The organism is Flavobacterium sp. KMS (assembly GCF_000813005.1).
In the GTDB taxonomy this organism is placed as follows: domain Bacteria; phylum Bacteroidota; class Bacteroidia; order Flavobacteriales; family Flavobacteriaceae; genus Flavobacterium.
In genome coordinates, this window is the sequence record NZ_JSYP01000028.1 from 1 (window position 1) to 57,671 (window position 57,671).

The following is a 57,671-nucleotide window of genomic DNA, read 5'->3' on the forward strand; positions in this document are numbered from 1 at the left end:
GTTACTGAATAATCTCCTGCCGGTGCTGTTACAACTCCTGTAGCCGATATAGTTACTCCCGTATTTGGTGTAACAGTATATGTATAAGCTACATCATAATTGGTAATTGCAAAACTACCATTTGGAGAAGCACAAGTTGTTGGTTGTGTTACAACTCCTAATGTTGGTTGTACTGGTGTAACAGGTTGCGCATTAACTGTTGTACTAGCCGAAGGTGAAATACAAGCTCCTAATGTTGCCGTAACTGTATAGTTACCTTCTGGTGCTGTTACAACTCCTGATGCAGAAACACTTACTCCTGTATTTGGTGTAAAAGTGTATGTGTAAGTCGCATCATAGTTGGTAATTGTGAAACTTCCTGTTGCTGTGGCACATGTAGGCTGAGTTACAGCTCCTAATGTTGGTACAACTGGCGTTACAGGCTGAACATCTATTGTTGAACTAGCCGAAGCTGCCGACGTACATCCTGTATTTGCATCTGTAACTGTTGCTGTATATGTTTCGGCAGGTGCAGTTACAACTCCTCCTGCAGAGATACTAACTCCTGCAGATGGTGTAAAATTATAGGTCTTTGTAGCATCATAATTGGTAATTGTAAAACTACCTGTAGCAACAGTACACGTTGGTTGTGTTACTGCACCAAATAATGCTATTGCAGGTGTTACTGGTTGTGCACTCACGGTAAAACTAGCTGCTGCAGAGATACATGTTCCTGCAGAAGCAGTAAGATCATAAATACCCGATGCTAATCCTGAGAATATACCGGTTGCATTGGTAACTGCTGGAATTACAGGATTTGTTCCCGTAAGCGTATAGGTAATATCTGGAGCTACTACAGGAGTAAGAACAGTAATAGTACCTGTGCTTAAAGTACAAGTTGGTTCCGTTACATCGGCTGTTGGTGCAGCTGGAGCAGCTGTATTAACAACTGTATAAGTTGACACAGAAGTTCCTGAACATAACCCATTCACAGTATATGTAAATGTAAATGATCCTGTTGCAGATACTGATGGTGACCAAAGATGACCATTTAAATTTCCGCTTGATGGGTTTGTTGTTTCAACCCACGTTCCATAAGGATCAGCTGTAGCAGGAAGCAATGTATTTAAATCTAAAGTAGTAACTGATCTACAAACAGCTGTTGAACTATCTGCCCCAGAATTTGGGTTATCTAAATTTGAGGTTATTTGATAGTCTAATACTACATCTACACAAGATCCAGGAGGAGACGAAGTAAGTCTTACATGATAAGTACCTGTATCGGTAGCTGTATTAAATGTTGGAAAAGATAACGTTGAAGTAGTACTCAATACAGTTGGATCATTGTCTTTTGTCCAGCTAAAATTAAGATATGGAACTCCATCTACAGAAAGTTTTCCTGTTGTAGAACCATTACATATATTTACGGCTGTTAATTTTGGTAAACCTAGTTTTTCAATATCAAGTAAAGAGTTAACCACATTACCACAGTCATCTGTAATCCTAAAATTATAGATACCACCGGTTAAACCGGTAAAAAGACTACTGCTACCATTATTTACTACAAATGGGTTACCATCTTTAGTAGTAATCGCATACGTATAAGGTTCAACACCGTCATAACCAGTTATAGAAGCGTTATAATGTACCCCATCTGCACATTTAAACGAATATAAATCTTTCGGTTTCAACCCCATTGTAGCATAATCAAAAGTAGAAAGAACATCATAACAATTTCTTCCATAACCATAATTAGCAACACCTGGATATAATTCAAGCGTTGTAAAAGTCTTTACTATTCTATAAGTTCCCGGTGCTGTCCAAGAACCTTGCTGCTGACCATTTATTAATGATTGAGCATTTGATGCACTAGGTACATCGCTGGAAAAACCTCCTGCTGTAGGATGTCCCCAATTATTACTTGAAGGATCTTTTATTTGTAGCCAATAAAACACATTTTGATTAGCTTGAACAAGATTATCTCCTGTTACACTCAAATTAACATCAAAACTACCACACTTTTGAACTTTAGATGCAACTACAGTCCCTTGATCATAACCTATAACAGTCACATCGGTAGGAATGATATGTCCGCAATTATCTGTCGTTTCAACTTTATATATTCCTCCTGCAACATCATCAAAGACAACATTGTATCCGTCTGCAGTAATACGAGATGTAACGTCAACAGGATAAGAACCAGAGAAACCCGAAGGTCCTGCCAAAATTCTTGCACTTACAAAAGTATATGTTGACGTATTTTGTGATATCGAAAATGTACCATTTCCAGCTCCACAACCTATTCCCTGAAATACCCATACACTCGGAGTTGGAGTAGATACTGTAACCTCTTCATCAATAAAAACATTACAAGCATCCGTTACACGAATCATATAAACCCCATCTGGTATTGGATTTCCAACACCTCCTACAAGGTTAGAGTTAGATGGTGCACCAATGGTGTATCCCGGCGGTGCCGATAAAACCTCGTATTGCAAAGTTTTTACCATATATTGAGTGCCTAAAGAAATATAGGATCCCATACAATCTGCAGGTAAAATCTGAGCAAATACTTCTGCAGGATTATTAATATTTCGTGTAGCAGGAAAGACATTTCCGCAAGCATCTGTGATCTTTAGATCTAATACAAAAGGTGCAGTATAAAAAGGAATAGAGGTAGTTATGTCCTCAGTACTACTACCAAACCGATTAGGACCTGTAATTGTTTTAGAAGTTGTTATGTCTGCTCCTCCACCAGGTGGATGAACAATATAGTCAAACTGAAGCGGGTAAACCATTACGTTACTATCTGCTCCTGCTTTTATAAATTGTCGAAAATCGCCAAAACCACAAGCACTTCTTTCTGTATTATAACTACTAATACCATTACTACCATCAGCAAATTCTATATTAGGTGTAAATACAGTAAGAGTAGCTGTTTGAGTTACAATTTCCCCACAATTATCTGTAACCGACACTACGTAAGAACCTCCGCTAAGACCTGTAAAAGATCCGCTCGATTGAGGACCTACATTCATAGGGCCTGTAATTGAATACGCATTAACAGCAGCTGGGTTTCCTGCATTAATCGTGACATTAATTGCGCCTGAATTAGGGCAAGTCACATCTGTTTTGGTAACAGTAAAACCTAGCGGACTCACATTTGCACTTATATTGCCATCCCAAGTTTGAGAGTTACTCGTGTGTCCGACCATACTTTGGGTGGCAACGATACGATAAACACCACCGCTTAGTCCCGTCTGAGAATTGCTTGTTGTTGTAACAAGCGCCGTGCTAAAATTTGGAGCTTTGTAGATCGCATAGGTAACAGTAGCACCGGGATCTGTTCCCGTAGTACTAAATGCTAATGCGCCATTGTTCCTGCAAGTCTCTGGAGTTGGCGTCACGCTGAGAGTAAATGTAGGCAAGGTCACTTGCGCTTGCATTGCAAAATTCACCAGTAGAAATAGCAATAAAACCGATCTACGGTGAAAAACCTTTGCCAAGCAGGATTTTTTAATTAAAGTAATTTTTTTCATGTTTCGCAGTTATAAAGTTTTTAAATTGATTTAAAATTGGGCTTAATGTTAATAACTGATCAGTGTTGTCAAGAATGACTGTGTAGTACTATAAGCACTATTGTTACCACTAGCCGTTACTTGATGATTCGGCATTTGTAATCCATGTCGAATACTAATTGGTTTAAATATTTTATAAAACAATTTAGCCCAAGGCACAAAGCGCCTCAAAAAAATAGAATGATCCATAATATATAAGTTGTTTAAAAATTACATGCGTAATAAGCGATTACTGCTATTAGCTATAGATTTAAGATTTATCTGGTACTGAAATTGTCATATTGCATCATGCCTAAAAACGTTAAGAAAAACAAGTTTCTTTGCGATTTTGGTCAATAACAATACCCATAAGGATATCTTAAATTTTTAGTTTGTGTTAATAACTCAGTAATTCTTTTAGAAGAAAATAAAATTTAGGTTTGTACTTGTGTTACTTTTTTTTTAACAAGTAAAAAACTAAAAAATTTTCTCAATAGCTCTTGAGGTTAAGTAAGCAATTTATAATGTGAGATTGATTTGGGGACAATATTCACACTACATAAAAACGTTAGGCAAACATATTATAAAAACTAGGTAACATCCTAAAAAACACATACCACATAGGTACTCATACGTTTATAAAACAGACACTTAATGTTTTACAAGTTTAAAAATAACAGCGTATAATAAGATTCGGCGTTTTAATATTCCAAAAAGAAAATAAGGAATTTATATATAAATATATTTAAATTGTATTACAATGAATATTTTTTTTTAATATTTTTTTAGTAGTAAATATCAAATTAAAAAAAACCTTATTACAATTAAGATGACATGTTAATAAAAAACTATTTAAATTTTGAAGAGAAGCAATAAACATTTTATCTATTTTAAAAGTTGCACTGCAATTTCATTTTCCTGAAGAATTGCATAATCAAGAGCCGTTTTACTAAACCTATCTCGTATTGTTTTATCAGCTCCTTTATCAAGTAGAATTTTTATTATTGAATCAGCGCCAAAAGTTGCTGCAAAAATTAGTGCAGTTGCTCCATTATAATTTCTTTGGTTTATGGCTGCATTATGATTCAATAATAGTTGAACCATTTTATCCAATCGTTTAAAGCACACTCCCATAAGTGCCGTATTCCCCATTTTATCCTGAATGTTAGGGTTCGCCCCTTTTTTTAACAACAATTCGGCAACTTCAAAATTGTCGTTATAGCATGCTATTATTAATGCAGTACTCCCTCTTTCATCCACACTATTAATATCTTTATCTTCAACTAACTGCTTGTTCAATAGTTTGACATTATTGGTACGTGCAGCTGTAAAAATATCTTCTTGAGCAAAAGCTATAAAAGATGTAAATAGCATTAAAAGCAAAATATGCATATTGTGTTTTGTCTTCATTTTCTTGATGTATTATAAATTAGTATAGCCATAAAAACTATTGATTTAGTTATGAGTGGAGTAGAAAAAAGGAGTTCATTTAATTAAAAATTGAACTCCTTTTTTTTAGAGTGATATTACTTCTAAATGTATATCTGAACTGTTTATCTTAAAAACATTTTTTCTACATCCTCTCTAGATAAACCAAGTTCCTTTGCCAAACGTTTTCCATAATCAGTATCAGCCATATAAAAATAACCAACCATTTTCTTAACCACATCTTTATTGGCTACACCTTTTAAATCACCCGATAGATTACTTATAAGATTTTGCTTTTCTTTTTCATTTAGAGAACGGTAAAATTCACCCGCTTGTTTAAAATCGTTCGGCTTACTAATTTTTTGTTGAACAGTAGTTGTATTCACAAAGCTTGATTTTGAATACTCATAATTTTCGTTATCGATAAAACCATTTTTAGAAACACTAGGCTCATAGTTAATATCTCCATTTCCTTTCTTTGTAGAAAAAGCACCATCCTGATTATTAGTAACTACTGCTACTTTAGAGGCATTTATAGGTAATTGCTGAAAATTTGCTCCTATCCTGTATCGTTGTGTGTCAAAATAAGAAAACAAACGTCCTTGTAATAACTTATCTTCCGATGGTTCTATTCCGGGTACTAATGTTCCTGGTGAGAATGCCGACTGTTCTACTTCCTGAAAGAAATTATCCGGAACTCTGTTTAAAGTCATTTTCCCAACCAACTGTAAGGGAATCATACTTTCAGGCCACACTTTAGTAGGATCTAACGGGTTGATATCCAATTTATCAAAGTCCCTAGGTTTTAATAATTGTACATAAAGTTCCCATGACGGATACTTCTCCATCTTTATGTTTTCATATAAATCTACTGTAGCGTGCTGAAAGTCTTTACCTTGCATTTCGGTAGCTTCTGCAGCTGTTAGATTTTTTACTCCTTGTAGAGATTTCCATGTATATTTTACGTAGGTTACTTCGCCCCCATCATTAACCCATTTAAAAGCATGTACTCCAGAACCATCCATTTGTCTGTAATTAGCAGGTATTCCGTAATCAGAGTAAACACGTGTAAGCATATGTGTTCCTTCGGGAATGTTACTAAAAAAATCAAAAACTCTGCTTGCATCCTGCTTGTTAGTCACGGGTGATGGCTTGAAAGCATGCACCATGTCAGGAAATTTAATCGCATCACGAATAAAAAATACAGGCAAATTATTACCTACCAAATCATAATTCCCTTGATCTGTGTAAAATTTAGTAGCAAATCCTCTTGGATCTCTCAAAGTCTCCGGCGAACCTGTACCGTGTACAACAGTAGAAAAACGTACAAAAACAGGAGTCTTCTTCCCTTTTTCAAATAATGAAGCTCTTGTATAGCCTGAGAAATCTCCCGATGCTATAAATTCGCCATAAGCTCCAGTACCTCTTGCATGAACTACTCTTTCGGGTATGCGTTCTCTATCAAAAGAAGCCAGTTTTTCGATTAAATGAATATCCTCTAATAAAACCTGTCCGTTCTGACCGATTGTTTTTGAATTTTGATTATCACCAACAGGAGTACCTGTATTAGTTGTAATCTGCTTTTGTTGTGCCATTATTGATATTGATGACATAACCAAAGCATACAGAATTGATCTTTTTTTCATATAGCATTTTGTTTTAGAGGACAAATGTATATGAGCACATTTATAAATTCAAACTGATAAAAACAATGTTGACATAGGCAAAACCTAACACCTTGGATGCATATTGATTATATGATATAACCTGTAAAATCGCTGCTTTTTTTGTCACAAAAGTTTAGGAGCTCTATCTTCATTTACGCTACTTTCAGTACTTTTTTAGATGTTTACATAATGTGTTAAACAACGTTTTCTAAACTACTGCTCAAACTTTACCGAAAGAGCGTGATCCGAGTTACTAATTTTTCCATTAACATAGACAAAAAAAACAGTGCTTATCAAAATGGTATGTATTGGCAGTGCTTTGGTATCTGGTATCGCTAGTCTAAGTTTTAATTTTGTCAGATATAAATTTTAAAATAAAAATAAAATGAATAAGGCATTATTATTAATTGATATACAGAAAGAATATTTTGAAAACGGAGCATTAGAACTTGTAAATCCTATTGCCGCAAGTGAAAACGCTAAGAAACTATTGGAACATTTTAGAAAAGAAAATGAGACTATTATTCATGTTCAGCATATATCCGGAGAAGGTGCTCCCATTTTTGTTGCTGGCACAAAAGGAGTGGATATTCATGAAAATGTAAAACCGTTAGCAGGAGAAAAAGTAATTACAAAACAGTTTCCTAATAGTTTTAGAGGGACTGATTTATTAGAATATCTTCAGTCAAAGGAAATAACACATTTGATAATCGCAGGAATGATGACTCATATGTGTATTGACGCAGGAACAAGAGCTGCTGTTGACTTTGGATTTGAATGTACTGTAATTGGAGATGCCTGTGCTACATTGAATCTTCAAATAAATGGTCAGGAAGTTAAGGCTGCAGATGTTCATAATGCATTTTTGGCGGCACTGGAATTCTTTTACGCAAAAATTACAACAACAGAAGATTATTTGCTGTCGTAAAATAAAGAGCAAATTAAGGGATCCCTTTTATAAAATGAGCTGTAATTTATTACAGCTTATTTTTTTTCGTTGGAAGTAATTTGTAAATGAAGTTGTAAATTTGCTTTAATTATAATATTTGAGCACCTCTTAAAGAAAGTAATAAGGAACAGACTCCAATACATTAACTAATTAAAAAAATGAAAACGGTCAAATTTCATAAAACAGAATGTGGTGTTGAAGTGCTTCTAAATGTATTGCACGGCGATATGCTGAGCGAAAGATATCTAGAGCGCGATACTTACAATACTGATTTTTTTGAAATATTGCTTTTTAAGACTGCCAAAGGATCTCTGATTTTAAATCAGCAGAAGATCGATATAAGGGACAATACAATTGTTTTTATTTCTCCCTTTCAAAAAAGGCAATGGACTTTAGAGAAAGAGGGATTGGATTATACAGTTCTGGTTTTTCAGGAAAATTTTCTTAATGATTTTTTCTCAGACAAATTCTTTACGTACCGCCTTTTGTATTTCTATCAATTGAATTATCCTTTAAATATTAGTATTGAAAAGGAAGAACTTCAAAAAGCACTTGGTCAGCTTATGGAAATTAAATACGAACTTGTTAATAGCAAAACAGATAGTATTCATATTATACGATCTCTTACTTATTACCTACTTTTGAAGTTTAACAGAATATATGCTAATGCAAATAATCTTTCAATTGATAGGGCAGAAAATAACTTTGCATACCAATTTAAACAGTTATTGGAAATACATATTAGGCAGAAACAGCGAATTGACTACTATGCCGATTTATTAAATGTGAGCAGGATTACAATTAACACTTGTGTGAAAAAGCAGTTTAATGTAACCGCGACAGAGCTTATAAAACAAAGACTGCTTTTTGAGATAAAAAATGACCTGATACATTCCGGAAAGACTATTGCTGAGATTGCTTATGATCTTCATTTTTCTGAACCTGGACACATGATGCGATTTTTTAAAACACAGACAGGGATAACCAGCAGTCAGTTCCTCTCAGATTACCAAAATGGTATATTTTCATAACATTTTATAAGGGTATTACAGAATAAGATAAATTTACAACAAAAGAATTACTATACTTTAAATGAAAGTTTACAGCATGGTAATTTCAATACATTTAAATCTGCCTCGAGGCAATTAATTTTTCAATATGATCAAAAAATACAAATCCAATAAGATATATTACCAAAGTACAATAACACTTGCAGGACCTGTTGTAATTTCTCAGCTGGGGCATACCTTGGTGCAGACTCTCGATACAGTTATTATTGGGCATTACGCAGGAACAATATCATTGGCAGCAGTCTCGCTGGTTCATTCTGTTTTCATGGTAGTTTTGGTCATAGGATTAGGGGTTGCCTACGGCTTAACACCTTTGATTGCACAAGAAAATGGAAAATCAAATTTTAAGGAATGTGCCGAACTTCTGTCAAACAGTTTATGGCTTAATGTCGCGTCTTCAATTTTTCTTTTCTTAGTAGTGTACTATGGTTCTATGTTTGCCATGCAGCATGCAGATCAGGATCCTCAGGTGGTAGAAACAGCAAAACCTTATTTACTTATTTTAAGTTTATCTATTATACCCTTAATGATATTTCAAACTTTCAAACAGTTTGCAGAAGGACTGGGCTTTACAAAACAAGCAATGTCCATAACGATATGGGGAAATGTGCTCAACGTAATTATCGCAGTAATTCTGGTAAAGGGAATGTTTGGGATCGAGCCAATGGGAGTTAAAGGAGTTGGAATTGCAACATTGATCGATAGGATTTTAATGATGCTGGTTATGATGTGGTATGTACTTCGATCAGAAAATTTTAGAGTTTACCTGCACCATTTCTCCGCTAAGTTTATTGATTTTTCAAAAATTGCAAAAGTGGTAAAAATAGGATTACCTGTTGCCATGCAGTATGTGTTCGAAATTGGAGTATTTGCAGTTGCCGCTCTAATGGCGGGTCATATAGGCGCAGTAGAACAGGCAGCCCATCAAACAGCAATAACCCTTGCCGCAATGACCTACATGATGGCAGGAGGAATTGCATCGGCTGCAACTATTAAAGTCGGAAATAGTTTCGGAAATAAAAATTACAAAAGACTTCAAAAGTTTGCTTATGCATCCTATCATTTAGTTATCATTTTCATGATGTTCTTTGCTGTAATTTTTACAATCTTTAATCAATATTTACCTTACTTAATAACAAACGACGTAAATGTTGTAGCGCTGGCTGCACAATTATTGATAATTGCTGCAATATTCCAGCTCTTTGATGGTACACAGGTAGTTGGACTAGGAACACTAAGAGGAATGGGAGATGTAAACATTCCCACTTTTATAACCTTTGTTGCTTATTGGATTATTGGTCTGCCTGCAGCCTATGTCTTAGGTATGCACTTCAATTTAGGTGTAAATGGAATCTGGTATGGTCTGACTCTTGGTTTGTTAACATCGTCTGTCTTACTGTATTTAAGGTTCCGATATGTAATGAATAAGGTCTTGGAAAAAAAATCTATAAGCTAATATTAATCTCTAAATAGCCAGTATAAAAAGATAATTTATGGTTATATATCAATCAGATAAAATGATTTTAGATGCAATGAAATATCCTATTTTAATAGAACCTCCATATCTTTAAAAAATAAAGAGAAAAAAACATCATTTTATACACATCTATAAATGAAAAAATCAATAGTTGAGAGTACATCTTTTACTCCTTACCAAAAATTTATAATTGTTATATTATTCCTCTTACAATTTACGGTCACATTAGATTTTATTGTTATTTCTCCTCTCGGGGATATGCTGATTAAAAACCTTGATATGACTACATCTAGTTTTGGCTTTGTAGTTTCAGCTTATGCTTTTAGCGCAGGAATATCAGGATTACTGGCTGCAGGATTTGCAGATAAATTTGATAGAAAAAAGATTTTAATTTTCTTCTATACCGGATTTATTATTGGTACTATTTTCTGTGCTATCTCTTCCAGTTACATAATGCTCCTTATAGCGAGGATTGTTACAGGGCTCTTTGGCGGTGTAATTGGGTCCATTTCCCTTGCCATAGTAGCTGATTTATTTTTGATTAATCAAAGAGGACGTGTTATGGCCTATATTCAAATGGCATTTGCTGCAAGCCTGATTTTAGGAATACCGGTAGGAGTTTATTTTGCCAATAATTGGGGATGGCATTCGGCCTTTATTATGATTGCAGGTATAGGTATTTTAATCCTTATTGCAATAGTGACTCAAATGCAGTCTATAAACAAACATCTAGAATTCCAATCCAGTAAGAATCCTTTTCTCCATCTTTGGAGCACATTAAACAATAAAGAATATAGGATAGGTTTTACAGCCATTGCTCTTTTGTCTATTGGCGCTTTTATGCTCCAACCCTTTGGAACCGCTTTTATGGTTAATAATTTACATATTAGTCAACTCCAGTTACCTATGATATTTTTCCTTATAGGACTTTCAATACTTATAATAATGCCGGTGATTGGAAAATTAAGTGATAAGTTTAATAAATTCAAGCTATTTACAATAGCATCTCTTCTCTCGATAATTATGGTCATAATCTACACCAATTTAAATCCCATAGCATTGTGGGAAATCGTAGCAATAACTATAGTATTGTATATGGCAATAATGAGCCGAATGATACCAGCCTCAACTCTAAATACAGCCATTCCAGAAATAAAAGATCGCGGTGCCTATATGTCTGTAACTTCTTCATTGCAACAAATTGCCGGAGGGATTGCTGCTGTCTGTGCAGGGTTTATTGTACATCAGGATACTAAACAATCACCGCTGGAAAACTATGATATACTAGGATATGTATTTGCCGCAATAACGCTTTGCACCATATTTTTGATTTGGAGAGTGAATCAATTAGTGAGGCTAAAAAACACACTTCCAAAAATATCTCAAGAAGGCATATAAAATACGCACCTTAATTATGGTGTGAATATTTAATTAATTTATTTCTTGTTTAAATAAATTCACTCATTTCTTCAAATCTTAAAGGAAATGACTTATAAATTATCTCGTAAGGCTCACAACATGAGCTCCCCTACTCAACCTTCAAACAAATAAATCATATCATTCCAATAAAAAAATAATTAAGTTTGTAGCATGGAGAAGACTATCAAAATTATTTCATCAGAGGAATTTCCAAGACAATTTATGTCTGATGCTTCTTTAGAGTTTGATTTTTTAAAAACTCCTTTACAGATATATGATCTGAATACAACAACAGAGTATATTCAAATTCCAACTCCCCTTTTTAGACCTGATTATAATTTTATGGTCCATGTTACTAAGGGTAATGCAAAACAGCAAGTAGATAATGAGGTAATATCATTAACAGAAAATGATGTTTTGTTTATAAAACAAGGCCATATTACAGCAATGAAAGAAATTGATTTGGTAATTACGGGTCATTTTATTTTATTTGAAGAAAGTGTCCTCAATCATATTTTGTCTAAACAAGAGTTGATACAAATTTTTGCCACTAATTCGGTTATTAAACTACCCAAAGAAACTAGTATATGGCTTAATTCATTATTTTGCTTATTAGGTCAGGAATTTCGAAATGAAAATTCCAATATTGAAATTTGTTATTCGCTTATGCAAGCAGCCTTTCAAAAAATAATTTCTTCAAATAAAGAACTTAATAAAACCGTACATCGAGGCAATGAAATCACTTTTTCCTTTAAAGAGTTGGTTTATAAATTCCATAGCCAGGATAAATCGGTATCCTTTTATGCAGATAAATTAAAAATTTCTGTAAATTATCTCAATAGATGTATTAAGCAAACCACCGGAATAGCCCCAAAAGAATGGATTAACAACGTTAGTATCCTGCAAAGCCAAATTCTTTTACAAGATTTGACTAAAGATATCTCCGAAATTGCTTTTGAATTGAATTATGAAGACCCTTCATATTTTGGACGACTTTTCAAAAAAATAACTGGTACAACTCCTTCACAGTATCGAAGTTCACTTAGGCACGATTTGTCCGAATAAAGGCAAGCTAAATCCTAGCAACAATTATTGTTTTAACCACACCTTTGTCTTAAGAAAATCTTAGAGGGCTAATGCGGCTCGTGTGTTTAAATTTAATAAATGTTATTTTGAAAAAAGTGCTATCATTGGTTTTATTAACCTTGTTTATTTGCCTTCCTAATAAATTTTATGCTCAATTAATAACTGATGGCGCAGGGATTGGCGTTACTATTAATGGAAAAAGCAGCTTTAAGAATTTATCTTCGGCAGATCCGTATTATGGGAATAAATTCAAATATAATACGTACGATTTTTGGTTGCCAATACCATCTTTTAAAATTGGAAAAACTCGTATTCTTGGAACAGTCAACTACCGCGTTTTAGACTTTACATTCGATAAGAAAATTGAAGTTAGTCCGAATTACATCACAAAAATACAAGAGATAAAACCAACCATTGTAGTGCGGCATCCTTTTGGAAAACGATGGGCAGTTTTTGGAGTTTTAATACCAACTATTGCTTCCGATTTTAAAAGTTCCTTTTCGATGAATGATATGGTATATGATGGCATTTTTGGAGTCTCAAGAAAATTCGGAGAAAAATCAAATCTCGAAATCGGGATTGGTCCTCATATCATGTATGCTTTTGGAAAATTTCTGATAACACCTGCAGTATCTGTCGATTATAAAAGTAACAACGGTAAGTGGTTTGCACAGCTATACTGGCCAAGAGTTAATATTTTTCGAAATCTCGGCAATAACACACAAATTGGTGTAGCGGGATCAATAGACTGGACGCTTCACAACTTACAAAATTACAAGAATGATGAGAACCTGGAGATTGATTATGCTCAGTTCTCGGCTATTCACGGAGGCTTACAAATTAATCAACGTCTTTTTGATGGTTTTTGGCTTCAACTGCAAGGAGGTCTCGGATTTGCAAACAAATACACTTTATATAATTCTAATAATGATACCATTAGCAACTATAAAGCAAAAGAAATGCCTTATGTAAAGATGATGCTAACCTATCGTTTTGGAAAATAATTGCAGAATAAAAATCAATAACAATAAATAAAAAGAAGGAAAAATGATGAAATTAATTCTTAGTATTCTACTATTAGGAGTGTCGTATTTTACTAATGCGCAACAATTAAAAATGAATGTTGATGTGACCAATGTTCAAAAAGGAAAAGGCAGTGTCGTATTGAATGTTTACAACAAAAAAGAAAACTTTCTTAAAACCGCTTACTTTACCAAGGTTCAAAAGGCAAATCAGGGAACTATAAAATTTCAAATCGATTTACCAAGAGGAACTTATGCTATTACCGTTTTTCAAGATTTAGATAATAACGGTAATCTTAATAGCAACTGGTTGGGAATTCCTAAAGAGCCCGTAGGAAACAGTACTAATTTTAAGCCTGATGGTGGAGCACCAACATTTGGTGATTGCTCAATTTATGTTTTAAATAATGATTCTACAATTACAATTGACCTCAATTAAGAAAACTTAAATTATGATATCAAATTATGGAAGAGGCAATTTTAAAAAATAGAATTATTGCAGAAATAAAAGGTGCCTGCAAGCAATATCAAACGGGCGATACATTAATTACAGCCTTACAACCTACAACCGTTCAATTTAAAACCAGAGAACTTACATTGATAGTAGGTCCTTCGGGTTCAGGAAAAACTACTTTGCTCTCCCTGTTAGGTTGTGTTATCTACCCCACAAAAGGAGATGTTTTTATAGATGGTCAACAAGTAAATACACTTTCCGCCAAAGAATTATCGATTTTGAGGTTAAATAAAATTGGATTCGTATTTCAAGGCTTCAACCTTTTGGCTCCGCTTAACTCTTTAGAAAACGTTATGATGCCGCTACAACTTATGAATTTAAGTGATACTGAAGCAAAGAAAAAAGCAGAGAAAGCTTTGGAATTAGTCGGGATGAAAGATCGAATGAAAAACCTACCCAAAATGCTAAGTGGTGGTCAGCAGCAAAGAGTTGCAATTGCACGAGCCCTGGTAACTAATCCGCCAATAATGCTTTGTGATGAACCAACGGCTGCATTAGATGTTAAGAGTGTTGGTTTGGTAATGAATGAGTTAAAAGCACTTGCCCAAAATGGTAAGAGTGTTATTGTTGTTACACACGATATGCGCCTTAAACAATTTGCTGACAGAATTATTTATGTAGATAATGGGATTGCAACCGAGAATGAAAATCTAGCATTTATTGAAAATCATTAAACCAATATTATAAAGAATGAAATATATTTTAATTTATCTAATAGCTCTTTTTTTTTGCAGTTGTAGTAAGAAAGAAGAAAAGATATCAAATCAGGCATCAGATCACAAGGAAGTTCCTCTATCAGGTATTGTAGGACTCGGTCGCATAGAACCTGACGAGAAACTGTCCTCATTAGCAACAGAAGTAGGAGGCATTGTTGTAGCTATCCATAAGAAAGAAAATGATGTGATTATTAAAGGGGATCTAATTATTGAATTGGATCATGCTGTTCAGGATGCCAAAAAAGACCAAATTAAGAGTAGAATTGAAACACAAAGAATCGAAATTAATGTAGCGCAACTAAACTTAAGAGAGCAGAAAATAAATTTATCCAATAAACAAATTGAGTTGGAGCGATTGAGAAACTTACTTAAAGAAGGAGCCGAAACAAAACAAAACTTTGATAATTTGGAAACAGAAACCAAAATTTTTCAAACGAATGTAGAACAATTACAAGCTCGGGTTTTGATAGCAAATTCACAACTTCAGGAAATTAAACAAGAGCTGAAGGTTTCAAACAAAGAATTGCAACAGTATTTGGTAAGAGCACTAAACGATGGACAAATTTTGACAATGAATGCTACTAAAGGTGCTGCATTATCACCAAATCAATCATTTGCAGATTTTATTCCAAAAAGCAAATTGGTAGCTACTTGTGAAATTGATGAGCTGTTTGCAGACAAAATTAAAAAAGGGCAAAAAGCTATTATCCGCCAAATTGGTTCCAATAAAACTATTGGTTCTGGTATTGTAGTTTTTACTTCTTCGGCACTTAAGCGTAAATCACTTTTTTCTGAAAAAGCTGGCGATCAGGAAGACAGAAGAGTTCGGGAAATAAAAATTCTATTGGCAAATCAAACAAAGTATTTAATTAATTCCCGGATTGAATGTGTTATTCAAACATCAAATAAGTAAGATAAACAAACAAGAATGGAATTGTACATACCTTCAAATTGGTTGCAAATACCAATCTGGATATGTAAATACTATGTTCCATTATAAACAAATAGCCTCTAAAGATGAATTCTATTATTAAAATAGCTTGGAAGTTTATCCGCTTTGATAAAACAAAAAGTATAGGAGTAGTTGTTGGAATAGTGATAAGTACCTTTCTTATTGGTCAGCAAATCGGCACATTTAATTTTTTGACAGGACTAATGAGTGTGTTGGTAAAAAATACAACATCAGACATTTGGGTTGTTGATAATAAGACGACAGATGCCAACCAACTTAGCCTGATTGACTCGAGAAAAGAAAAAGAGATTAAGAGCCTGCCAGGTGTTAAAGAAGCATTTCCTATTGTTATGACAAATGGGAAAGCTAAATTTTCTGGAGGAACCAGTGCTGTCGTAAACATTATAGGCAGCGAATACCCTTATTTTAAAGCAGGTCCTGACAGCACTAAAATAATAGAAGGAAAACTTCCAGATTTATTACAAGAAGCGGGTGTCTCTGCAGATTACTTTGATCGGAGCAATTTTGGAGGTTCATCAAATGTTGGAACCTATTTTGAAATTAACGGAAAAAGAGCCGTTATTATGTTACAAACTAAAGGAATACGAGGTTGGGGTGGTTATTTAATGTACACCTCAATAGATAGGGCAAGATATTATGGTAATATTTCTTCCACTAATATAAGTGCCTTAATGGTCAATGTAAAAGAAGGTGAAGATGTGAATCATGTTGTAAATCAGATCAATAATTCTATTTATGGAGTAAGAGCTTGGCGCACATCATCCCTGAGTTCCTCTACTATAAAAAGTGTTTTGGCTTCTACTGGCTTAGGTGCCAGCACAGGTTCTTTGGTGGGATTTGCTATCATTGCCGGTTTTTTTATTATTGGTCTCACAATGTATTCGTCGGCACTTGACAGGATTAAGGATTATGGAACTTTAAAGGCAATTGGCGCTACCGATTCGTACATCCGAAAGTTAATACTTACTCAAGCCACTTTGTTTGCTGTTGTTGGCTTTCTAATTGCTCTGGTTTTCTTAATGGGTTTTAAAAAAGGCATGTATCAATCGGGAATAGTGATCGATTTTAGCCCAATAATACTCTTCTCCATCCTAATGGTCACTTTTTCTATTTCGCTTTTTGGGGCTGTGTTTGCTATTAGAAGAATAAAAAATGTAGAACCTGCTTCAGTATTTAGAGGCTAAAAAAGTTATTATGATAAAAAACAATTCAATTAATATCTTCTTTATAGGATGTCTTATACTAATAAGCATTTCAAAAATGAATGCGCAAAGTGTAGTATGGTCATTAAATAAAGCAATTGAAGAAGCACAAAAGAATCGAAAATTATTGGCTTCGTTGGAAACTGAATATAAAATCAATCAATTAAAGACAAAAGAGTTAAATGCAAAATATTTACCCCGAGTATCGCTGAATTACAATTATCAGTATAATCCAATTATTGCTACAAATGTTTTACCTGCAAGCGCATTTAACTCTGGAACTTCTTCAAGTGATATGATTCCGATAAAATTAGGTGCTAATTATTCTCAAAATGCAGGTATTTTGCTGCAACAACCATTACTGGATATCTCTATTTCAAAATTAATTGCAGAGTCTAAGTTACACGAGAAACTAGCCAATTTAAGTGAAAAAGAAGCAAGATTGGAACTTACTTATGAAGTTTCAAAAGTGTATTTTAATATATTGGTAACAGAGGAACAAGTAAAAGAAGCTATTGGCGATACCGCTCGTACGGCATTAAGTCTGAAAACTATAACCCAAAAATATAATAACAAAAGAGTTTTAAAAGTTGATGTAAATGACGCCAAAATAACGCATAATAATGCTGTACAAAAATATCTTAATGCAACAAATAACGCATTGGTTCTAAAACAGTATATATTGTATGTTACCGGAAATGAATCTTCCCTAGCTTCTTCAATGATATTAGAGAAGTATAATATGAATGAAAATATTACTGATCTTGATGAAAATCTAATTCTGGCATTGCCTCAGATCGAAATTTTGAAAACACAAAATGAAGTCCTAGAGAATAAAAAGAAACTCGAAAGAGCCAAACATAGTCCCATGATTAGTGTCAATGGTTATTTAGGAACAGATCAGTTCACAGAAAACATGAACCCTTTTCAGCAAAACAGTTGGTATGGGAATAGTTATATTGGCATCTCATTAAAATTACCCATTTTTTTTGGAGAGAATACGGCAAAAAGAATAGATCAATTAAAATTCCAGCAAGAGCAAAATAATAATCGAATTGTTGAGGATGTTAATAAAAACAAATACAATGCCCTGAATGCTAGTGCTACGTATAATAACGTCTTGCAACAGTTAAAAACGATACGTGAAAATAGTAAACTCACTTCCGAAATGGTACTGGTTTATCAGGAGCGATATAAGTTTGACCAAATATCGTTTAATGAACTAAATGATAAAGAGATTCAATTACAAAATCTGGAACTAGCCTATAATCAACTTCAAAAAGAATTAATAGTTTCGTGGCTTAATTGGAAAAAGGCCGCGGGAAAATTAGTTTTATAATATTCAATACGGGATTAATTAAAATTTCAAAAAAAAACCGACTCTGTTTAAGAGTCGGCTTTATTACAATATGATTAATTTAGGTAGTCTTATGATTTTGGCTCACATGCTTCTGAACCAAGATTTTGCCACATAGAACCTGTAGAACTACCAGGTTCGTTACCTGGTTCTGCTTGGTAACTGGCTTTCCATTGAGAATGATTATGATTTACATAACTGTTGGCTTCATAACTTCTTATATTATTCCAGATTGTTGCTATATTGCTAATCAACTTCCAGCTATCATTTATATCTGGTTGCAGTTCTCCGGGATTAATATAATGTTTGTTCTCCCATACTAAGCCTTTATAACTTACTTTATGAGTTCTTTCTCCAGGATAAGCTATAGTAGAATTCCAAACCGGATAATCACCTGCAGTATCATCAACACATTTTCCTGGTTCAGGGTCATCTTGTAATACAGTTAATTTTGCAACAGCAGTGGCAGTCTGATTTTTACTGTCAGTAACTGTACATGTAATATCAAATACTCTATGATTTTCTACATTAGCTGTTACATAAGTGATATGAAACATATTGTGATCAATATCTGGAGATGTCAAAGGATCAGGTAAGTTCCATTTATAAGTAAATGGCCCCTCCCCGTCTGAAACCATAGCATTAAATTTAGCATCGACACCTTTTTTTACAGTCAGCAAAGCAGGCATAATCTCTAATGTTGGTAATGACGGAACTGAACTATCTTTTACTATTAAATCAGCATAAGCTTCGGTAGTTTTGCCATTTTTATCAGTCACCTTACACGTAATATCAAATCTTTTATTACCTACCACATTATCTGTAGTATAAGTTACATTCTCTTTATCAAGACTATTGCCACTAGAGCCTAACCCTGAAGGCAAGTTCCATAAATAAGTAAATGGAGCTTCTCCCTCTGCAGAACAACTAAAAAAGGCTGTGTTTCCTTTTTCTACCTCTACTTCATTAGGTGTAATATTTACTATAGGTGCTGGTTCTGGATTTTCGGAATCATCAAAGTCAAGATCAAATGTTTGATAAAATGCATGAGCAGTGTCAGAGACAATCCATGCTACTATCATTACATGATGTCCTTTTTTTTGAGGAAGTACTACACTGGTTTCGGTTGGTGCTGCTCCATATGGAAGAGGAGTTGCATAATGATGCATGTTAAACGGGACAGGCTCAAGCTGATCTCTAGTTATTCTTTCATCAGGATTCCAGCCATCTTTAGTAATCCAGTGATTATATCCTCTGGTGGCATGAGGAGCATTATAACTCCATCTCATTCTAAAATTTTGACCCGAATTAACTTTTGTTTTTGGCCATACTTGCCCTTTTTTTGCTTGCAACTCACGGTCAGTACAATTTACGATATCCCAATCAGATCCAGATTCGTTTGTCCAGCCTCCACTATTTATATAATTATCCGGAGGTACAGGTCTGGTGTGAGAACCACCTTGTTCATCTTGTGGATATTTATCTAAACCGGAACTTACTATTGTCGTAAAAAATTTACCTCCCTCAAATTGATTTATGTTCCAATCGAGTAACCATCCCAGATCATAAGCTAGTCTTCCGCGCGTGTTGAATGCATAACCGTGCCTGGTTTTTTTTGCAGTTTTTAATTTTGCTTCTTGCATAATTTTTAGGTTTTAAGTTAATATTGTAAGATTTGGGTTAATCTTATTCCTTATTTCCTTTAAAATTAAAACTTTTTTATCATAAAATATAAATTTTAATAAGAAAATATGCATATCATATATTAATGATAATATTGAACATTTAAAATGAATTCTATATTAAGAATCTCTTTTTTAAGTGTTAAGGATGCACTAAAGAGAAATGCCTATTTCTTCAAATCGAGCAGAAAATGGTTTGGAATTTATATTTGTGGGGTACTAAGTCAAAAAGCTTCAGAGAAATCTGGAGCTTGTTTTATGGAATAAAGTGATGTTTTTACCATTCAAATGAACCCGCTATCCGGGTGTTATCGCAAGCACTGTGCAAATGTGTCTGACTTTGTACTATTTCTTAAAACAAATCTATTCTAAAAAACTAAAACGTCATAAAGTCTCTGACTCTACCTCAAATTTATTATAAATCATATTGGTTAAAAGATTTAGCATTCAAAAGATTCACAACTGATATTTTTAGAAAATGTACAATTTATAACAACATAAAAAAACAGGTAAAGTTAGAGATATTTACCTATGTCCATCCGTTTAACTATTTCTTAAACTACTTACAATTAGACAATCAGGTATAAATACGCATGTTTTATCGTTAAAACAATCCTTTATTTGTTATTGTAATTATAAAAACCCCCAAATGGAAGCAAAATCTGAAACCCGCATCGACCCGCATGATTTAGACATGGTCGCGTTTAATTCAAATAAAAAAATAAGAGCTAGAAATGCTGTATTGGCTGTAGATGCAGCCATGCAGGAAAACTATACGATCTTAAAATCAGAATTAATCGAACATTTAAGCCCAGTCATTGTAGTACAAAACGATGGACAGGGAGGAACTTTTACTTTGGTATATCAAGGCACGCAGGAAAGTGTTCAGCCAGTACCTCAACTATTCCAACTCGTTAAATCAGTAAGCCACACACCTCTTGGTATTTATGTTATTATTGCACCTTATTTAAAGGAGCCTCATGTAAAAGATTGGATCAAACCTCTGGAAAAATTCAAAGAGACCCTTCAGGAAGCCCTGAAAAACTTACCCGATGCCGAATTGCCATTTCACGCACAGGAATCTTGTAAAAAAGTGCTGGAAGGCGGTATTCGTTTCATAGACGATTCTGTAAAAGCGGACCGTTTCAGCATTGATAGTTTCGAGGCATTTACAGCTAGTGTCCAGAGTGATATCCAAACCAATATGAGTTATGCTGCCAAAGCGCAGGTTGATGGTGTGGAAGAATTGCTAATACGTTGGCGCAACAAATTAGGGCCAGAAGAATGGAGAAAAACATATGGTATTGTTTTGGCCATTTGGACTACCGAATACTTAAACCAGAATTGGCTTATCCTAAACCATATGATGGACCCTACAACGGTCGATTCTCATTTGTTTACCATAGGAATTGCCAGTTTTGCTGAAAACACTGTGCCCGTAGCTTTAGACAACCTGGCTCGGATTGTACAAGACAACATCGCAGCCGCTATGGTTTTTTCTGAGGATTCTGAGCTGGCAGATTCTTTAAAAGGACCACAAGATTTGCTTTCTACAGCGATTGAGAAAATTATTGGCTGCCCGCATACTACAACTAAAAAAGTAAAATAAAGGCCGAAAGAGTTTTTTTAGGAGGTATAAATGATGAGGTATTGGTGGTTTGCTTTCTTTGTTTTTGAAACTAAATATATTCGTAATCTTTTATTTTTCGAACTAAAAGAAAAGTATATAAATAAGTAATAAAAGTAATTTTAAACGAAATCTCTTTTATTATTGCCAAATGTTAGAAATTCTTTATCAAGACGAATATATTATAGCTATTAATAAACCAAGTGGATTGTTGGTTCACAAATCATTTTATGCGCGCGATGCAAAAGTGTATGCTATTCAAGAATTGAGAAATCAAATAGGAGGGCAACACGTTTATCCTATTCATCCGTTAGACCGAAAAACATCTGGCGTATTGATATTTGCGTTGGATAAAGAGGTAATGTATCAGATGTGTTGGTGGTCAATAATTCCATCTAATATTTGTACGTAATCAGAGATTTATACTAATATCGTAGTAAAATTAAAACAACCTTCGGGTTGTTTTTTTATTTTCTAATGTCTTAAATCGAAAAGAATGACTTCAAATCCGACTTGGTGTTGCAGATGTGTTGGTGAAATTAAAAACATGATAAAATATGGAAAAACAAAGTCTGGTAATCAAAGATATATTTGTAGACTTTGCAGGAAAACAAGAGTTGAAAGTTATACTTATCAAGCTTACAAACCTGATATTGATGAAAGTATCATTCAGTTCACAAAAGAAGGTTTAGGAATAAGAAGTACAACAAGAATATTAAAAATACCCGATCGCGGATTTGTAATCCGTACCCGCAAAGTATATCTTAACATATTTAAAAAAATAAAATCCCGTTTTTATTAATACTAAGAACGGGCACGGAAAGGATTTCCGCGCTATCGTTGTGCATACCTAAGAGATCGGGAAAATTAGTAATATTCAATTTCATATTCTTTAATGTCTTTTTCATATTCACCGTCAAAATTTAACTCTGTAATTTCAGAAATCTTATTACCAAAATCGTCATAAAGAATTTCTTTTACTTCTTCACCATTATTTCGATTCTCAACATAACTGATTAACTTTCCTTTACTGTTATAATTAAATTTCTCAATTATTTTATTAAAACCGCTGTCTGTTGATTTTTCTATAATTAATCCTTTTTCATCCAAAACATATTCATACAAACAACAAAGCTCATCGTCCCAATCTGTTTTTATTTCTAAAGAGTGATATTTAATCAGCAAGTTATTTTCATTATAGTAATTATAGACTCCACCTCTAAACGCTAATTTATCTTCTAAACTTTCTCCATCATAATGATACATTTCTTCTGATATCGTATTTCCAAATTGATCGTATTCAAAAACTATTTCCTCTACTAAAAAGTACATAGAGATTTTGGTATCTACCATATTTCCGTCTATATCAAAACCAAATATTTTCATCATTTCAAAAAACTCCATATATCCTTCAGATTCCTCTGCACCAATAAAATCATGATGTGGTATCTCAAAATAGATTGTTCTGAAAGGTTTTTTAGCATCATTATATCTGGTAACTGAGAGTGATATCAAAATACCTGAAGAATTAAAAAACTTTCTGTACTCGTAATCTTCAACATAACTGTATTCTATACTATTTTCAATATTGTTTTCTGAATCAAACTTCTTCATAGAAAGAAGCCGTTTATCCGCTCCATATTGATAATAATACGTTGCGAAACCGAAATCTTCTTTTTCTATTTCATTATTTTCATTATACCATGTTTCATCTCTTCTACGTAATATTCCTTCGCTATTAAATCGTTCCTTCAAACTGTATTGATTTTCATATCTGTAAATTTCTACTGATACAACTATTCCTTCTTCATATTCTTCATCTCTTACTATTTTACCTTCTCCATTATAGCATTCAATTTGTTGAACAATAGCATTTTTAATTGTTTTGCGGCTTTTAATTTTTACAGACATAATTTTCGAACATATTAAAAACTATGAAGATAGAAAATATATACCGTTTTATAAAAATAATCCAGGCAATATAAGATCTAAGCATCAAAAGTCGGGAGACTTTTATCAGGTTTGCAATTTCTAAGAAACAAAAAAAATGCGCAAAGTCAGAGACATTTGCGCAGCTTTTCATGAGAACACTTCGGAGAGCGGACTTCGCACCCACATAGAGAATCAACAAAGTGAAGTATCAAAAAGTAATAGCATCATATTATAGAATGTTGGAACGGGTACGAAGTCGGGAGACTTCACGTATCACATTATTTTTCTGACTAAAACAAATAAAAATTAACTTAATTCACAGCCTTCACCTGCAAGATTACACTGGTTCTTCTAGCATTGACTTCTGGATTAAAACCAACCTTCATCAGAAAATCTCCCGAATAAATCTTGGAGCTATCAATGGGTGACTGTGTTTCGGGATAAAGATTTACTTCTTCAATTCTATATTGCATTTTTGGGTCCAGTCCCTGCATTTTAATAGGCAACCCAATGGTGGTATTGAATGTAGTGGCTACATAATAGTTGAACACAATTACCTCTTCTTGAGTCTCCTTTACGTATGCCATCGATGCCACTTTTTCATCATCGGGGTTTTGTAACCTATATTGATCACCATGCCAGATGATATCTTTAATTCCATTATACAGCTTCACTGCATTTTGTGCATACAGTAAATCCTTAGCATCTAATTCATTTACCCGAATATCGAAACCCAGTTTGCCCATCATGGCAACATCTGTTTTAAACTTGATGGATTGTTTGCCCATATCCGTTACATGATTGTCCACAGCAATAGAAGGAAAATAATATGAATATTCCCATTGCATAAATATTCTGTCAAACGGGTTGGTATTATCGCTCGGCCAAAACTCCGTGAAGTACTGCAGGGCAGCATAATCAACTCTTGAGCCACCACCTGCACAAAGCATCATAGGTGTTTTTGGATGTTTGGCTCTTACTCTTTCCAATACTTTGTTTAAACCACGAACATATTCAATATAAAAGTGATCCTGGTTTTTTAAGAATGGTGAGTGGGCATTATAGATAAGCGAATTACAATCCCATTTGATGAACGCCAATTCAGGTACATCTTTAAACAATTGCTCCACAGTGTTGTATACAAAATCCTGAACCGCTGGATTAGTAAGATCAAGCACAAGTTGGTTGCGCATATAAAATTCTTTTATACCTGGTTGCCTGATGATCCAGTCAGGATTTTTTTCATACAATTCGCTTTTAGGATTCACCATTTCGGGTTCTATCCATATACCAAACTTTACGCCATGGGCAGTAGCTTCCTTACCTATAGAGCTGATACCATTCTTGAGTTTTTGTTTATTATACTGCCAGTCACCCAACCCTGCTGAGGCTCCGTTGCGGGGATATTTATTACCAAACCACCCGTCGTCTAACAGAAAAACATCCACTCCTAGTTTCTTTGTGTCTTTAGTGAGCTCGCTCAGTTTTTCATCATTGAAATCGAAATAAGTGGTTTCCCAATTGTTTAATATGGTTTGGCGCTGGCCGCTACCTTGCGCCAATTGATAGTTTCTGGCCCAGCGTTGCAAGTTACGGCTTGCCCTGCCTTTACCTTCATCAGAATAAGTGTAAACAAAACGTGGTGTAGTGAACTTCTCAGATGGTTTTAATGTGTAGTTCGATGAAAAATTATTGATGCCCGCTGTTACCCGCAAGTAGTATTCATCAAAGGTTTCAAAATCAATTTTAAAGTTACCGGACCATTCCAATGAACCAGCAATTACTTCACCTTCTGTTTCGCCTGCGGGCTTGTTGATCGATATCATGAAGGAGGATGAATGCAACAGGTTGCTGCGTGTACCCAGCTTTGAATCAAGTGTGCGGATGCCATGCAATAACTGCTGTTCTTCCGACAGCATCTCACGCCCCCAGCCACTGTAATGATTTTTAAGGAAAAACTTTTTACCCTGGAGTGTAAGGTTCGCAGAAGCATATTTATTCAGCATTACATTACCCTTTTCCTTATGCTCTATTTCCGACCATTGTTCAATTACATCTTCTTTATAATAGGCCTTGTAAAATAATGTAACCTGGAATTTGTACCTCGCATCGTTCAACACAATAGTAGTCAACGTCTGGTTATCATCAATTTTTTTTACTTCGTGATTCACATACTTCAATACGGCGGATTTATTTCCATCGCTGTGGGTTACAGACAGAGCAGGCTCCATCAGGTTAAGCGAGCCGGATGCTACGTAGGCTTCCCTCTTGTTAAACAAATCATCATTACCCACCTTAAACTTATCCAGCGAATTGATGACCGCATACTCATCTGTATTTTTTAGTTTTTTCCCAAGGTAGGTAGCCAATAAAGAGCTGTCTTTATCTGTTTGCAGTACTAGAACTGTGTTTTCAGTAGATACCGTAATGGTTTCCTGACTAGTAGCCTTGCCTGTAAAAAATATCATCACAACGAAACAGGTTTTAAAAAGTTTAGAATGCATTTTGTGTCGATTTTAAATTAATAAATTGGGAAACTTCGATATTAAAATCATCTTTTTCGATATCTATATTTTTTTTCTCGTACTCAAAAATATCTTGTGAATATCCTGATGTGTAAAAAAATATTAATACCATTAATATTTGTATTTTCATGAAATGATCAGTGTTTTAGTCATTAATATTGGTTTCAAAACAAATTGAAAATTTTATATAAATTGAGAGTATGAATACTTTTTAAAGACAGTAAAATGATAAAATAAATATATTTTGTAATATTTACTTTAAACTTTGATCATCTAAGGCATATTTGAAGTGTTTTTAAATATATGATTATTCATAATTAATTTTTAAGCAAAAAAAAGAATAATTCATAAGATTTTAGAAATACAATATTATCATCAAATAATACTATATTATCCTAAATTGTATAATCTCAAACAAAACTTCTATCGCACTATGCTTAAAACTTAACTCTTAAAAAAAAAATAATACAACAGCCACTATTAAACAAGATAAAATGCAATCAAAACACTATCAGACCCTGTTCTCCCCTCTCGTATAGATATATTATAGAACTAAATAAAACGCGCTCCCCGAAAAGTTCTTATGAAAAGCTGTGCAAAGGTCTCCTGACTTCGCACCCGCATAGAGAATCAACAAAGAGATGTCTCAAAAAGTAATAGCATCATATTATAGAATATCGGAACGGCAAGAAGTCGGGAGACTTTGCAGCAGTGGTTTCAATAATTCAAAAACAATATTATAAACAACAGTTATTATTAATTATTGAACATAATACGGAATATTATATAAACATCGTACTGGATTTCCTTCTTTGATTGCCGGAATCCAGTTTGGGGATAATCTTAAAACCCTTTCTAATTCTTTTCCCGATCCGTAACCAAAATCACGAAGAATTTTTATTTCAGACAAACTGCCGTCTTTTTCAATTTTTATGGTTGCAAAAACACCGCCTCTGGGAGCTTCATCATCCATTAATTCTTGTGGTATAACATAATTTTTCTTTAAAAAAACATAAAACTTTTCAATACCTCCCGGGAATTTTGGCAGAGTTTCTACCGCAGAAGCATTATAAACTTCATTATCTTCTGGCTTACTATCGTGATGCTTTTCTAATTTTATTGTTTGTTGTGGTACAGTCTTTTCGATATTTTCAGTAGCCGGCTCTGCCATTGCCGGAACTGTAGTATTTTGACAACTCAATAACAATAAAAAGCTAATGGCTATTAAAAAATTTCTTCTCATAGTTCTTTGTTTAGTGGAGAATTTATATGTAAAAAAACAAAATTTATTCCATTTTGAAGTCAATAATTTAATACTGTTAAATCTAATTTTGACGAAACTAATTACTTTATAGGCACAGAAAGATTTTCCGTGCTCTCGTTGCGCATATCCGAGCGATCGGATTTACACAAAAAACAATATTTAGACTTTTAGTAACATTCTTAAATCTTATTTCAGGCATGGTAGTTATTTGGATATCTCAAATTTGAGAGATAATTAAATAATTATAAAATATGAATGAAGATATTTTTAAATCAAAAACTAATTTAGATCCTTCAGAGTACAAAAAATTATTTGGAGATCCTTTTTGGAATGAACAAGGAAGTTCAAAAGCTAGAAACTTCTATCTCCAGCTGAGCGAAAAAGAAAAAGCTTTAATGTTAAAAAAGAATTACCTTGAAATGATTAAAAAAGCCAGAGAAAGAAATTTCAATATGGCAGCAGATTGTTTACAATGGTGGCTAGACGGTACAGGATTTACAAAAAATATTGATTTTAACTGGTTGAGAAAGCAAAGTGAGGTTATTGCCGCAGAAAATGTAAATCTTGAACGTTTTGAAAATGACCCTGATTTTATAATTTTCCTTAAAAAGTTAACTGATGCGAATAGTGATACTTATGTCACTCATTTTGACTGTAAATTTACAGGAGGTATTTTTCGTGAACTCTATTATGTGTGTGGCACTAGTACAATAACTTCAACATGTTATTTCATAGTTAGCAAGAAAAAAGAAAACTTCATTTTATCGGGTAAAATTATTCATAAATGGTGGGACAGATATGATTGGCACAAAGGAGCTAATGCTTATATTAATGGTTTCGGTTATGTTAAAGACTCAGATGCCTTATTAGTAGAGAAATATTGCGGGGCAAAACCTTATGATATGAGAGGTGAATGGCAACAAAATTTTAATAAAACCTTTCAACTCCAATTTATTGGAGGTATTAATCTTAAATTAAAATAGAAAATGAAAAAGAAAATATACATAGGAGTAATAGTTATAATTCTTTTGTTTGCCTCATATTTTTATTGGCAAAACAGGTATGTTGAATTTCGTCCCGTAATTTTGGCAGAAGAAAACTACTCCCCCCAATTAATATTTTTTGACAATGATCTCTATAAATTTGCAGAACCAAATGAAATTTCGCCAAATTATTATAAAAATATAAAATTTGTTCTAGATCGTTCAGGTCAGCCTTATATTGAAAAAAATGGGATAATTTATGTTCGCAATCACTATTTGAACGACATGAATCTTATGTGGAATTACACTACTAGATCAACCAATCCTACTTGGTTTAAATTAAAAAGAGAAATGGATAGTATTAATGGAGATCACGAAAGCAAAGAAAAATTAGATAGTATTATTAAGGGATTTATTCATTAAAATAAAAACAATGAAAAAGAAAATATACGTAACCTTAATCGCTCTAGTTCTTTTGTTTTCTGGTTACTATTATTGGGAAAATAGATACGTCGAACTTAAGCCAGTAATTGTAGCAGAAAGAGAATATACACGTCAAATAACTTTTTTTGACAATGATCTTTACAAATTTGCCAAGCCAAATGAGATTTCTCCAAGTTACTATAAGAACATAAAATGGGTTTTGAATGATTCCAGAGTAGATTATATAGAAGAAAATGGAATTATTTATGTTCGAAATAAATTTCTGAACGACATGAATATGGTTTGGAATTACACCACTAGAGCTATCTCTACGAAGTATTTTAAACAAGAAAGAGAAAGAGATAGTCTATATCTTATTAGAATCAAAAAACGTACAGATTCTCAAAAAACAATAATAGATTCTCTTTTAAAAACTATAAAGACAGACTCTATTAAATTCCATAGAGATCAGGAAAATAGAGAGAATTAGATAGTATTATTAAGGGGTTTCGTGATTAACTACTTTGCTTATTGCCATAAATCTATTCGGTTTTCAAGGATTTAAATAAGCTTTTCTCAACTACATTGTCTCAACAATTTCCCTAACAAATCAACAACAACCTATACTCCCCTTCATTTTCTATTGGTGCTCTATGAATACAAGGCAGCACTTGTTGTTTTGGATGATCTACAGCCAATCGCCAAAGATGTCCTATGCCTAAATTAATAGGCTCTGCATCGTCGTGTATCTGATAATGCAAATCAAAATAATTTTCCTTCAAGAAGTCTTCGAATTCTTCCTCTGGTCCGTCATGCAGTTCTTTTAGCTTGACTCGTATTTCCGGAATTAGAACTTTTTGGGCTGCTTCCGAATTAGAAACAATATCACTTGCCGCTCCGTGATAAGTACATAAAAAAGTATCTGTTGCAATGGGCGAACGATCAACATGAAAAGAATACACATCTGTAGATATGAAATCAAATTCATCATCACGTTCATAACACTTCAATAAATTAAGAGCTGGCGAAGCGCCAAAATCAGTTAATAATTGTAAGTCATTTAAGATTATTTCTCTTGCTATACTCCCCTTTTCTGATAGTTGGAGTGCGAGTAAATCTTCAGGATAAACTTCGGTTATATTTTCTTTTAAACCTAGTTGGGTTACAATCTCGTTAAAATCGCCATCCAAATTTCTGAACCAACATAGCGCATTCATTTCTCCCTTGAAACTGGTCTGTATAAGCTCAGAGAAAGTTGGTACCATCCCAATTTGGTTGCTGTCAGAAAATGTATTGCTCATAGTATAATTTAAAAAGCTCGTTGCTTCGTGCATTACAAAATTATGTAATTACCTTTAAAAATTATGTTTTCTAAAAGACTTAAAAAAAATAATTATAAATTTACTAAAAACAAAAATGAAGAATAAATATTTCGGTTTATTGATACTATCTCTCGTTATGATTTCGTGTTCTAGCACAATTTCAACTGCAAAAAAAGAATATAAAATTGTTCAAACTTCTAAACTGAAATCAAATTGGAATTTTAACTCAAAAGAGTGGTTACTAAAAAAAGATACTTTGATAGGTACTGGAGGACCAATGCATTGGGGAGTTATAGAATCTAAAAAGAAACTCTCAAAAAATTATGAAATCGAATTTAGAGTAAACATGACCAAAGGATCTCTATTTGAAATAATGCTAAACATTGATAAAGAACAATATATAAGAACATATTTGTATAATATTGATCAGAATATTGTAATAGGGAAAGGCGTTTATAAAGAAGGAAGTGACGAATACGAAAAACGCGGCGGTCCAACTTTGTTTAATAAGCCAATGAAATTAGAAAATGACAAATGGTATTCGGTAAAAATTAGAGTAACGAACAATCAATTATACTTCTCTGTCAATAATGAAAAGACATTAGAGTGTTCTATAGAAAAAAGTAATTTAAGCCAACAAGGAAAACTAGGATTCTTAACCGACGGTGAAATTAAAATAATTGATTTAAAGATTAAAAGCATTGAGTAAAATTAATTGCATCTAATTTATGTATTAAGAGCAAAAAGAATATTTTTGGATTCTTAAATTAAAAATAACATCATGAAAGATCTAGTATCAAAAATCAATGCAGAATTCGAAACATTCAAAACTGAATCAGAATCATTAATCGAGAAAGGTGTGAAAGCAGCAGGACCAAGAGCTCGTAAATCAACTTTAGAAATTGAAAAACTATTAAAAGAGTTTAGAAAAGTATCTGTGGAAGAATCTAAAAAATAAGCCCATAATAAATAAAAAAACCTTGCTTAATTTTATTTAAGCAAGGTTTGTTTTTTTTACTTTTACTATAAATCTTAATTGTATCTGTTTTTTTTAACCCATTGGGTCCAATTACTTCGTAAATAACTCCGCAACACGAATCCAATCTTTGTCGACTAGGTGTTAAATCCTTTAATTAAAGTTGCTAGTTTAATAATCTAATATCTGCATACTTAGAAGATATTAGTTTTGTTTCACGCAGATTTTAAAAGATTTTAGCAGATGTACACAGATAGCTAGAATAATGTAGTAAAAGCTACTTATTTTTTTGTTTTAAAAACTTTATAACATACAAAAAGAATACCTAACCAAATAGGAATTAATTCTACGGATAACTTCATATTAGTAATCCACATGATTGATAAAATACCCAATAAAAATACAAAGCAGATGTAATTACTTACTGGATAAAATAATGAAGCAAACTTAGTTTTTGTACCTTCCTTGTCTTTCGAACGTCTAAATCTTAGATGCGTATAAGAAATCATAACCCAGTTAATAATTAAACAAGACACCACTAAAGACATTAAAATACTAAAAGCCTCTTTTGGAATTAGCTTATTTATTAAAATACAAATCGCTGCAAAGCAGGAAGAAATTAAAATAGCATTAATTGGTACCGATTGCTTGTTTAGCTTCATTAAAAACTTAGGAGCATTGCCTTGATCTGCTAAACCATATAACATACGTGAGTTACTATATACGCTACTATTATATACTGATAAAGCGGCAGTTAATACAATTAAATTAAGCACATTAGCGATAAGGCTTGTAAAAAATATTTTGTTGCCAAACAACTCAAACTCCATTCCGTTTAAATTTTGAAAAACCATTACAAATGGACTACTATCTGTAGTAATTTGTTGCCAAGGTGACAAAGCAAATAAAATTACTAATGCACCAACATAAAATATAAGGATTCTATAGATAACCTGATTTGTTGCTTTTGGAATATTTTTTTCTGGATTTTCTGCCTCAGCAGCCGTAATCCCAATTAGTTCTAAACCACCAAAGGAGAACATAATTAGAGCCATTGCTGATAATAAACCCTGAAAATTACCATCTCCCGTTTTTTCAAAAACCCCTTTTGGAAAAAAGCCTCCATCATTATACAAATTATGAATTGTAGCATGTTCTCCCCCTGTACCACTTATTAATAAATAAGTACCAAAGAGAATCATTGCAATAATTGCAACAACTTTTATGATTGAAAACCAAAATTCAGTTTCTCCGTAAACTTTTACAGAGGCAAAATTTAAAGCATTAATAACCAGGAAGAAAAATAAACTAGATGCCCACAGCGGAATTTCAGGCCACCAAAACTGTACATAAACACCAATGGCTGTAAGTTCAGCCATACTAACTAAAATATATAAAATCCAATAGTTCCAACCTGATGCAAAACCTGCAAAAGAACCGCAATACTTATAGGCAAAGTGACTAAAGCTTCCTGAAACAGGTTCTTCAACAACCATTTCGCCAAGTTGTCTCATAATAAAAAAAGCGATAATTCCGGCAACAGCATATCCTAAAATAACAGATGGCCCTGCTAATACAGCTGCTGGACCAATACCTAGGAAAAGACCTGTTCCTATTGATCCGCCTAAGGCAATTAACTGAATGTGACGGTTAGTCAGCCCACGTTTAAGCTGATTCTCTTTTACGTCTTCATGTTTTTCTTTCACAAATTAGATTTTTTAAATGAGTTAAATGTACTCACAAATGTATAAACAGCGAAGATAAGTTAAAAAAGGAATCGTACAAAACATAGTTCTGTCACATCTATCAGAATTGAATAATAAGTATTTAAATTGTTTAAAAGTTAATTGGTCAAAATCAATTATAAAAAAAAGCTCTTTTGTAACAAAAGAGCTTTTTTTATTAGACGAAACTGAAAGTTGACATAAGTATGTTATTCAACAAGATACTCAATAAGTAAATCTCCTTTTTCTACCAAACTATTTTCATTGAGATGGATTTTATGGATTATTCCAGACTTTCCTAATACTGTATTTTCCATTTTCATGGCTTCAATAGTAAATAAAGGTTGATCTTGTTTGATTTCCTCTCCCTCTTTAATCCATATTTTACTCAGTAATCCTGGTAAAGGAGCACCAATTTCAGCAGCTGTTAATGCCTTTCGGTTCTGAACATTCATTGTCTTTATAGACTTATCCTTTATTTCAATGGCTTTTGTCTGGCCATTAAGCTTAAAATAGACTGTTCTGATTCCTTGTAAATCAGGTTCTGACTTATACAAGAATTTTACAATAATAGATTTTCCTTCCGAGATATTAACGATTACTTCTTCATTAGGTTTTAATCCGTAGAAAAATGTAGTCGAAGGAATTACACTCACATCTCCATATTTTTCGATAGTTTTAAAATAATCTTCAAAAACTTTTGGATAAAATTGGTATGATATAAAATCAGCTAATGTGCAGGATGATGAAAATTTTTCCTGAAAAGCTTCAAATTCGTTATCAAAATCTATAGGAGTTAAATGTGCATTGGGCAAATCTAAAAATGGTTTTTCTTTTTTGAGAACCATTTGCTGAAAATCAATTGGCCATCCGCCGTCTGGTTGCCCTAACTCGCCTTTAAGCATTCCTTTTACAGAATTAGGAAAGGACAAGGTGGTGCCTTGATCTAAAACATCTTGCTTGCTCAGGTTACTACTTACCATAAACATGGCCAGATCACCCACTACTTTAGAGGATGGTGTTACTTTAATAATATCTCCAAGTAAACTATTGGCATCCTGATATGCTTGTTTTATAGCTGTCATTCTGGTCTCTAAGCCCAAGGAATAAGCCTGAGGTTTAAGATTAGAATATTGTCCGCCAGGAATTTCATGTTTGTAGACTTCTGCCGTACTTGATTTTAAATCGGACTCAAAAGGGTAATAATACTCCCTGATATCTTCCCAGTAATTACTGTATTGATTTAGTTTTTCGACATCAAGTCCCGAATCACGAGGAGTTCCTTTTAAGGCTTCTGCAAATACATTAAAATTGGGTTGTGAGGTAAGTCCTGACATAGAGGATAATGCAACATCTATAATATCAACCCCTACCTCTACTGCTTTAAGATAGGTTGCAGACTGGATTCCTGCTGTATCATGCGTGTGCAAATGTATTGGAATGTCAATCGATTTTTTTAACTCGGTAATTAATTTTTCGGCAGCATAAGGTTTCAATAAACCTGCCATATCTTTTATACAAAGAATATGAGCTCCTGTATCTTCTATTCTCTTAGCGAGATCTAAATAATAGTTGAGATTAAATTTTGGACGCTCAGGATTTAAGATATCTCCTGAATAGCCCATACATACTTCGGCAAGGGAATCAGTATTTGTAAGTACTGCATTAATACTGTTTTTCATATTGTCGATACTGTTTAATGAATCGAAAATCCTAAAAACATCTATCCCTTTTTGAGCGGATACTTCAATAAATTTTTCAACCAAGTTATCTGGATATGCCGTATAACCTACTCCATTAGAACCTCTAATTAACATTTGCAACAATACATTGGGCATCGCTTTACGCATTTGTTCCAAACGACTCCAAGGACATTCATTCAAAAATCGCATCGCAACATCAAATGTCGCTCCTCCCCAAACTTCCATAGAGAACATTTGTGGAAAGTCTTTTGTAAATGTTTCTGCAAAAGGCATCATATCAATCGTACGCACTCTGGTAGCAAGTAATGACTGGTGTGCATCTCGCATAGTACAATCTGTATACAAAATTTGTTTTTGCTCTTTGATCCAGTTCGAAAATCCTTTTGGTTTTAACTGATCAAGTAGTTGTTTGGTTCCATTATCATGAAAGGCACTTGATGGAATTGGTAATTTTGGTGTCAGAAATTTTTTATCAGGAACGATAAAAGGAACATCTGCATTACCATTGACAATTATATTCCCTATAAATGCCAAATTCTTGGTTACATTATCGGATTTTCTTTTGATTTTCATCAATGACGGATTATCTCCTATAAAATTCACCGTGATATTTCCTGCCTGAAAATCGGGATGTACAATTAAATTTTCTAAAAATGGAATATTGGTTTTTACTCCTTCAATAGTAAATTCTTTCAACGTTCTTAAAAGACGTTGGCTCGTTCCTTCTAATGTTCTTCCTCTGGCAGTAATCTTTACGAGCATAGAATCAAAAAATGGCGAAATCTTAACTCCCGAATAAGAGCTTCCTTCATCTATTCTGATACCATAACCTCCAGCATTTCGATACGCAATAATTGTCCCATAATCAGGTGTAAAATCATTTGCTGGATCTTCGGTAGTAATCCTGCATTGAATTGCAAAACCACTACATTTTAAACTTTCTTGTCCCATAATGTAAATCCCCGGACTAGAGAGTTTGTGACCACAAGCAATAAGAATTTGACTTCTAACAATATCAATTCCTGTTACTTCCTCCGTAACGGTATGCTCTACCTGAATGCGGGGATTTACTTCTATAAAATAAATATTTTCTGCCGCATCGACTAAAAATTCAACCGTTCCAGCATTATTATAGTTTACTTTAGTTGCAATACTAAGTGCATACTTATATAACTTATCTTTTGTTTCTTGTTTTAAATTTGGGGCTGGAGCAATTTCAACCACTTTTTGAAATCTTCGCTGAACACTACAATCACGTTCAAATAAATGGACAATATTTCCATAATTATCTCCTAATAATTGTACTTCGATATGTTTGGGATTTTCAATGAATTTTTCAAGGAATAACGTATCATCTCCAAAAGCTGTTTTTGCTTCTCTTTTTGCTTCGTTGAACAAAGCTTCTAATTGATTGGCCTTTCTAACCACTCGCATACCGCGCCCTCCTCCGCCTGCAGCAGCCTTTAACATCAAAGGATATCCAATGCGATTTGCTTCTTCCTGAGCAATAGAAAATGAAGAAAGGTCTATTTTACTGTCTTCGATTAAAGGTACATTGGCAGCAAGTGCAATTTTTTTGGCAGCCACTTTATCACCTAATTGTTCCATGACTTCTGGATTGGGGCCAATCCATAAAATACCATTCTCGGCACATTTAGTAGCAAATAGTACATTCTCTGATAAAAAACCATACCCAGGATGAATAGCATCGATCCCTTCGGCTTTGGCAACTTTAATGATTTCATCAATATCAAGATAGGGCTTTAGGGGGTCTGTATCTTTGCCTATCTGATACGCCTCATCGGCTTTGTAGCGGTGCAGGGAATACCTATCTTCATAGGTATAAATAGCTACAGTTTTAATTTTTAATTCCGCGGCAGCGCGAAAAATACGTAGTGCAATCTCTCCTCTATTTGCAACTAGTAATTTAGAAATTGTTCTCATTCTAATAAATTAAGTTAAATATCCACAAAATAAAAACGGCTTATTCTGAACAACTTCTGAAGATAAAATCTATTAATTTATATTGCTTAAAATCCAATTCTTCTCAGACTCCTTCCAATGGAATGGATAATAAATAAAGTAATTCTCTTAGTTCAGGTCATTCAAAATAAAAACATTTTTTATAGCTTCAGGAATTCTTTCTTCCCGTATTTGGTGTTCAAATTCATTGTTATATATGTTATAATTTTATAAATAATGTTCATTTATTCCCAATAAAAAACTGATTTATAAGGCGCAACAAATATATAAAAGTTCTTGAGTTGACCACATTCAAGCTAAAAAGAAACAGTGTCATTTAATTTTTTTTATTACTTTTTTGAAGCGGGCTTTGAGATCCCAGCCGTTATTTTAATTTTTTATTTAGTTCTAAGTTTAAATCAGATTATAACGCTTAATCTCTTACATCAACTAATAAACCATACCTCATCTCTCATTACTCAGGAAACCAAAAACAACGATTAATACTACATATATTGTAAATAATTACTGTAAGTGTATTTTTTATGTTAATTTAATATCAATACTGAATAACTTATGACTATTTTCTTTTCATGACAAAACTAATTTTGTAGTGCTTCGATAAAACATGTCCATTGTCGATTAACCTACAACTTTATGCAATGAAAAAATTACACATCCTAGCCTTGTTTGCTTTTTTTTCCTTCACTTTAGTCGCTCAAGTACAACAGTCTGGTACATTGCCAATGGGATGTAAACCCGCAAATGTTCCTGCTCCGGTCCCGATTAAATCAAACCTACAAAGCAAATTAAAGGCTGTAGCAGCCACAGGAATAACAGGAAATGTAGAAAGTATTCATAGTGCTTTTGTAAACTGGCAAACTGGAGGTTTTACAAGCTTCTCTATCGGAACAGGCTCAGTTCCTAATGGTCCTAATTCGCAAAATATTCGTTGGAGTCAAGGTTTGAATAATACAGATAAGACGACTTACGGCTATAGCTATGAAGAATTACGTTTAACGGCTCTCGCTTTGGGAACTACATTTATGCAAGGGCAAAATTTTTATTTTCACTTATTAAATGGTGGTACAGACACAGTGATTGGTCCGTTAAATTTTACATGGCAAAATTTGGGTACAGCTGGCAATATGGTAAATGTTACTATAGAGACGCAATTTGGAGTCAATGGATTGGGAGGTTTTGCCAATTGGCAAGCTACCAATATGATGGATTTTTACAGCAAAGTAATCCCCATTATAGCGCAAATATATGGTCCGTCCTCTCACTCTTATACAGTAAATGTTGTGAATGATGGTAATGCTTCTGGGAGTAATACATTTTATAATGGCCCTAACTGGATTTCGACTCAATATACTGCTGATGCTTTTGGCAAGATGACTCAACCACGCTTAATGGTGCATGAACTTTTGCATGCCTGGCGTGATAATGTGTGTTTGTCTTCTGATAATCTTTGGCATTACCAAAATACTTTAAGTGGTTTTGAAGAAGGTATGGCAGAATGTGTTGCGCAGATTGTAATGGATAAGTTTGCTGCTGCATATCCTAATTACTTCCCTGCAGGAACTGCTTATCTAAATAAGCATTGGGGACATGAGGACGGTTATGCCTTTGATTGGGATTATGATTTTCAGAACCACTCTCAACTTACCACTACTGATTTTTGGTCAAGTGATCAAGGTATTGGAGCACATTGGGAACGCTATGGTACGAGTTCGGCTGCTTTTTATAAAATGTATGTTGAAGATTCTGATGTTTTCAAAAAATTCAATGCTGAATATTACAGAAGAATGAATGCCGATCATACGCTGTTAACATCGCGATCTTTACTCGTGGACATTTTTAGTACGGTACTCCCTAAGGTTGAAGAAAAAGAAACCAATTTGTGGATAGATAAACAACGTGTTTTAGATTGTAAAGTGATACCAGGGAAAAAAGTGCATATGCTCAGTTTTCAGGGTGCCGATGGAGTGCGCGATATGGGACATGATAATAGAATCCATTTAATTGAAACTCAAAATTTACCTGGAGGAAACGAGTGGTCCTGGGATAAATTAGATAACTCTGGTAATATTACTCAACGTTGGTTTCATCAACTTAATAATTCATCTGGAAAAATTGATATCGTAAATTATACAACTGGAGCGGTTAATAACACGCTAAATTTTAGAAACAATGATGCTGGATATTATGGACCTAATCAAGGTCCTTGTTTGCCACCAAGTTTAACAGGTACACCTTGTTTTCCAACAGGAATAGATGGTCATGGCTTGTACACAACTTCTGCAGATCGTGCAATCACTAATGGGGGAATAAACGATGGAAGTTGGTATAATGGATTGGGACTTAATGCCGACAGGATTATTTATAAGATACAAACTACTGGTTTATACATTTATAATATTGAATTTCAATCTGGAGGGGCTGTTAAAGGTAAATACTACCGATTACATGGTAATGGGTTTATTGGTAAAGATGGCTTATATGCTGGGGTGCGCAATAATGATGATACTCCTGTTTTAGGTAAAATGTATGTGGAGCAAAAAAATACTGTGAGCCCAATAGCAGGAGAAGAAACGGCTATTACTATAAATAACGGAACTCTCATCGCTCCAAGAATTTGGACATCTATTGCCGAAACCCAATCACAATTTAAAGCAGGAAGAGTTGATACCCGCTACTCTAAACCTGGAAAAGTGCATGCTATTTATGTAAACAGTGATTGTTCTAAACCTCAAAAAATAGGCTTCAGGAATATTACATACGGAAGTACTGTTTCGGGGGTGCAAATGTTTTTGTTTAATGTAGATGATTTTGAAGATATACTTTATACTGAGTCTATGCCTACCCTATTGTGCGAAGGATACCAAGCAGATTTTAGTGTTGAAAATAATTTCCCAAAGTATCTCGATACAGATTCCAGAGTTACTTATAAATGGAAGAATCCATTGGGGACAGTCGTTTCTACGTCTAATAAATATACTATCTCCGCTGTAACACCTCAAGATGCTGGTATTTATACCTTAGAAATTACTTCTTTTGATTGCCTGATTACAAGAACCAAAGAACTAGTGGTTACCCCTAGCGTGGTTCTTGAACCAAGCGTTGTTACGCCAATTTCTCTTTGTGCCAACAGCACTATCGATTTAAAAGTAAGCGGAACTTTACCTACAGGTACTACTTATTCATGGACTGGACCCAACGGCTATTCTAATACAACCCAAAATCCGAGTATTACCAATGCACAAACAATTAATGCAGGTATTTATGAAGTAACCTGTACAGTTAAGGATTGTGATGGTAGTACAGACATTATAAAAAAAGAACAGATACAGGTTGGTATAAATTCAATATTAAAGCCTAAGATTTCATGCGGAGTACCATCACAAAATGTGGTATCTTTTCTATGGGAAGCAGTTGCGGGAGCTACTGATTATACAATCTCTTATCAAGTAAATACTAATCTAATCCAAAATATTGGAGCCATTGGTAATGTCTTAACCTATAGTGTAACCGGATTACAACCATCCGATAATGTCGAGATTTTTGTAACTCCAGTAGGTAGTCTTGGTACTTGTTTTGACGTTGAAAAATATAGTTGCCAAGCCAGTACAGCACCAACTTGTAGCATTCCGGTAGCACAAGTAGTTACTACAGCGGTAATTACTTGCTTGAGTCCTTCGGTTACGCTAAATGGCACAGGCTCGACAACCGGTGCTGGTATCGATTATCAATGGACAACAACTGATGGCTCAATTGTCAGCGGAGCAACAACATTAAACCCAATTGTAGATGCTGCAGGTACTTATAAGTTAATTGTAACCAATACAGCTGGTGGAGGTTGTAGTTCTCTTCCGGTAACTGTTAATGTTACAGGAGCATATTCATTACCAACAGTTCCAACATTAACGGGTCCAAATTCCATTTGCTTAGGATCGGATGCTAATTTTACAATAACTGGGAAAACTGGTGATAATGTGAGTTATACAGGAGCCGTTTCAGGAACAGCTGTAATAGGAACAACAGGTTCTGTAGTGGTAACAATTCCTTCAGTAATTTCAAATACGACCTTAAATTTAACAAATACTACGGATGGTATCTGTAGTCAGGCTCTAACAGGAATAACTAAGACTATCAATATTCAAATAACTCCAAATGCAGGAACAAACGGTACTTTAACTTTATGTTCAGGAACTACTCCTACCAATGCACAATTGTTTGCTCAGTTGGGCGGAACACCAGATACAGGAGGTGTTTGGGCTAATGTTGGTAATGTTTATACTTATACTGTAAATGCTGTTTCTCCTTGCAATATAGCTGCTACAGCAACTGTAACCTTAAATACGCAAGCTGTTCCCAATGCAGGAACAAATGGAACGTTGACTTTATGCTCAGGAACTACTCCTACCAATGCTCAATTGTTTGCTCAATTGGGCGGAACGCCAGATACAGGTGGTGTTTGGACTAATGCTGGTGATATTTATACTTATACTGTAAATGCTGTTTCTCCTTGCAATCTATCTGCTACAGCTACAGTAACTATAAATAGACAAACAACTCCGAATGCGGGAACAAACGGAACGTTGACTTTATGCTCAGGAACTACTCCTACCAATGCACAATTGTTTGCTCAGTTAGGAGGAACGCCAGATACAGGTGGTATTTGGACTAATGTTGGTAATGTTTATACTTATACTGTAAATAGTAGTTCTCCTTGCAATCTATCTGCTACAGCTACAGTAACTATAAATAGGCAAACAACACCAAATGCAGGAACAAACGGAACGTTAACTTTATGTTCTGGAACGACTCCTACCAATGCACAATTGTTTGCTCAGTTAGGTGGAACGCCAGATACAGGTGGTATCTGGACTAATGTTGGTAATATTTATATTTATACTGTAAATAGTAGTTCGCCTTGCAGCCAAACCGCTACTGCTATTGTAACCTTAAATATTCAAACAGCTCCCATTGCAGAAGCAGGTAGTCCAGTTATAATTACTTGTGCTTCATCAACAATTATGCTTAATGGAGCTGGTTCTGATATTTCGGGTGTTACTTATTTATGGACTGGGGGAACCATCGATAGTGGTGCCAATACTTTAACTCCTGTTGTTAGTTCCAGTGGAGTCTATACTTTAACAGTCACAAATAGTACTTTGGGATGTGCTTCTAGTGATACTGTTTTAGTTACACAAAATATTGAGAATCCAGATTTTTCTTTTTCCGAAACAGGAGTTAATCAATATACAATTGTTGCATCAGGTGGTACTGCTCCTTATCAATATAGCATTAATAGCGCTAATAGTTATACCTCCAATCCAATTTTTAAGATTGATCACTCTGGAAATTATACCATTTATGTTAAAGATAACAAAGGTTGTTTCTCTACTGAAACAGCATATTTAGCTTATGAAGGAATAGAGTTTCCTAAATTTTTCTCACCAGATGGAAATGGAAGTAATGATTATTGGTATCCTACAAGAATAGAAGATTATCCAAATTTAGAAGTTTCAATATTTGATAGATATCAGAGATTAATCATGAATTTTAAAGGGAATACAACAATGGGATGGGATGGTACATATCAAGGAAAACCTTTACCAACTGGGGATTATTGGTACGTTATTAAAACTAATAATGATAAGGATAGAAGAGAATTTATTGGCGGAATGACTTTATTTAGATAAAATGAAAAAAACAAACAAAATAGTATTATTACTTTTCATAATAGCTAGTCTTCCCACTTATGGGCAAGAATTACAACTAGCACCAACTAGCCAATATTTAGCAGATAATCCGTATGTTATTGCTGGAGCCTACGCAGGTATTGGTGAATTTTATAAAATACGTCTTACTGGCGAAACACAATGGTTAGGAGTAGAAGATGCACCACAAACACAATCATTATCCTTTGATGCCAGAATTGCAGACCGCTCAGGCATTGGTGCCATTTTTTTTAATGATAAAAATAGGAATACTTCTCAAAAGGGAGGACAGTTAACTTATGCTCATCATATTACTTTATCAGAGTTTAATAATCAGTATTTGTCATTTGGGCTCTCTTATAAGTTTACGAATTTTAATATTGATATATCCGACATTAACACATCTGATCCGAGTGTCCAGTCTTATAATGTGAATAACTCAAATTTTGATTTAAGCTTTTTATATCGTTTAGAAAATTTTTTCGTCAGTTTCAATGCGGTTAATATTTTAAATAAATCAGTAAAACCTACAATCTTAAAAGAGCCAATGAATATTAGAAACTATTATTTATATACAGGATTTCTTTTAAAAAATAAATTTACTTCTATAGAATATGAACCATCTATTCTATATCAAATATACGAAAGTGATGGTCGGTCAAGTCTTGATCTTAACCTTAAGATTCGGAAAATGACTGATGAAAATTATATTTGGGGAGGTATAAACTTACGATTGTTAGCCGATCAATCATTTAAGCCTAATTCAATCGCACCCTTAGTAGGATTCAGACAAAATAAGTTTTATGCCGCTTACTCCTTTAATATTAGTTTAAATCAACTTCAAAATCATAACTCAGGAACACATATGTTAACTATTGGATTTGATTTTAAGAATAGATCAAGTAACTGTAGTTGTGTAAATTAAGATTCTATTACTTATATAACTTTCTGTTTTTCAGATTCAAAGCTTTTAAAGTCTAAGTGATTTTATATGCTCCTTTTTATAAATCGATGGTATTAAGAGTTTTTGAAACAAAAAAACCTCCAAAATTATTTAATCTTGGAGGTTCACTTTTTTATAAAAAACTAACGCCAGCCCAATTCTGGAGCAATATATTTTAATATAGCCGACAGTATATGTACATTGTAGTCAACACCCAATGTGTTGGGTATGGTCAACAGCACCGTATCGGCTTCCTGAATAGCTTCATCCTGTGCCAATTCTGCAATGAGTTTCTCTGGCTCAGCAGCATAACTCTTTCCGAAGATTGCTCGTTTATCTCTCTCAATATTACCAAAACTATCTGATCCTTTACCCTGATCTCCAAAGTAGTATTTGTCCTGATCATTAACCAGTGCAAAAATAGAACGGCTTACCGAAACTCGTGCCTCGTACTTATGTCCTGCTTTTTTCCAGGCTTCTTTATATAACCTGATCTGTTCGGCCTGTTGAACATGGAAAGGTTTACCATTTTCGTCATACTTCAGGGTAGAACTTTGCAGGTGCATCCCGTTTTCGGCCGCCCAAATTGCAGTAGCATTAGAGGCTGCTCCCCACCAGATTCGTTCTCGTAAACCTTCAGAATGTGGTTCAAGGCGCAATAAACCTGGTGGATTTGGGAACATCGGATATGGGTTTGGCTCAGCAAATCCCACACCGTTTAACTTATCTAAAAACTCCAAAGCTTTCTTGCGTCCCATATCAGCATCTGTTTCACCTTCCATGGGTTCATAACCAAAAGAACGCCAACCATCAATGACCTGTTCCGGCGATCCTCTGCTGATTCCTAATTGCAAACGTCCTCCCGAAATTAAGTCTGCAGCACCAGCATCTTCCACCATATATAACGGATTTTCATACCGCATATCGATTACTCCTGTCCCAATCTCTATTTTACTCGTTTTAGCACCAATGGCCGAAAGTAAAGGAAAAGGCGATGCCAGCTGTGTAGCAAAATGATGCACTCGAAAATAAGCGCCGTCCAGACCAATTTCCTCAGCAGCCACTGCCAAATCAATAGATTGAAGCAGTGTATCAGCAGCAGTACGAGTTTGATAGGAAGGATGATTGGCCCAATGCCCAAACGATAAAAATCCTATTTTCTTCATAGATAGCATTATTATAATTTATAATTCCAAATATACGCATCATTATCGAGTGAGTCTACAGCCTTTTTATAGAAAGTGTTTATTGGAGCTCCTCCCCTTATTTACTATAAAAAAATTAAATCTTTTGTAGTGATGCCATTTTATGATGGTTAAATTATAAGGTTCTGTCGGATTGCTATTTTGGAAAACAAACGTTTACTATAAACTCTGGCAGTACTGATATTTGAGCCACTTTTATCAATATTTATTATATCTGGTTTACAATTATTCTCAATTACCTTTATTTAAAATATCTAAACACCCATCCTCTGTCTTTGCTTAGTCAACAAAAAAAGTCAATTATATTGTGGGGCATAGTCAACTAAATATAGAATCATTTAACTTTAAAAACCATATTTCACTATCATTATCAATTCCTCCAATTTTAATTTATCGACTTCTTCAACAGATAGGCTAAATGGAATATTAAGTTTAATATCCGAGTTGATGCCACGACACATATTCAATTCATTGACTTTAGAAAGATCTATTGTTTCGGTTTCATCAATATTAAGTACAAAACTAACTGGATTGTCTTTGACTTTTGCCAAGAACATAACTTGTTCAATATGTACTGAATTAATAGACTGTGCCAAATAAGGCAATCGTACTTTGTCAATATTCAACTCAACTGTTCCTGATTTTTTTAATAAATGCCATTCATTAGCCATATCATGCTTCATGTTTAATGCCAAATGGAGACCAGTTTCGTTCAATTGTTGTTTAATATTTTCCAATTGTTTAAATACGGTCTTTGTAGCGTTTAGTTTTAATCGTTCTCCACCTTCGTTGGATGTATATCTAATATGTACTATAACATCGGTAACTGTTCCATAGTCAAATTGACGAATCTCTGGTAATTCAAGACGCCATTTACTAACAACACCAGCACCTTCAAATGGCATGTAACGTTCGTCTTTAAAATTCAATTCAAACATACCGCTATCATTTTGACCTGTACTGGTTGCAATAGCATTAATTGGTATTCGGTATGTACTGAAACGATCATCTGTATCATCTGTAATCTCCTCATATGTCTTACCTCCGATCGCATTATTTCTGAATTTATTTTCCAACAGACTAAATTTGGCATTGACACCTGTATAAGGTCCAGCAATACATGGTAATGATACTGATACCGATTTAATACGACGCTTATATTGCCCCGGATAATCCATATCAAATAATACTTCGGGTATTTCAAACTCGCACTTGCCTGTTTCCTTAAGCTGAATAAGTGCCAATGGGCTTAATAAACATAAAGAAACATGTTTTGTGATTTCATAATCATAACCTCGTTCGTTCTGATAAGCGGCTTCCATTTGTTTTAATCCAACATAAAGTTGTTCTCCAGCGAGTAAGCCCTCTCGTCCAGCATCCCAATAGCCTGATTGTATGAAATTGGAATTGCTTATACCTCGTTCAAAGCGATATACTTTTTCTGCTTTTTTGGACAGCTCATGTGCCAAACTATATACCTGATGGTACAATGTTTTAAGACTGCCGCGCATCCAGGTATACAATTCTTCATTAGTATATTTATTTTTTAAAAAATCTTCTATTTCCAGTGCATTATCGATCATTTTTTGTTGGTTGGTAATTTCCTGATTGGCAATGGCAATACGAATTTTTTGAGCTGTTATTTGCTTGTCTATTTGTTTCAATTCATAACCAGCAGAATTAGCTTGCATAACTCGTTCTTGTAAAGCACGTTTGAAATTCCCTTTTTTACCTGCTGATGAAGACTGATAAGAAAGATGATCAGCGTAAATTCGTAAACCTCTAGCAACCGCTGATGTAGCATTCGCCAAATTAGGGAAACCCCAAGATACAGCAACTCCTACTCCTAAAGGTGTTCCGTGACCATTTATCGTTGGTAATGCATGAAAAACCGAAGCCAATGTCTCTACTACTCCAATACCAGTTTGCCAATCGGCAGCAGCACTGGCCTTATCCATATCTTCTTTCTCAAAAGGTATGAGTTTCAATCCGCTTTCATCCACAGGTGCTTCTATGCTATTGACAATTTCAGCAAATTCAGCATCCAATCCCGGTACTTTGCCTAAGTCCTCTCCTATTAATTTTAGGTAATACTTCATGCGATGTTCTGGGCTTTTACGATTCTGTTCCAGACCATCCATATTTTTCTGTGCCTCTTCCAGTTGCAATTTTTTAATTTCCATTACCAGATTGTGCATCGCATTTTCATGTCTGGAACGGATAAGTGCAATGGCTTCATTATCTTTTTTCTCGATTACGGAAAGCAAAGCATTTCCCATAGATTTTAATTCTCCACACAATTCCAATGCTTTTTGGAGTAAATAGTAAAAACGATAGTTAGGCATTGGAGTATTCAAATCATTTATTACCGAGGCAATGCTCAATCCTTGCGCTGCAGCTTTTACCAATAATGCTGGATCAATTGGTGGTTCAAACAATGGTAATTTTCGGAATACTCCTTCGATATTTTCACAATGACGTATTTTATATAATCTATCGGCAATCGTATCCCAATAGCCCATAAGTTTAGGATTGTTCGGGATACAGAAATAAAGTGAAGAAGCTAAACCGTATATATTTGCAAACGCCAATTCGCCATTTACTGCACCAATAGGTAAGGTAGTTTGATTGCTGAATGGAGCTGCTAATTCCAACTCTACCATGGCATTCCCAAAAGCATCCCATTTGTCTAATAAACCAATATAGGTTTGCGGTTTTGTAATACCGCGCTTAGGAATAATCATAGGGCGAGGTCCCATAATATGCATGGCTAAAATATACAATTGTGTAGCCTGATTAATACTTTCAATAGTGTCTTGTCGGAATAGATAATCCCCCCACGCTACTAAATTATCGATATATTTCATTACGACCCATTTCATGTATGCCACCGGACGGTTACGGGCTACCAAGTGTGGCATAAAAGGTTTGTTACGCCATTCGTTAATGGTTTGATCAGCCTTATTAGGTTTCAGATTATTGAAAATGCTTTCTAAAACTCTTTGACTATTTGTTTCTTTGAATGGCGCAAATTGCCAAAAGCGTTTATCATCAGAACCTTCGGCAATAGGATTAAACACAAAATGATACCATTTCATGGCTTCTTCAAATTGTTGTGATTTACTTAATGCATCTGCCAACATCATTGGTGTATGCAGAAACAGTTCCCAATTGTATAAAGAATAAGGGCGTTTGAGCTCATTGTATATTTCGGGTGTACTTGCATCTCCATCATGGTCATATTTACCAAAAGCATCATCTTTATCAACTATTTTTAGATTACAATTAAAAAATTCTTCCAGTTTCCCTGAATTAATTTTACCCATTAGTTTATGTGTAAAAGAATGATGGAATTTTAACGTATTTGAACTTCCATAATCCCAAACTAAATTTTCTTTTGATGATTCTTCATTAAAATAAAAATCAAGATGACGTGCAAAAGTTGGACTGTTAAGCTGCCATGAATACATTTTCCCGTCTGACTGATTAAAATGATCAATTGGAATTGGTACAGTTCCTATCGCTGATCCTACTTTTATGGTATTCCCTTCAAATTTAAATGCACCAAAATAACCACCATCAGCATCTTTAAGATCATCTACATTAATTAGTATTTTATCATCACTTATAATAGGAATGAATTTAAAAAATGGAATATCATGATTACTATCTTTAGGACTTGTAGCCAAAACATCTTTGCTCAATTGTTTCTGTGTCCATTTACCATTTCGGTACTCACTCCATGCCATTTTTATTTCAAAATATTCTACAGGCAAATTACTGTTAACTGTTGTATCTCCAAGAGTTTTCATTGAATCGTTACCAGTCTTAGCTGGCTTTACTTTTTTTGCAATCTGAGGAAAGAAAATCAGCAAGCGTTCATTCCATACCACAGGCGTTAAAAAGCAACCATTATCTGTAACTTTCCCAGTTGCATCTTCTACATCATAACCTGGTATATCTACCTGCATTTTTTCCCAAGGATACCAATTCATTTCATCTAGGGCCAAATAACGGTAATAATAAAAATAAGGAGCATTGCGGGTGCGGGAAAACACATGTAATTTTGCTCCTTCATTCCATTTTTCGGATGTTTTTTCGCCGTCAATATACAAGCTTACTACTTCCATATTAGCCACTTCATCAACTTTATAGAGATAGGATTTTAACGCATCAATAACATTTTGCTTGTTGATGTCTTTTTGCAGTAATTCTCCCTCTAATTCTTTAAAAAATGGGCTCTTATCATCTCGTAGATTGCTTTCAATCCAATTTTCGGGATATAAGAAAACTTTACGATTAGCTTCCCAAACGCGGTAACGCTGCATCCAGTCCCAACGTTCTCTATCTAATATATCTGGCGCAATTCCGCTGTATTCTTCTTCCAATCCCAAGAAACAACGCTGTATAAATAATTGTACTGATGATAAAGCCTGTTTGATACGTGAAGTTTCCATGCAAGCATCCATCTGAACATCTATCAGAAAATATTCAAATAGGCTATCTGCATCTGCTACCCCCCAATCTATTAATGTTTGTTGTTGCAACAAAAATCCAATTAAGGCTTCTTTCTGGTTGTTACGCAATTTATCGCTCAATGGTTTTACAGCCTGTTCCCAATCGGTTTGATTGTATTTGGCACGAATTGCATTTTTTATACTATCGGCAATTATCCTGCATTTATTGAATTTAGAAGTAGGAATTGCCCATTCAAAAAGCAAATCGATATCTACACTTATCTTATCGGCAACAGCCAGAGCTGACTGCAGTTTTAATAGATTTTTTTCGTTGTTGTAATCTTGTAGTTGTGTTATATTGAAATGATTTGGTGCAATCAATTTATCAATTCGTTGTTTTTTCCATGTTGTGAGTTCCGCAATTTTACCGCTCAATAATGTGCCATCAGATAATGGATTGTAAGTCCAGTTCCAAAAATCAAGTATATTGAATTCAGATTCTGGTAAAGAGTTTCGCAATCTGGTATATCCCTCTAAACGCAACCAATGAATTAGTGTTAATTTATTAAAATCCAGATTATCAAAATGAACTTTGTTTTTTTCCAGAAACTGAATTTCATCTGCACTCAAATCAAAACCAGTAACCAGCATGGCCACTTTTTTTAATGCAATTAATGCGGGCTCGCATTGCTGTGAGGCAAAGTCGGGAATTAATGCCGATGACGGAACAGCTGTAATAGCAGAGGCAGTTGTTTTCCAATAGATCTTTTTTAATTCGACACCAGTAGTTAATAATTTATATAATTTACCAGATTGGAGCACAATATCAGTACTCCACCATTCATTTGTAGGGTCTTCCTGAACAGTAAAACTCAATGTTGTTCCATCAATACTGAGTATAGGTAGGACATTGCTCTCTTTAATAACAAAAGTATATGTTGCAGTTGTTGAAGGAATTAGGTATCCGTTCCAATTGCTTTCAACAGGCTTACTACTTTCTTTTATTTTTTCAAAAATACTGAATAACGAAACTGGTATATTGCCTATTTTTAGTATATCAGTAATCAATATATCAGTAATATTAGGTTGTAAACCTACTATGCCAGACAAAGTGTTTACAATAAAACGATGACTCAGTTCCTGACGCAGATAAGGCATGAAAATTTCTAAAAAGGCTATTCTTTTTTGTGGAGCTGTATTAATATCAGGATCTCCATCAAGTATTTTATCAATAGGAAAACTTATGTCACCTGCTTTAATTATTATTTCTAATGCTTCTTTTTGAGCGTCTGTTTTTGTTTTTTCAGTCTCAAAAATTTTAGACAATAATTCTTTGAATTGCTTGTTTTGCTGTTTTTCAACCCTAATCAATGCAGATATCCACTCTGGGTCGTTACTGATTGCTTTATAATCAATGCTTTCAGCTTCGGTTAAGATCCCTGTGATTTGGATACTACCATTCATTTTATCATATTTTAATTTATTCTGAAGTGTTTTATCTTCTCCTAGAATGAACGCTATGTTTTTAGGAGCATTGGTTATAAATACATTTGTACCATTCAATATACCGATGACTTTTTCTACAATATCCGTTTCAAAAAGCAAACTTGCTTTAGCTCTTACAAATTCTGACGTTGCTTTTTCTTTGAGATTAATTTGTTCTAATGCTGCATTACCTATTTTATCATCAGGCTTCAAATCCTGTTGAGTTTCGTCGATTGTGTTTAATCCATCGTATATGGATTTTGCTAAAATTAAAATTGATTTCTGTGTAGGTTTAAACGGTTTTTTAATATCATCAAAATCTCTAATGATATAATTGAGTTCTTGTGGTGTAAAGCCTGCATCATCTATTTTAGATAGATTCTCTATAAATTCAAGTGTACTGTATGCATCATTAAATATAGTACCTAATAAAGGAACGATATCCATAAATGCAGGAATCTTGTAGCCCAGAACTTTTGAGAGCAATCGGTAGCGATATAGTGTTGAGAGGTTACTGATAGTCATTTCATCTGTCATTGCTGTTGCCTGCATGACAGTTTGCAAATCATCGGCTGTATAATTTAGAGCCGCCATTAATACCGGAAAATGTTCGGAAATTGTAGTATTTACAGTAAGATAATTGCCATTTGCATTGGCCTTAAATACCTTATCGATTCCTAGTACATTGTGTGTTAAGAAAAGTTTTTTGTAGAGCGAATTTTCTCCTGCTGTGCTAATATCTGTCCAAAAAGAAAGTAATTTTATTACTTCAATTCCTGTTTTATCCAATAGTTTTTTTACGGCTACCAATTGATGTAGTAAGGTTGTTGAAATAGCATAATCATGATGACATTCTTCGCTACAATCATCGCAATCACATTCATCACAATCTGAAGTATTACACTCATCACCACAATCATCACAAATAGAATCATCCTCGCTTACATCGTCTTCATTATCTACTGATTTTTGGATGCTTAATCCAATAATTGCTTTATCAATTTCATCAATTGTCCAATCTAATTTTCTCCACAAGCGTATAAAACGATGTATACGATCATATTCGTCAACAGTCAGCGGTGTTCCGTCTAAATGCTGCAATAGCGCCGTATTTAAATCGCAACTGTCTTTTTGTTCCAGAAAAATGAGATATACTTCTCCGTCTATTATTAAGAATACGCCTTTTTCGCCCTTGTCCCCTACAAATTTTATTTGCTCCCAACTTTTAGGATCTGTTTCTCCATTATCAATCAAAAAAGTAACTTTTCCTGTTTTTTTATCAATTTGCCCAAGTGGAAGTTTTTCTTTTGCTGTATCATAAAGTATTTTACAATTTTCAACCCTTATGCTGAAGTCATTATCAAATAAACTATTATTATTCGCAAACAGTATTTCCCCGTTCACGCATCCTCTACCGCTTTCTATGACTATCATTTTGCCTATTTTCTCAAAATGGCATTTCACCCAACAAATAATATCTTTATCGCTTATTTCGACTTTATCTTTGCATGTATCAGGGCAGCTTAGTGCTTTTTTGTTGGTTAATACTTCAATCTGATCTATAATCATTGGCAATAAATCAGCAAATTTTTCCAATTTTACCAAATCTTCCGCCATTTTATCCATGCCGTATTTTTTGGCATAGTTTTGTAAAAATCGATAGCTAAAATGCAGGCTTTCCGTTATGTTTTTTGATTTTCCTTTGGGTAAAAACGGGTTGATAAATTGTGTTTTAAGTAAATCAACAAGGTTGAAATAATCAATTCCTGTGCGTCGTAAAAATTCTTTTTTGATTAATGTGAGTCCGTTATCGCTCAACATTGTTGCATCATTATCATAGCCATAATATTCACCTACTGATTTTACACCAATCAGTTCTTGATATTCTGAATCTGTGAATGTTTTATTTTTGAGCTTATTCATCAGGGCTTTACTTTCAAAGCATTCCTTTGTGAGTATGATATATTCTTCTTTAGTAATATTTAAAAATTCAGAATCAGATGCCCTGTCTAAAACCTCATCTTTTAATTGAGTTAATTCGGCATTGTTACTACTATTGTTTTTTCGGAATGTATCTATTACTTCATAACGACTTGTTCCTAAATAATCCAGATATATTCTTGTGGCATCAATGGGCTGATGGTATGGTAGTGTAAATGGATATACTTCATTTTTCAGGATGCAATACGCCTGATATTCTGTATGCTGTGGTTCTGCAAGTAACTCACTGCTGGTTTCATCGGCTACATTAAAAGGCTTTAAATGTTTGAATGCCACATAACTTTCCATGACTTCATTGGCCAAATCTACATAAGGTAAAATGGTGTTGGTATTTTTGCAAGTCAATTCCAGACAACCTAAATCTGGACGACGATTGAATAATTTTTCTAATGGAGTTCCGGAAATATTTTTAGGGTTGGATTTTATGGCAACATCTTCCGTGGCATCAGGATCAAGATTGTTGTTGCGCAAATACTGTAATAACTCTACATAATATGCCGCGGCACTGTAGACGGAAGTACATTCGCCACATTCGCAAATATCTGCATCGCCAAAAAGCATATCCCATGTTAAATTATTTTTTTCTATAATCTCTTTTGTAGCTTCTTCTGGAGAATATATAATGGTATTACTCTCTGTCTTCATTGCTCCCAGCCCCTTTTTTATTTCAGCCCCATTACCCAGGCGCACGCTTCTGTCAATCATGTCAATACCAGTATTCTGACTGGCTTCTTTTAAGGCAATTAAAGCGTGTTCATTACGTACACGTAAATGCTGCGCATTGGTATGAATTTGCAACAATACGTTTTCATCCAATCCTTTACCACTCATTGCGGTTTTGAATTGCGCAGGTGGCACGTTTGAAATTTGAAATGCAGTATGAATTTTGGCATCGTACAAAACCGGAATAGCATCGGCTATGGGACTAATAGCAACAATTCTTTGTAACGTTTTTAATTCTGTTTGAACAGGTTGTTGTAATTCGACCGGGATTTTTTTGAATTCCTTATTATTTTTGAATACTTCATATATCGAAGTGGTTCTGATATTAAAATCTGGATTTTTTTCTAATAATGTAGCAACTTTTGTTCCTACAGCAGTATTTAACACTGTTACTTGTGGGTCTTTTATCATGTTTACGACAACCGCAGTGGGTTCAAACTCAAAAAGCTTATGATGCAAATCAATGGCAAATGCTTTTTTATCATCGTTTGATGTTGCCGGTGAACTACTTTTTACTTTTTGGATAAAAGCCTCTTTATTAAAATTTAAAGCAATATCACGCATCGAAAGTAACTTATCATCTTTCTGAAAAAGCTCAACAACCGCTTTATTATCATTACTCCATTTAGACAAGTAGTGTGTAAACTCAAGATTCTTAACCAGTATTGGTGTAAAACTTTTGTCTTTGGATAGTTCACTTTTTACCTCATCCCAATTGCCATGATGTATTTTATAAATAGCATCGAATGCTTTGAGTTGGTTTCCGGCTTTTAAATCGAATTTAAAAAAATTGAGTTTATTTTTATTTGGATCTTGGTTGTCAGATTGTGTTGCCATGATATTGTTATTATATGTTTCTGAATCGGTTATTGCTTTCTCTCCATTTCCTGCAGCACTTTAAGCAAAGCTGGTTTTGCATAAGCCCAATTATGGCATTTAAAACTGCGAAGGTTTTCAATAGCGGTTTTACATTTAAAGCAATGTAGATTTGCTATAGCTCTTGGAACTTCAATATTTACAAATTTGGTTTCGCCAAGAATAACTTGTGCAATCATTTCTTTAGCATGAATGCTATCTACTGCGGAGGAAACAATATCTAGCCAATTGATTTCGCGTCTGCATTTTGGACATTTTTTATTATCTCCACTTACCCAAAGCGGGGCACCAATTGTTTTGTCCGGCATACCTAATAATTTTTCTATTATGCGAACATCTTCGTCTTTTGTTATCCATTTTTGCTTTCCCGGTAATGAAGAGGGAGAATCATATACTGCCTGAAATATTTTGTCATTTACGGGTAGTGTATTTTGATGTGTTTTTTTGTCGTTTGTAGGTTTCATAATTTTCAACTTTTTAAAATTATTCTCTAATTTTTCCTAAATTATTGGACTTAGCAGAAATACTTTGATGTGACATGGAGTGTAAATCCATGCTATCGAAAAAACCAAAACTTTAGAATTTTGACAGTTTTATAAAATCAGTTATTTGAAGCGATTATGTCAATCAACCCCAATAATTTTCATTTCTATATCCCGAATCACCTCATTACACTGAGCACAAGCATGACCTTTACGTTGACTAAACCATCTGCATTTTGACCGAATTGGGCAATCCTGTAACTGTATAGACTCTTCATTCCCTATGATATCAATCAATTGATCAACCAGACCACATTCTTTTGAAGTACCATTCCATTGATTACAACCAGATTTAGAACAATTGCCAGCAAATCTGAATCTTTTTTCGGGTTCTCTTCCTTTGTAAGCTTCTTCAATAAAATCCTGATTGATTTCAATGGGACTTTTTAGATAATTAATGAAGCCGTTTTCATTTACAATACCATAAAGTTTTGCACCTGGTTTAACGGCATAACTAGGACAATAACTATTGTCGTTATCTTTATTGTTTTCCATTTCTTTATTTTTTAAATGACAATTATAAGTTGCTAAAATTCATAATTATGAATTTTAGCAACCTTGATAACATTATTTTGGGATCTCAGATGGGAAGTTTGGGAAACCTCCAATCCAGAAACCTGCTAGTTGTCCTCTTTTCCATAAATCTTCCCAGCCGGGCTTTCCTGTAAATCTCCTACTGATTTTTATGTCGCCTTCAAAATCTATTCCCGCGATTTCCTTTAAAACAAGGCTTTTTATACCTTCTTCAATTCTTTTCTTCTGATCTTTAGATAAATCAAGCCCTTCTAAGGATACTAAGAAGATCGATTCTTCATCACTTTTTTTCTTTGCTGTCATAATTTAAAATTTTAAATGGTTAAAAAATATTGTGTTAAAAGTCTATGGTCATGAGACTCCTTTTATCTTCTTAATTCATTGTTTTATATTTTTTGTACTCCATTTTTATTTAACTCTAATTATTGAAGATATTTTTCATGAGAGCACAGATTGCAGCTCTGTGCTCTCGCGATGTGTATTTATAACTAATTTTTAAATATCTATTCTTTCTATTTTACCCCCTGTAATAAGATTTTCAATCCCTTCCCGAATATCATTTCCTGCTAGAAATAATTCTTGATCAAGAACATATATTTTACCGTATTCATCAACTGCAAGAAAAAAATAACCTTCATTAACCTCACCAAGAGGACATAAAGAAACACCTAGCGCATCCGAAAATTCGATAAACCTGTCTTCTTCGCAATTAGCCAGAATAGGTAGAAACTGAATAGTACATTTGGCCATAAATTTTCCTTTACCTTTTTTATAATCGCCTATTCTTAAATTACCAAATTCATTTAGTATTTTTAGAGCAGCATCATGAAAATGGTATCTCTTTGGAAGTTTTACTTTATCTAATACTCTTCTGTTTTCATTCCATCCTGAATCCAACAGCATCTTAATCGATTCTTCTGAAAATGGTGTATCCATATTAAAATTTTATTATCTTTCTTATTCAGCTCGAAGTGCTCTACCGACAACTCCGCCACGCAATTGATCAACAAATCTTCGAGTAACTCCCATTACTGCATTCGCATCTACTACGTTATGCATAGGAAGTAGTTGTTCACATGTGGGACAAGCTGGTATAGGAAGTCCATGATTAGCATTTCCAGCACTACGAACGAGTGCACTAGCCGAAACACTACCTCTTAATTCAGAACCTGCCTCAATTAATTCAGTAAGAGATTGAGGCTCGGCGCATCTTGCATGCCCGACTCCAGTTCTACCACCAGCAGCTATTGTATCTAAGTTTCCTTGAACACCATTATCCAAAACTGGATTTGCCCTTCTCATACTACCAGCTACACTAACATTTCCATCTGTTGTTGCAATTGCTCCCACTGTTTGAGGTCTCGTACTACCAGATAAACCTTGCACTGCATTTGCATGTTCTATTACTGCTGCTCTTGCTGCTAATACTCGTCTTGCTGCATCACCTCCTCTACCTGGAATAAGTGATGCAGCTCTTGTTCCTACACCTTCAGCACCTTGCTGTAATGCATTAAGAGACCTATTAATGGCTTGAGCAGGTCTTGCTACCTGTCTTCCAACTGCTGTAACTACTCTACCTGTAGTTGAACTAGCAATACGTTGACCTGTTGAAGATATGGCTCTCCCAACTGTAGATGTTGCCACTCGTTGGGCTGTGGTTCTCGCGGCTCCAATTGCAGCAGCACCAACAGTTGTACTAGCGCCCGCCCCTATAGCTGCTGCCAATAGAGGGACAGCACCGCCAATTATTCCTCCAACAACTGCTCCTGCTGCTGCACCTTTGCCACCCTCACTCAATATTCTACCACCATCATAACGTTCATTTCCTAAACCTAAAGCACTATGATGTACAGTTTGACGTGTAGCTTCACCTGCCAAACCTCCCGCCAAACCTCCTACAGTACCTGCAACTGCTCCAACTGCAGCTCCAGTTATCACGGCTCCCGTTAAGCCGGTTGCCCCAGCTGATGCAACTGCTGCTGCTATTACTGGTCCAGCTGCCCCAGCTGTTGCGACTGTAAGAACTGTACCAACCACTACTACCGCTGTTATAACCGCAACCTCTCTCCAACCCCATTGTCCTGTAGGATCAGTTGTGTTAATTGGATTATTCCGTACATAGATATAAACATTCACCCCATCTCCAATCCCAACGGGGTCACTACTCAACCACCTTCCCAACCAGGGCAAATAATATCGTGCGCTATGATATTCTAATCCCGTTTCTTCATCACGCTCCATACCTGTATAACGATAGCGTTTAGCTGCCGCTTTAATAGATGCATTTATAGCTTGATATGCGGTTGTTCCAAAGGGATGATACTCTTCGTAAGAGATAATATCACCAGTTTCATTAAGTTCTAAAGCAGAAGATCCTAAATGATTATGTAACTGGTAACGTGTAGTAAATTCAGTCGATGTTCTGCCAAAGGGAATACCCAAAATATATTTAGGTTTAGTTTCCATATCTATCATTACAAAACGATGTCCTCCATCCATCAAACTCAAACTGATTCTCTCTAATCCGGCATCGGCACCACTATGGCTTTTATATAATTCGTAACCTGAATTATAAATACGTTCGTTTTTTAATGTGGGGATTTCTCCCTCATTGGCAGTATTCTCGGTTATTTTTCTGAT

At 34.3% G+C, this 57,671-nt stretch carries 38 protein-coding genes and 2 pseudogenes (1 of these 40 running past the window's edge); 22 read left to right on the forward strand and 18 right to left on the reverse strand.

Annotation, left to right across the window (positions count from 1 at the left end; all coding sequences use genetic code 11):
- The 3 genes and pseudogenes from OA93_RS21665 to OA93_RS21675 form a co-directional block, all read right to left on the reverse strand.
- Positions 1 to 3,518 (reverse strand): annotated as a pseudogene (locus OA93_RS21665) (hypothetical protein); the annotation flags it as partial.
- 903 nt (positions 3,519 to 4,421) lie between these two features.
- Positions 4,422 to 4,946 (reverse strand): ankyrin repeat domain-containing protein, encoded by a 525-nt coding sequence (locus OA93_RS21670; protein WP_039116188.1) that lies wholly within the window; start codon positions 4,944 to 4,946, stop codon positions 4,422 to 4,424.
- Positions 4,947 to 5,089: 143 nt separating this feature from the next.
- A complete protein-coding gene (locus tag OA93_RS21675; protein ID WP_039116189.1) occupies positions 5,090 to 6,610 on the reverse strand; it encodes a catalase in 1,521 nt (506 codons plus the stop codon).
- A 406-nt stretch (positions 6,611 to 7,016) separates the two neighbouring features.
- Here OA93_RS21675 and OA93_RS21680 point away from each other — a divergent pair, with 406 nt between their 5' ends.
- From OA93_RS21680 to OA93_RS21730, 11 genes are all read left to right on the forward strand, one after another.
- Positions 7,017 to 7,559, forward strand: coding sequence for a cysteine hydrolase family protein (locus tag OA93_RS21680; RefSeq protein ID WP_039116191.1), 543 nt, complete (start codon positions 7,017 to 7,019; stop codon positions 7,557 to 7,559).
- A gap of 179 nt (positions 7,560 to 7,738) precedes the next feature.
- Entirely contained in the window at positions 7,739 to 8,611 is an 873-nt protein-coding gene (locus OA93_RS21685; protein WP_039116192.1) for a helix-turn-helix domain-containing protein, read from the forward strand.
- 127 nt (positions 8,612 to 8,738) lie between these two features.
- A complete protein-coding gene (locus OA93_RS21690; protein WP_039116193.1) occupies positions 8,739 to 10,106 on the forward strand; it encodes an MATE family efflux transporter in 1,368 nt (455 codons plus the stop codon).
- Between the two features lie 156 nt (positions 10,107 to 10,262).
- The gene (locus OA93_RS21695; protein WP_039116194.1) at positions 10,263 to 11,525 is read left to right on the forward strand and encodes an MFS transporter; all 1,263 of its coding nucleotides are present in this window, start codon (positions 10,263 to 10,265) and stop codon (positions 11,523 to 11,525) included.
- A 192-nt stretch (positions 11,526 to 11,717) separates the two neighbouring features.
- Entirely contained in the window at positions 11,718 to 12,611 is an 894-nt protein-coding gene (locus tag OA93_RS21700; protein ID WP_039116196.1) for an AraC family transcriptional regulator, read from the forward strand.
- A 116-nt stretch (positions 12,612 to 12,727) separates the two neighbouring features.
- Positions 12,728 to 13,636 carry a DUF6268 family outer membrane beta-barrel protein gene (locus tag OA93_RS21705; RefSeq protein ID WP_240474781.1) on the forward strand — a complete coding sequence of 303 codons (909 nt, stop codon included), beginning with the start codon at positions 12,728 to 12,730 and terminating at the stop codon, positions 13,634 to 13,636.
- A 43-nt stretch (positions 13,637 to 13,679) separates the two neighbouring features.
- A complete protein-coding gene (locus tag OA93_RS21710; RefSeq protein ID WP_052259563.1) occupies positions 13,680 to 14,093 on the forward strand; it encodes a DUF2141 domain-containing protein in 414 nt (137 codons plus the stop codon).
- A 26-nt stretch (positions 14,094 to 14,119) separates the two neighbouring features.
- Positions 14,120 to 14,842 (forward strand): ABC transporter ATP-binding protein, encoded by a 723-nt coding sequence (locus OA93_RS21715; RefSeq protein ID WP_039116199.1) that lies wholly within the window; start codon positions 14,120 to 14,122, stop codon positions 14,840 to 14,842.
- Positions 14,843 to 14,858: 16 nt separating this feature from the next.
- Complete coding sequence (locus tag OA93_RS21720; RefSeq protein ID WP_039116200.1) at positions 14,859 to 15,797, forward strand: biotin/lipoyl-binding protein; 939 nt, start codon at positions 14,859 to 14,861, stop codon at positions 15,795 to 15,797.
- A gap of 242 nt (positions 15,798 to 16,039) precedes the next feature.
- A complete protein-coding gene (locus OA93_RS21725) occupies positions 16,040 to 17,041 on the forward strand; it encodes an ABC transporter permease (protein WP_240474776.1) in 1,002 nt (333 codons plus the stop codon).
- Positions 17,042 to 17,051: 10 nt separating this feature from the next.
- A complete protein-coding gene (locus OA93_RS21730) occupies positions 17,052 to 18,398 on the forward strand; it encodes a TolC family protein (RefSeq protein ID WP_082001864.1) in 1,347 nt (448 codons plus the stop codon).
- Positions 18,399 to 18,487: 89 nt separating this feature from the next.
- Here OA93_RS21730 and OA93_RS24290 read toward each other — a convergent pair whose 3' ends face one another.
- Complete coding sequence (locus tag OA93_RS24290) at positions 18,488 to 20,059, reverse strand: lytic polysaccharide monooxygenase auxiliary activity family 9 protein (protein WP_052259564.1); 1,572 nt, start codon at positions 20,057 to 20,059, stop codon at positions 18,488 to 18,490.
- 147 nt (positions 20,060 to 20,206) lie between these two features.
- Here OA93_RS24290 and OA93_RS25190 point away from each other — a divergent pair, with 147 nt between their 5' ends.
- The 4 genes and pseudogenes from OA93_RS25190 (at position 20,207) to OA93_RS21750 (ending at position 22,527) form a co-directional block, all read left to right on the forward strand.
- Positions 20,207 to 20,365, forward strand: coding sequence for a hypothetical protein (locus OA93_RS25190; protein ID WP_165572129.1), 159 nt, complete (start codon positions 20,207 to 20,209; stop codon positions 20,363 to 20,365).
- Between the two features lie 427 nt (positions 20,366 to 20,792).
- The gene (locus OA93_RS21740; protein WP_240474777.1) at positions 20,793 to 21,707 is read left to right on the forward strand and encodes a hypothetical protein; all 915 of its coding nucleotides are present in this window, start codon (positions 20,793 to 20,795) and stop codon (positions 21,705 to 21,707) included.
- 169 nt (positions 21,708 to 21,876) lie between these two features.
- Positions 21,877 to 22,098, forward strand: a pseudogene (locus OA93_RS21745) (pseudouridine synthase); the annotation flags it as partial.
- Positions 22,099 to 22,221: 123 nt separating this feature from the next.
- A complete protein-coding gene (locus OA93_RS21750) occupies positions 22,222 to 22,527 on the forward strand; it encodes an IS1-like element transposase (protein ID WP_240474778.1) in 306 nt (101 codons plus the stop codon).
- 65 nt (positions 22,528 to 22,592) lie between these two features.
- On the opposite strand, the gene OA93_RS21755 is transcribed toward OA93_RS21750, so the two are convergent.
- From OA93_RS21755 to OA93_RS21765, 4 genes are all read right to left on the reverse strand, one after another.
- Positions 22,593 to 23,636: a hypothetical protein gene (locus OA93_RS21755; protein WP_039116208.1), complete on the reverse strand. Its 1,044-nt coding sequence runs from the start codon at positions 23,634 to 23,636 to the stop codon at positions 22,593 to 22,595.
- 332 nt (positions 23,637 to 23,968) lie between these two features.
- Entirely contained in the window at positions 23,969 to 26,161 is a 2,193-nt protein-coding gene (locus OA93_RS21760) for an alpha-galactosidase (RefSeq protein ID WP_039116210.1), read from the reverse strand.
- Complete coding sequence (locus tag OA93_RS25195; protein WP_165572130.1) at positions 26,151 to 26,312, reverse strand: hypothetical protein; 162 nt, start codon at positions 26,310 to 26,312, stop codon at positions 26,151 to 26,153. Before OA93_RS25195 ends, OA93_RS21760 begins: the two co-directional genes overlap by 11 nt.
- A 630-nt stretch (positions 26,313 to 26,942) precedes the next feature.
- Positions 26,943 to 27,425, reverse strand: a complete 483-nt coding sequence (locus OA93_RS21765; RefSeq protein ID WP_052259566.1) for a hypothetical protein — start codon at positions 27,423 to 27,425, stop codon at positions 26,943 to 26,945.
- Between the two features lie 272 nt (positions 27,426 to 27,697).
- On the opposite strand from OA93_RS21765, the gene OA93_RS21770 reads away from it, so the two are divergent.
- The 3 genes from OA93_RS21770 to OA93_RS21780 are packed head-to-tail and all read left to right on the forward strand — an operon-like array spanning position 27,698 to position 29,342.
- The gene (locus OA93_RS21770; RefSeq protein ID WP_039116211.1) at positions 27,698 to 28,429 is read left to right on the forward strand and encodes a hypothetical protein; all 732 of its coding nucleotides are present in this window, start codon (positions 27,698 to 27,700) and stop codon (positions 28,427 to 28,429) included.
- A 3-nt stretch (positions 28,430 to 28,432) separates the two neighbouring features.
- A complete protein-coding gene (locus OA93_RS21775) occupies positions 28,433 to 28,852 on the forward strand; it encodes a hypothetical protein (RefSeq protein ID WP_039116212.1) in 420 nt (139 codons plus the stop codon).
- Between the two features lie 10 nt (positions 28,853 to 28,862).
- Complete coding sequence (locus OA93_RS21780; RefSeq protein WP_039116213.1) at positions 28,863 to 29,342, forward strand: hypothetical protein; 480 nt, start codon at positions 28,863 to 28,865, stop codon at positions 29,340 to 29,342.
- 112 nt (positions 29,343 to 29,454) lie between these two features.
- Here OA93_RS21780 and OA93_RS21785 read toward each other — a convergent pair whose 3' ends face one another.
- Positions 29,455 to 30,153, reverse strand: coding sequence for a hypothetical protein (locus OA93_RS21785; RefSeq protein WP_039116232.1), 699 nt, complete (start codon positions 30,151 to 30,153; stop codon positions 29,455 to 29,457).
- Positions 30,154 to 30,268: 115 nt separating this feature from the next.
- On the opposite strand from OA93_RS21785, the gene OA93_RS21790 reads away from it, so the two are divergent.
- Together OA93_RS21790 and OA93_RS21795 are read left to right on the forward strand one after the other, a co-directional pair.
- Positions 30,269 to 30,883, forward strand: coding sequence for a hypothetical protein (locus OA93_RS21790; RefSeq protein ID WP_039116214.1), 615 nt, complete (start codon positions 30,269 to 30,271; stop codon positions 30,881 to 30,883).
- 72 nt (positions 30,884 to 30,955) lie between these two features.
- A complete protein-coding gene (locus tag OA93_RS21795) occupies positions 30,956 to 31,132 on the forward strand; it encodes a histone H1 (RefSeq protein ID WP_035621526.1) in 177 nt (58 codons plus the stop codon).
- 299 nt (positions 31,133 to 31,431) lie between these two features.
- On the opposite strand, the gene OA93_RS21800 is transcribed toward OA93_RS21795, so the two are convergent.
- Positions 31,432 to 32,856, reverse strand: coding sequence for an amino acid permease (locus OA93_RS21800; RefSeq protein WP_039116215.1), 1,425 nt, complete (start codon positions 32,854 to 32,856; stop codon positions 31,432 to 31,434).
- A gap of 227 nt (positions 32,857 to 33,083) precedes the next feature.
- The gene (locus OA93_RS21805) at positions 33,084 to 36,521 is read right to left on the reverse strand and encodes a pyruvate carboxylase (RefSeq protein ID WP_039116217.1); all 3,438 of its coding nucleotides are present in this window, start codon (positions 36,519 to 36,521) and stop codon (positions 33,084 to 33,086) included.
- Between the two features lie 680 nt (positions 36,522 to 37,201).
- Here OA93_RS21805 and OA93_RS21810 point away from each other — a divergent pair.
- Together OA93_RS21810 and OA93_RS21815 are read left to right on the forward strand one after the other, a co-directional pair.
- On the forward strand, positions 37,202 to 42,247 hold the full coding sequence (locus OA93_RS21810) for a T9SS type B sorting domain-containing protein (protein WP_039116218.1): 5,046 nt from the start codon (positions 37,202 to 37,204) through the stop codon (positions 42,245 to 42,247).
- A 1-nt stretch (position 42,248) separates the two neighbouring features.
- Positions 42,249 to 43,190 (forward strand): type IX secretion system membrane protein PorP/SprF, encoded by a 942-nt coding sequence (locus tag OA93_RS21815; protein WP_039116220.1) that lies wholly within the window; start codon positions 42,249 to 42,251, stop codon positions 43,188 to 43,190.
- A gap of 161 nt (positions 43,191 to 43,351) precedes the next feature.
- Here OA93_RS21815 and OA93_RS21820 read toward each other — a convergent pair whose 3' ends face one another.
- The 7 genes from OA93_RS21820 to OA93_RS21850 form a co-directional block, all read right to left on the reverse strand.
- Complete coding sequence (locus OA93_RS21820; protein ID WP_039116221.1) at positions 43,352 to 44,374, reverse strand: LLM class flavin-dependent oxidoreductase; 1,023 nt, start codon at positions 44,372 to 44,374, stop codon at positions 43,352 to 43,354.
- A 383-nt stretch (positions 44,375 to 44,757) separates the two neighbouring features.
- The gene (locus tag OA93_RS21825) at positions 44,758 to 53,916 is read right to left on the reverse strand and encodes a neuraminidase-like domain-containing protein (RefSeq protein ID WP_039116222.1); all 9,159 of its coding nucleotides are present in this window, start codon (positions 53,914 to 53,916) and stop codon (positions 44,758 to 44,760) included.
- Positions 53,917 to 53,945: 29 nt separating this feature from the next.
- On the reverse strand, positions 53,946 to 54,419 hold the full coding sequence (locus tag OA93_RS21830; protein WP_039116223.1) for a hypothetical protein: 474 nt from the start codon (positions 54,417 to 54,419) through the stop codon (positions 53,946 to 53,948).
- 159 nt (positions 54,420 to 54,578) lie between these two features.
- Positions 54,579 to 54,992, reverse strand: coding sequence for a hypothetical protein (locus tag OA93_RS24295; protein WP_052250017.1), 414 nt, complete (start codon positions 54,990 to 54,992; stop codon positions 54,579 to 54,581).
- Between the two features lie 72 nt (positions 54,993 to 55,064).
- Positions 55,065 to 55,334, reverse strand: coding sequence for a hypothetical protein (locus OA93_RS21840; RefSeq protein ID WP_039116224.1), 270 nt, complete (start codon positions 55,332 to 55,334; stop codon positions 55,065 to 55,067).
- A 192-nt stretch (positions 55,335 to 55,526) separates the two neighbouring features.
- Positions 55,527 to 55,967, reverse strand: a complete 441-nt coding sequence (locus OA93_RS24300) for an SUKH-3 domain-containing protein (protein WP_052259567.1) — start codon at positions 55,965 to 55,967, stop codon at positions 55,527 to 55,529.
- 21 nt (positions 55,968 to 55,988) lie between these two features.
- Positions 55,989 to 57,671: the 3' portion of a toxin TcdB middle/N-terminal domain-containing protein gene (locus OA93_RS21850; protein WP_052259568.1), read on the reverse strand. It continues 4,638 nt past the right edge of the window; only the last 1,683 of its 6,321 coding nucleotides appear in the window; its start codon lies off the right edge, out of view; it ends in the stop codon at positions 55,989 to 55,991.

Excerpts from the sequence above, each read along its gene's own strand:
- OA93_RS21690 (WP_039116193.1), top strand. The coding sequence starts at position 8,739 with ATGATCAAAAAATACAAATCCAATAAGATATATTACCAAAGTACAATA.
- OA93_RS24300 (WP_052259567.1), bottom strand. The coding sequence starts at position 55,967 with ATGGATACACCATTTTCAGAAGAATCGATTAAGATGCTGTTGGATTCA.
- OA93_RS21785 (WP_039116232.1), bottom strand. The coding sequence starts at position 30,153 with ATGAGCAATACATTTTCTGACAGCAACCAAATTGGGATGGTACCAACT.
- OA93_RS21795 (WP_035621526.1), top strand. The coding sequence starts at position 30,956 with ATGAAAGATCTAGTATCAAAAATCAATGCAGAATTCGAAACATTCAAA.
- OA93_RS25195 (WP_165572130.1), bottom strand. The coding sequence starts at position 26,312 with ATGAAAATACAAATATTAATGGTATTAATATTTTTTTACACATCAGGA.
- OA93_RS21730 (WP_082001864.1), top strand. The coding sequence starts at position 17,052 with ATGATAAAAAACAATTCAATTAATATCTTCTTTATAGGATGTCTTATA.
- OA93_RS25190 (WP_165572129.1), top strand. The coding sequence starts at position 20,207 with ATGAATTCTATATTAAGAATCTCTTTTTTAAGTGTTAAGGATGCACTA.
- OA93_RS21740 (WP_240474777.1), top strand. The coding sequence starts at position 20,793 with ATGGTCGCGTTTAATTCAAATAAAAAAATAAGAGCTAGAAATGCTGTA.
- OA93_RS21790 (WP_039116214.1), top strand. The coding sequence starts at position 30,269 with ATGAAGAATAAATATTTCGGTTTATTGATACTATCTCTCGTTATGATT.
- OA93_RS21715 (WP_039116199.1), top strand. The coding sequence starts at position 14,120 with ATGGAAGAGGCAATTTTAAAAAATAGAATTATTGCAGAAATAAAAGGT.
- OA93_RS21810 (WP_039116218.1), top strand. The coding sequence starts at position 37,202 with ATGAAAAAATTACACATCCTAGCCTTGTTTGCTTTTTTTTCCTTCACT.
- OA93_RS21765 (WP_052259566.1), bottom strand. The coding sequence starts at position 27,425 with ATGAGAAGAAATTTTTTAATAGCCATTAGCTTTTTATTGTTATTGAGT.
- OA93_RS21830 (WP_039116223.1), bottom strand. The coding sequence starts at position 54,419 with ATGAAACCTACAAACGACAAAAAAACACATCAAAATACACTACCCGTA.
- OA93_RS21840 (WP_039116224.1), bottom strand. The coding sequence starts at position 55,334 with ATGACAGCAAAGAAAAAAAGTGATGAAGAATCGATCTTCTTAGTATCC.
- OA93_RS21675 (WP_039116189.1), bottom strand. The coding sequence starts at position 6,610 with ATGAAAAAAAGATCAATTCTGTATGCTTTGGTTATGTCATCAATATCA.
- OA93_RS21695 (WP_039116194.1), top strand. The coding sequence starts at position 10,263 with ATGAAAAAATCAATAGTTGAGAGTACATCTTTTACTCCTTACCAAAAA.
- OA93_RS21805 (WP_039116217.1), bottom strand. The coding sequence starts at position 36,521 with ATGAGAACAATTTCTAAATTACTAGTTGCAAATAGAGGAGAGATTGCA.
- OA93_RS21670 (WP_039116188.1), bottom strand. The coding sequence starts at position 4,946 with ATGAAGACAAAACACAATATGCATATTTTGCTTTTAATGCTATTTACA.
- OA93_RS21820 (WP_039116221.1), bottom strand. The coding sequence starts at position 44,374 with ATGAAGAAAATAGGATTTTTATCGTTTGGGCATTGGGCCAATCATCCT.
- OA93_RS21780 (WP_039116213.1), top strand. The coding sequence starts at position 28,863 with ATGAAAAAGAAAATATACGTAACCTTAATCGCTCTAGTTCTTTTGTTT.
- OA93_RS21770 (WP_039116211.1), top strand. The coding sequence starts at position 27,698 with ATGAATGAAGATATTTTTAAATCAAAAACTAATTTAGATCCTTCAGAG.
- OA93_RS21755 (WP_039116208.1), bottom strand. The coding sequence starts at position 23,636 with ATGTCTGTAAAAATTAAAAGCCGCAAAACAATTAAAAATGCTATTGTT.
- OA93_RS24290 (WP_052259564.1), bottom strand. The coding sequence starts at position 20,059 with ATGCAAGAAGCAAAATTAAAAACTGCAAAAAAAACCAGGCACGGTTAT.
- OA93_RS21710 (WP_052259563.1), top strand. The coding sequence starts at position 13,680 with ATGATGAAATTAATTCTTAGTATTCTACTATTAGGAGTGTCGTATTTT.
- OA93_RS21815 (WP_039116220.1), top strand. The coding sequence starts at position 42,249 with ATGAAAAAAACAAACAAAATAGTATTATTACTTTTCATAATAGCTAGT.
- OA93_RS21685 (WP_039116192.1), top strand. The coding sequence starts at position 7,739 with ATGAAAACGGTCAAATTTCATAAAACAGAATGTGGTGTTGAAGTGCTT.
- OA93_RS21680 (WP_039116191.1), top strand. The coding sequence starts at position 7,017 with ATGAATAAGGCATTATTATTAATTGATATACAGAAAGAATATTTTGAA.
- OA93_RS24295 (WP_052250017.1), bottom strand. The coding sequence starts at position 54,992 with ATGGAAAACAATAAAGATAACGACAATAGTTATTGTCCTAGTTATGCC.
- OA93_RS21760 (WP_039116210.1), bottom strand. The coding sequence starts at position 26,161 with ATGCATTCTAAACTTTTTAAAACCTGTTTCGTTGTGATGATATTTTTT.
- OA93_RS21750 (WP_240474778.1), top strand. The coding sequence starts at position 22,222 with ATGACTTCAAATCCGACTTGGTGTTGCAGATGTGTTGGTGAAATTAAA.
- OA93_RS21825 (WP_039116222.1), bottom strand. The coding sequence starts at position 53,916 with ATGGCAACACAATCTGACAACCAAGATCCAAATAAAAATAAACTCAAT.
- OA93_RS21720 (WP_039116200.1), top strand. The coding sequence starts at position 14,859 with ATGAAATATATTTTAATTTATCTAATAGCTCTTTTTTTTTGCAGTTGT.
- OA93_RS21700 (WP_039116196.1), top strand. The coding sequence starts at position 11,718 with ATGGAGAAGACTATCAAAATTATTTCATCAGAGGAATTTCCAAGACAA.
- OA93_RS21775 (WP_039116212.1), top strand. The coding sequence starts at position 28,433 with ATGAAAAAGAAAATATACATAGGAGTAATAGTTATAATTCTTTTGTTT.
- OA93_RS21725 (WP_240474776.1), top strand. The coding sequence starts at position 16,040 with ATGAGTGTGTTGGTAAAAAATACAACATCAGACATTTGGGTTGTTGAT.